Origin of the sequence: Echinicola arenosa (genome assembly GCF_014841125.1) — a bacterium.
In the GTDB taxonomy this organism is placed as follows: Bacteria; Bacteroidota; Bacteroidia; order Cytophagales; family Cyclobacteriaceae; genus Echinicola; species Echinicola arenosa.
This window is the reverse complement of record NZ_JACYTQ010000008.1, coordinates 1-57,671: the sequence shown is the minus strand read 5'-3', so window position 1 is coordinate 57,671 and position 57,671 is coordinate 1. Positions and strand designations below refer to the sequence as shown.

General features: G+C 40.7%; 45 protein-coding genes and 1 riboswitch (1 of these 46 running past the window's edge). Of the genes, 31 read left to right on the top strand and 14 right to left on the bottom strand.

Translation table 11 applies throughout. The features are described 5' to 3' along the window. The 7 genes from metX to IFO69_RS18380 form a co-directional block, all read right to left on the bottom strand. A protein-coding gene (metX, locus tag IFO69_RS18410; protein ID WP_192011608.1) for a homoserine O-acetyltransferase MetX crosses the window boundary here: on the bottom strand, nucleotides 1-382 show its beginning. 674 nt of this gene lie to the left of the window's left edge; only the first 382 of its 1,056 coding nucleotides appear in the window; the start codon lies at nucleotides 380-382; its stop codon lies off the left edge, out of view. 3 nt (nucleotides 383-385) lie between these two features. Beyond that, nucleotides 386-1,693 (bottom strand): O-acetylhomoserine aminocarboxypropyltransferase/cysteine synthase family protein, encoded by a 1,308-nt coding sequence (locus tag IFO69_RS18405; RefSeq protein WP_192011607.1) that lies wholly within the window; start codon nucleotides 1,691-1,693, stop codon nucleotides 386-388. Between the two features lie 197 nt (nucleotides 1,694-1,890). After that, nucleotides 1,891-2,000: riboswitch (SAM riboswitch) on the bottom strand. Nucleotides 2,001-2,293: 293 nt separating this feature from the next. After that, a complete protein-coding gene (locus IFO69_RS18400; RefSeq protein ID WP_192011606.1) occupies nucleotides 2,294-3,322 on the bottom strand; it encodes a hypothetical protein in 1,029 nt (342 codons plus the stop codon). Nucleotides 3,323-3,506: 184 nt separating this feature from the next. Beyond that, nucleotides 3,507-3,623 (bottom strand): 30S ribosomal protein THX, encoded by a 117-nt coding sequence (locus IFO69_RS18395; protein WP_192011605.1) that lies wholly within the window; start codon nucleotides 3,621-3,623, stop codon nucleotides 3,507-3,509. Between the two features lie 103 nt (nucleotides 3,624-3,726). Continuing rightward, nucleotides 3,727-6,045, bottom strand: coding sequence for a M56 family metallopeptidase (locus IFO69_RS18390; protein ID WP_225444205.1), 2,319 nt, complete (start codon nucleotides 6,043-6,045; stop codon nucleotides 3,727-3,729). A gap of 137 nt (nucleotides 6,046-6,182) precedes the next feature. Beyond that, on the bottom strand, nucleotides 6,183-6,545 hold the full coding sequence (locus tag IFO69_RS18385; protein ID WP_192011603.1) for a BlaI/MecI/CopY family transcriptional regulator: 363 nt from the start codon (nucleotides 6,543-6,545) through the stop codon (nucleotides 6,183-6,185). A gap of 192 nt (nucleotides 6,546-6,737) precedes the next feature. Next, nucleotides 6,738-7,487, bottom strand: a complete 750-nt coding sequence (locus tag IFO69_RS18380; protein WP_192011602.1) for an acyl-CoA desaturase — start codon at nucleotides 7,485-7,487, stop codon at nucleotides 6,738-6,740. A 180-nt stretch (nucleotides 7,488-7,667) separates the two neighbouring features. Between IFO69_RS18380 and IFO69_RS18375 the strand changes: the two genes are divergently transcribed. From IFO69_RS18375 to IFO69_RS18350, 6 genes are all read left to right on the top strand, one after another. Beyond that, nucleotides 7,668-8,039, top strand: a complete 372-nt coding sequence (locus tag IFO69_RS18375; RefSeq protein WP_192011601.1) for a phage holin family protein — start codon at nucleotides 7,668-7,670, stop codon at nucleotides 8,037-8,039. A 184-nt stretch (nucleotides 8,040-8,223) separates the two neighbouring features. Continuing rightward, a complete protein-coding gene (locus IFO69_RS18370) occupies nucleotides 8,224-8,784 on the top strand; it encodes a hypothetical protein (protein WP_192011600.1) in 561 nt (186 codons plus the stop codon). Nucleotides 8,785-8,853: 69 nt separating this feature from the next. Continuing rightward, the gene (locus tag IFO69_RS18365; RefSeq protein ID WP_192011744.1) at nucleotides 8,854-9,756 is read left to right on the top strand and encodes a histone deacetylase family protein; all 903 of its coding nucleotides are present in this window, start codon (nucleotides 8,854-8,856) and stop codon (nucleotides 9,754-9,756) included. A gap of 126 nt (nucleotides 9,757-9,882) precedes the next feature. Beyond that, nucleotides 9,883-10,515 (top strand): OmpH family outer membrane protein, encoded by a 633-nt coding sequence (locus IFO69_RS18360; RefSeq protein WP_192011599.1) that lies wholly within the window; start codon nucleotides 9,883-9,885, stop codon nucleotides 10,513-10,515. A gap of 110 nt (nucleotides 10,516-10,625) precedes the next feature. Next, the gene (locus tag IFO69_RS18355; RefSeq protein WP_192011598.1) at nucleotides 10,626-11,597 is read left to right on the top strand and encodes a deoxyhypusine synthase family protein; all 972 of its coding nucleotides are present in this window, start codon (nucleotides 10,626-10,628) and stop codon (nucleotides 11,595-11,597) included. 1 nt (nucleotide 11,598) lies between these two features. Then, nucleotides 11,599-13,401, top strand: a complete 1,803-nt coding sequence (locus IFO69_RS18350; RefSeq protein ID WP_192011597.1) for an OmpA family protein — start codon at nucleotides 11,599-11,601, stop codon at nucleotides 13,399-13,401. A 41-nt stretch (nucleotides 13,402-13,442) separates the two neighbouring features. On the opposite strand, the gene IFO69_RS18345 is transcribed toward IFO69_RS18350, so the two are convergent. The 3 genes from IFO69_RS18345 to IFO69_RS18335 all read right to left on the bottom strand — a co-directional run bounded on the left by IFO69_RS18345 (nucleotide 13,443) and on the right by IFO69_RS18335 (nucleotide 17,318). Next, on the bottom strand, nucleotides 13,443-13,985 hold the full coding sequence (locus tag IFO69_RS18345; RefSeq protein ID WP_192011596.1) for an SRPBCC family protein: 543 nt from the start codon (nucleotides 13,983-13,985) through the stop codon (nucleotides 13,443-13,445). A gap of 550 nt (nucleotides 13,986-14,535) precedes the next feature. Beyond that, complete coding sequence (locus IFO69_RS18340) at nucleotides 14,536-16,896, bottom strand: S9 family peptidase (RefSeq protein ID WP_192011595.1); 2,361 nt, start codon at nucleotides 16,894-16,896, stop codon at nucleotides 14,536-14,538. A gap of 89 nt (nucleotides 16,897-16,985) precedes the next feature. Beyond that, nucleotides 16,986-17,318, bottom strand: coding sequence for an Hpt domain-containing protein (locus tag IFO69_RS18335; protein WP_192011594.1), 333 nt, complete (start codon nucleotides 17,316-17,318; stop codon nucleotides 16,986-16,988). A gap of 170 nt (nucleotides 17,319-17,488) precedes the next feature. Here IFO69_RS18335 and IFO69_RS18330 point away from each other — a divergent pair, with 170 nt between their 5' ends. Beyond that, the gene (locus IFO69_RS18330; RefSeq protein ID WP_192011593.1) at nucleotides 17,489-17,641 is read left to right on the top strand and encodes a hypothetical protein; all 153 of its coding nucleotides are present in this window, start codon (nucleotides 17,489-17,491) and stop codon (nucleotides 17,639-17,641) included. Between the two features lie 32 nt (nucleotides 17,642-17,673). Beyond that, nucleotides 17,674-18,318 carry a DUF7255 family protein gene (locus IFO69_RS18325; RefSeq protein ID WP_192011592.1) on the top strand — a complete coding sequence of 215 codons (645 nt, stop codon included), beginning with the start codon at nucleotides 17,674-17,676 and terminating at the stop codon, nucleotides 18,316-18,318. A gap of 5 nt (nucleotides 18,319-18,323) precedes the next feature. Here the strand turns inward: IFO69_RS18325 and IFO69_RS18320 are convergent, their stop codons facing one another. Beyond that, on the bottom strand, nucleotides 18,324-18,941 hold the full coding sequence (locus IFO69_RS18320) for a deoxynucleoside kinase (protein WP_192011591.1): 618 nt from the start codon (nucleotides 18,939-18,941) through the stop codon (nucleotides 18,324-18,326). 3 nt (nucleotides 18,942-18,944) lie between these two features. Continuing rightward, nucleotides 18,945-19,844 carry a 3-hydroxybutyryl-CoA dehydrogenase gene (locus IFO69_RS18315; RefSeq protein WP_192011590.1) on the bottom strand — a complete coding sequence of 300 codons (900 nt, stop codon included), beginning with the start codon at nucleotides 19,842-19,844 and terminating at the stop codon, nucleotides 18,945-18,947. Nucleotides 19,845-20,027: 183 nt separating this feature from the next. On the opposite strand from IFO69_RS18315, the gene IFO69_RS18310 reads away from it, so the two are divergent. Beyond that, nucleotides 20,028-20,858, top strand: a complete 831-nt coding sequence (locus IFO69_RS18310) for a CvfB family protein (RefSeq protein WP_192011589.1) — start codon at nucleotides 20,028-20,030, stop codon at nucleotides 20,856-20,858. Here IFO69_RS18310 and IFO69_RS18305 read toward each other — a convergent pair. Then, on the bottom strand, nucleotides 20,855-21,214 hold the full coding sequence (locus IFO69_RS18305) for an arsenate reductase family protein (protein WP_192011588.1): 360 nt from the start codon (nucleotides 21,212-21,214) through the stop codon (nucleotides 20,855-20,857). The two genes, IFO69_RS18310 and IFO69_RS18305, sit on opposite strands and share 4 nt — an antisense overlap. Nucleotides 21,215-21,323: 109 nt before the next feature. Between IFO69_RS18305 and IFO69_RS18300 the strand changes: the two genes are divergently transcribed. Both IFO69_RS18300 and IFO69_RS18295 read left to right on the top strand, forming a co-directional pair. Continuing rightward, complete coding sequence (locus IFO69_RS18300; RefSeq protein ID WP_192011587.1) at nucleotides 21,324-21,812, top strand: YkgJ family cysteine cluster protein; 489 nt, start codon at nucleotides 21,324-21,326, stop codon at nucleotides 21,810-21,812. Nucleotides 21,813-21,861: 49 nt separating this feature from the next. After that, entirely contained in the window at nucleotides 21,862-22,779 is a 918-nt protein-coding gene (locus IFO69_RS18295; protein ID WP_192011586.1) for an ROK family protein, read from the top strand. A gap of 2 nt (nucleotides 22,780-22,781) precedes the next feature. Here the strand turns inward: IFO69_RS18295 and IFO69_RS18290 are convergent, their stop codons facing one another. Further along, nucleotides 22,782-23,174 (bottom strand): hypothetical protein, encoded by a 393-nt coding sequence (locus tag IFO69_RS18290; protein WP_192011585.1) that lies wholly within the window; start codon nucleotides 23,172-23,174, stop codon nucleotides 22,782-22,784. Nucleotides 23,175-23,479: 305 nt separating this feature from the next. Here IFO69_RS18290 and IFO69_RS18285 point away from each other — a divergent pair, with 305 nt between their 5' ends. The 20 genes from IFO69_RS18285 to IFO69_RS18190 all read left to right on the top strand — a co-directional run bounded on the left by IFO69_RS18285 (nucleotide 23,480) and on the right by IFO69_RS18190 (nucleotide 57,469). Continuing rightward, the gene (locus IFO69_RS18285; RefSeq protein ID WP_192011584.1) at nucleotides 23,480-23,974 is read left to right on the top strand and encodes a DNA topoisomerase IV; all 495 of its coding nucleotides are present in this window, start codon (nucleotides 23,480-23,482) and stop codon (nucleotides 23,972-23,974) included. A gap of 32 nt (nucleotides 23,975-24,006) precedes the next feature. Then, entirely contained in the window at nucleotides 24,007-25,911 is a 1,905-nt protein-coding gene (locus tag IFO69_RS18280; protein WP_192011583.1) for a DNA topoisomerase IV subunit B, read from the top strand. Nucleotides 25,912-25,957: 46 nt separating this feature from the next. Further along, nucleotides 25,958-28,582, top strand: coding sequence for a DNA gyrase/topoisomerase IV subunit A (locus IFO69_RS18275; protein WP_192011582.1), 2,625 nt, complete (start codon nucleotides 25,958-25,960; stop codon nucleotides 28,580-28,582). 2 nt (nucleotides 28,583-28,584) lie between these two features. After that, a complete protein-coding gene (locus tag IFO69_RS18270; RefSeq protein WP_192011581.1) occupies nucleotides 28,585-29,277 on the top strand; it encodes a TrmH family RNA methyltransferase in 693 nt (230 codons plus the stop codon). 261 nt (nucleotides 29,278-29,538) lie between these two features. Further along, nucleotides 29,539-29,865 (top strand): hypothetical protein, encoded by a 327-nt coding sequence (locus IFO69_RS18265; protein WP_192011580.1) that lies wholly within the window; start codon nucleotides 29,539-29,541, stop codon nucleotides 29,863-29,865. A gap of 1 nt (nucleotide 29,866) precedes the next feature. After that, nucleotides 29,867-30,166: a hypothetical protein gene (locus IFO69_RS18260; protein WP_192011579.1), complete on the top strand. Its 300-nt coding sequence runs from the start codon at nucleotides 29,867-29,869 to the stop codon at nucleotides 30,164-30,166. A gap of 2 nt (nucleotides 30,167-30,168) precedes the next feature. After that, entirely contained in the window at nucleotides 30,169-31,830 is a 1,662-nt protein-coding gene (locus IFO69_RS18255; RefSeq protein ID WP_192011578.1) for a PepSY-associated TM helix domain-containing protein, read from the top strand. 74 nt (nucleotides 31,831-31,904) lie between these two features. Continuing rightward, on the top strand, nucleotides 31,905-32,762 hold the full coding sequence (locus tag IFO69_RS18250; RefSeq protein ID WP_225444203.1) for a GIY-YIG nuclease family protein: 858 nt from the start codon (nucleotides 31,905-31,907) through the stop codon (nucleotides 32,760-32,762). 63 nt (nucleotides 32,763-32,825) lie between these two features. Further along, a complete protein-coding gene (galB, locus tag IFO69_RS18245; protein ID WP_192011577.1) occupies nucleotides 32,826-35,285 on the top strand; it encodes a beta-galactosidase GalB in 2,460 nt (819 codons plus the stop codon). Between the two features lie 468 nt (nucleotides 35,286-35,753). Next, the gene (locus tag IFO69_RS18240) at nucleotides 35,754-37,949 is read left to right on the top strand and encodes a fasciclin domain-containing protein (RefSeq protein WP_192011576.1); all 2,196 of its coding nucleotides are present in this window, start codon (nucleotides 35,754-35,756) and stop codon (nucleotides 37,947-37,949) included. A 15-nt stretch (nucleotides 37,950-37,964) separates the two neighbouring features. Beyond that, nucleotides 37,965-41,204, top strand: coding sequence for a SusC/RagA family TonB-linked outer membrane protein (locus IFO69_RS18235; RefSeq protein WP_192011575.1), 3,240 nt, complete (start codon nucleotides 37,965-37,967; stop codon nucleotides 41,202-41,204). Nucleotides 41,205-41,215: 11 nt separating this feature from the next. Beyond that, the gene (locus IFO69_RS18230) at nucleotides 41,216-42,685 is read left to right on the top strand and encodes a RagB/SusD family nutrient uptake outer membrane protein (protein WP_192011574.1); all 1,470 of its coding nucleotides are present in this window, start codon (nucleotides 41,216-41,218) and stop codon (nucleotides 42,683-42,685) included. Nucleotides 42,686-42,692: 7 nt separating this feature from the next. Continuing rightward, the gene (locus tag IFO69_RS18225; protein WP_192011573.1) at nucleotides 42,693-44,288 is read left to right on the top strand and encodes a fasciclin domain-containing protein; all 1,596 of its coding nucleotides are present in this window, start codon (nucleotides 42,693-42,695) and stop codon (nucleotides 44,286-44,288) included. 11 nt (nucleotides 44,289-44,299) lie between these two features. Further along, nucleotides 44,300-45,886, top strand: a complete 1,587-nt coding sequence (locus IFO69_RS18220; RefSeq protein WP_192011572.1) for a fasciclin domain-containing protein — start codon at nucleotides 44,300-44,302, stop codon at nucleotides 45,884-45,886. Nucleotides 45,887-45,903: 17 nt separating this feature from the next. Further along, on the top strand, nucleotides 45,904-48,990 hold the full coding sequence (locus IFO69_RS18215; RefSeq protein ID WP_225444202.1) for a SusC/RagA family TonB-linked outer membrane protein: 3,087 nt from the start codon (nucleotides 45,904-45,906) through the stop codon (nucleotides 48,988-48,990). 11 nt (nucleotides 48,991-49,001) lie between these two features. After that, nucleotides 49,002-50,636 (top strand): RagB/SusD family nutrient uptake outer membrane protein, encoded by a 1,635-nt coding sequence (locus IFO69_RS18210; protein ID WP_192011570.1) that lies wholly within the window; start codon nucleotides 49,002-49,004, stop codon nucleotides 50,634-50,636. 307 nt (nucleotides 50,637-50,943) lie between these two features. Beyond that, nucleotides 50,944-52,221, top strand: a complete 1,278-nt coding sequence (locus tag IFO69_RS18205) for a pectate lyase (protein WP_192011569.1) — start codon at nucleotides 50,944-50,946, stop codon at nucleotides 52,219-52,221. 145 nt (nucleotides 52,222-52,366) lie between these two features. Continuing rightward, entirely contained in the window at nucleotides 52,367-54,553 is a 2,187-nt protein-coding gene (locus IFO69_RS18200; protein WP_225444201.1) for a hypothetical protein, read from the top strand. Between the two features lie 102 nt (nucleotides 54,554-54,655). Further along, complete coding sequence (locus IFO69_RS18195; RefSeq protein WP_225444200.1) at nucleotides 54,656-55,885, top strand: glycoside hydrolase family 88/105 protein; 1,230 nt, start codon at nucleotides 54,656-54,658, stop codon at nucleotides 55,883-55,885. A gap of 153 nt (nucleotides 55,886-56,038) precedes the next feature. Further along, complete coding sequence (locus IFO69_RS18190; RefSeq protein WP_192011568.1) at nucleotides 56,039-57,469, top strand: glycoside hydrolase family 28 protein; 1,431 nt, start codon at nucleotides 56,039-56,041, stop codon at nucleotides 57,467-57,469. Nucleotides 57,470-57,671: the final 202 nt, after the last annotated feature.

Sequence of the window (57,671 nt, the reverse complement as noted above, 5' to 3'; positions counted from 1 at the left end):
CAAATGCCTTGGCCATGTCCCTGGTGGACAGGTTTGGAAAGTCATAGTAATAAGGCTTTCCGGTCTTGGGATTTTCACTCAATGGCTGCGTGGAACCATAGCAAGAACCTAATAGGTTGGCACAGACGATGAAATATTTGGTTGGGTCAAAGAACTTGTCCTCTCCAACCAATCCACTCCACCATTCGTGTGCATTGGCATCTCCTGTAAGAGCATGCAGTACCCAAATGACATTGTCTTTTTTAGCTGTAAGGTGTCCTTGGGTCGTATAGCTCAGTTGGAATTCCGGAAGGCTTTCTCCTGAGTCTAATTGCAATTCTTCCTCACAATGGAAAACTTCTTGGCTCATATCGGTGATCAGATACGGTGATTGTAAGTTCATTTTTTACTTTATTTTTTCAAAAGCTGCCGTTAAGTCAGCTTTGATGTCATCAATGTGTTCGATACCCACGGACAAGCGCAACAAGGTAGGAGTAACTCCTGCGGCAAGTTGTTCTTCATCGGTAAGTTGTTGGTGGGTAGTAGCGGAAGGCTGAATGATCAAGGTCTTCGCATCACCCACATTGGCCAAATGGGAAATCAAGCTGAGGTTATTGATAAACTCACCGGCTTTTTCCTTGTCGTCTTTAAGTTCAAAACTCAATACGCCTCCAAATCCGTTGGTCAGGTATTTCTGGGCCAAAGTGTGATAAGGGCTGCTTTCCAAACCAGGGTAATTTACCTTCTTCACTTGGGCATGGTCTTCCAACCATTTGGCGATGGCCAAAGCATTGTCTACAGTCCTTTGTACCCTCAATGAAAGGGTTTCCAAACCTTGAATCAACTGAAATGCATTGAAAGGACTTAGAGCAGGTCCAAAATCCCTCAAACCTTCTACTCTTGCCCTGATAGCAAAGGCCACATTGGGCAGTCCCAATGGGTTGTTATCACCGAAAGTTTCCCAGAAATTCAATCCATGGTAGCCTTCAGAAGGTTCGGAGAATTGAGGGTATTTGCCATTGCCCCAGTTATAGTTACCTGCATCTACGATCACACCACCTATGGAAGTGCCATGCCCGCCGATCCATTTCGTGGCAGACTGTACCACTATATTGGCACCATGGGCAATAGGTCTAAATAGAAAACCTGCGGCGCCGAAAGTATTGTCCACCACTAACGGGAGGTCATGCTTCTTGGCCAGTGCGGCAATGCTTTCAAAATCAGGAATGTTAAATTCAGGGTTTCCAATGGTTTCTACATAGATGGCCTTGGTCTTGTCATCAATAAGTGCTTCAAAATCAGCTGCTTTATCGCTTTTGGCAAAACGGGCATCGATACCAACTCGTTTGAGGGCTACTTTAAATTGATTGTAAGTGCCACCGTATAGGAAAGGGGAGGAGACCAGGTTTTCACCTGCTTGTATTATATTGTTGAGCGCCAAAAACTGGGCGGCTTGACCAGAGGCAGTTGCCAATGCTGCCACACCTCCTTCAAGTGCTGCTATTCTTTTTTCAAAAACATCTGTAGTAGGATTCATAATCCTGGTGTAGATGTTACCAAATTCTTTTAGACCAAATAGGTTGGCACCATGTTCTGCTGAATCAAATACATAAGAAGTAGTTTGATAGATGGGTACCGCTCTGGATTTTGTGGTCGGGTCGGGTTCTTGTCCAGCGTGTAGCTGAAGTGTTTCGAAATGATAAGGTTGTGCCATTGTGTTGACGAATTAGTTAATTGACAAAGAATTATTAAAAGAAGTAGAAATTAAATAATAGTAGTGGGGCCCAGATCAAGAAGTCTTGGGCATCAGCATGCAGATCATCTCTGATGTCTTCAAAAAGAAATTGAAAGAAATTGTTGCTTGTTGTTTCGTCTTTGGTGTAATCCTTTTTATAAAATTCATTGTTTAAGAATTTATATTTCCAAATGCGGATATTCACATTTGGCAGGAATTGGCACCTTGGATTTTCCAGGTTGCCAGAGGGTCAATGAGCCTGTCTCTCACCTCTTCTGTATAAATCCTTGTACTTTTAAAAAGTAAAGGATAGCACAAAGTAACAATTCAATTGTTGAATTTGCAAGCTTTCGAAATGGAGAAATGTAAAAATATTTCCCGTTTGAATTCCCTATTAAAACGATAGAGAAAAAGGTTTGTTGCGTAAAATCAAGCCTATTTTAAGTTTAAAAAGGATTTTGCCCGGTTTTGTTGTTCGAAAGAAATTGAAAGAAATAGAAATAAAATTTCAAGTTTATATAGCAAAGAAAAAGCGCTTGATCCAGTTCAAGCGCTTCATGATATAATAGTCGATTATTATTAGTCTTCATAATAATATACTGCGGAAGCTCCTTCCACAGATTGGCTAAATGTCGGTGATGGATTTCCGTTTGAAGTGAAATAATTGAAGGCCAGTATTTTACCTCCTCCATTGGCTCTTTCTGCCACAAATATCATTTGGCTGTCTTCACTGTATGCAACATCCACAGGGTTCCCCAGGGAAGTATTGGAACCTTCGATTCGGGCCTGCTGGCTGGATGAAATCATTCCGCCATTGGAGGTGGCATTTAGTTTATTGCTGAAATCGGTAATAAGGGTCAAACCACCATCACTGTCCGATCCCGCATCCCCAATGTCGGTCAAGACCATCAAGTCATCTTCCATAGAATAGGTCAGTCCATGTGTCCTCACTAACCCTTCAATGGTTACCCTTTTGGAAGGATTGATCATTCCGTCTGCGTTGGCAAAGAAATTATTGAATACAGCAAGGTCACTGTCCTTGTCCACAATGGCATACAGGGTGTTTCCTTCAATATGGATTCCCCATAATGCAAAGTCAACTCTATAGGTATTCATCAAGCTAAAGCCTGAGGAAGTTGTCTGGTACACATAAAAACTGCTTTGATTGCCATTGGCCTCAACTGGAGATTCGGCCACTACTACCATGTCATTGTACACAGCGATTTCCCTTCCGCTCACAAAGTCACCCATGGTGTTCAATCCAAGCGAAATGGAAATTCCGGAATTCATTAACGAAGCTTTAAAGTCTCCATAAACATTTAAAGAGTTGTTGGACCTCACGAGCTGAATGATTTCATCGTCTTCTGCATCATAATAGATGCCATCTGCGTCCGCTCCAGCTGATGCAGTTGTGCTTGTGCTTACATTGCTGGGGTCTGTAAAGTCCATGATAGAGATCATACCACTGGTGTTGCTGGAAACAAACAAGGAAGCGATGTCGCCATTGTCAGGCATGTCCATGTCATCATCATTGGTGCATGATAGATTGCATAAGCTTATACCTACTGTTAAGCTTGCGATTAAGGTTTTGTTCAGATCAATTTTCATTTTGTAGTCGTTAGTTGATTATACAGCTAACTACGAAGTAGGAGGGGGCCGTGGATTTAAGGAGGTTTAAATATTCAAAGAATTTCTAATATTTTACTTGGTATGGTTAAATGGGGTTATCGGATACCGCAAAAAAAAAACCGGAATAAATCCGGCTTTATATATTGGTAAGGTTGGTGGTCAATCAATTGTTTGCCTTTTCCTTCTTACTTGCAATATTTTGATTTTTGTGAGGCCTGCTAGCTCCGTAGGTTCCACGGTTGATTTTGCCTCTTTTGCTTTTCATATCTCCTTTTCCCATTGTTTTTTAGATTTTTTGGTTTAAGAATTTATTTATGCTTAAAATCTAAATTAAGAAACAGGTTTTGGAAGACCAAGGAGAAGCGTAGCTTTCCGGTTTTTGCTTATTTTTTTGTAGTGATCAAGATCACACCGTCCTGAGCTTTTGAACCATATAAATTGATGGCATCTCCATTTTTTATCACTTTAATGGAGGCAATGTTTTTAGGATCCATATTCTTCATTTCTTCATCAGTTTGAATTACTCCATCTATCACATAAAGCGGCTTTCTGTCAGCAGCCAGTTTTTCAGTGATTTCAATTTTTGGAGCTTCCTTTTCCACGCTTGAAGAGCCTTTAGGGTTTTGTTTAGGTAATGTAACTCCTTCTTTTAAGGTTATTTCCACAACACCATTTTCACCCTTTTTATCATATTTATCGATGGCCTTCTCATCTTTAAGTACATTGATGCTCTCTATGTCTACAGGAGAAATCTGACTTATTATTTCTTTATCGTATTCTTCTCCATTGATAAAATATAATGCTTGACTTAGATCTTTGGCGTTTTTTCCACTTACTGAAGCTCCGTCAGTAGGTGACTTTTTCGCCTGGGCTCCATAACCTATCACAACCACTTCATTCAGTCTGTTGGATTTTTTCTTTTTTTCGTCTGCAAGAGCAAAGCGAATAGGCATTCGCATTTTTACATCAACGACTTTTCCACGTTGTTTACCTGGAATCCAATTGTCCGCATTTCTAATGACACGCAATGCTTCTTCATCTGCTCCGTTACCAATTCCTCTGAGGATTTGAGGATCTTTTAACACTCCTGTTTTGTCTACTATAAAAGATACATATACAGTCCCTTCAATACCATTCTCTTTTGCCTGTTCAGGATATCTGAGGTTGCTGGTCAAGTAATCGAGCCATCCATCCATGCCTCCATAGGGAGCAGGCATTTCTTCCACTACATCAAAAACTTCATTATTGGTTTTTTGCTGACTTGGATTTGAAAAGAATAACTTTCTTTGGGCTGTTTCTCCTCCTGATACTTTGAATTTTACAGGCAATACCATTAAGGTATTAATCGCTTCCCCACTGTCCATTCCAGGATTCCACTCTGGCATGCTCTCAAGACTGAACATTCTCAGTACTTCATCATCCAGACCCATACCCATGGATTTTTTGATGGTGGGAGAAAGGACATGACCTTCTTTGTCAACCACAAACTCTACATACACTGTTCCTTTCGCTCCTAGCTGCCTGGCTTCTTGAGGGAATTTTAGGTTTTTGGACAAAAACTTATTCCAAGCTTCCATTCCACCTTTTGGAGCAGGCATGGAATCGGCGGTTTGCTTAAGGTCTTCTATTCCATAGTCCTTGGTGAAGGAAGACTTTTGTTTGAAAATGTGCAGCATTTCCAGTACTTTGCTGTACTCATCATTGTCGGAAATACCGCTGATTTCGTATTGCAGATCACCATACTGAGCAGTAACTTTTCCATCCTGTAAAGATGAAACGTATTCATAGTGTTTTGGGGATTTGATTTTAAATACCCGGGTATTGACATTGATTGAATCCTGTGCTGCTACAATTTGCTCTCGGATGGAGGAAATGCTTAAATTGGTAAACTCAGATAAGAAACCATCTGAGCTGGTGGTTTTCATGGAAACCAAACCCAACAGCATAGCTGTTAATGGGATTACCATCAGTAATTTGATCCAATTGGTTTTTTCTGCTTTTTTCATCATCATAATCCGCTTTAAGGTTGTCGATCTTATAAAATGGTTGCCAATAGGAAGATCAAGTCCCTTGAATGCTATTTTGACGATAAGATTGGTATAAGATTCTCTATTGGCTGTTTGTTTTACCACATTTGCATCAGCCGAGAATTCATGTGTATCGATCAGGGCAGTTCTCATCAGGTGGATGCCTGGGTTGAACCAAAATAAAATGCTCAAAATTTGATAATAGATCATATCCCAGGAATGTCCCTGTTTGATATGCTCTATCTCATGTTTGATGATTTGTTCTTTCTCTTCAGCTTTAAGGTTTTGGGTATCATCCCAAAAAAGCTTGTCGAAAAATGAGAAAACTGGCGCCAGACCAAAAGTAGGGATTAAAAAATAATTTCCCTTAAGTCTATAAACGGTTTGGTACCAGCCTTTTTCCTTCAATAATCTCAGCTGCATCAATTGCCAAAGCAAACGGCAGGCAAGGATAGTGGCGATCAAGAGGTAACCTATAAATAAGTAGTCCTTCCACTCCAAAAGGATGGGGAGCTTAGTGCTACTTACGGTGACCTCCGGTAGACCAAATGTTCCAACTATGTCCTCTTCGGCCGAATTAGCTGTCAAGTACTGAAGGAAGTCTGTTTCCTCCAGTGAAATGGAGGGCTTTGAAAATTGGACCGGGATTTCTATCAATGGAAATAAAAGTGCCAAAACAGGGGAGACAAGAAGAAATATCCTGGTGAAATTGAATACTTTCTCCCCTCTAAGGAAACACCAATAGATCCCGAAAAAAAATAACAAGCAGAAGGTACTCTGCCAGATATAATTCACCAAATGTGCCATGCGACTTATTTTACGTCATCTTTTACCTCATTCATTAATTTTTCCAGCTCATTGATATCCATGTTTTCGTCCTTTGCGAAGAAAGAAGCCAATTTGGAAAATGAACCACCGAAATAACCTGACAGTAGGTTTTTAATCGAAAAACTCCTGTACTGATCTTTTGTTACGATTGGGTAATATTCATGCGACTTGCCATAAGCTTTGTGTTTTACGAAGCCTTTTCTCTCCAGTATCCGTATGATCGTTGATACTGTATTATAGGCAGGTTTTGGGTTGGACATTTTGGCTAGGATATCTTTGACAAATCCTTTCTCGACATCCCATAGAATTTGCATGACTTGTTCTTCGGCTCTAGTTAACTCTCTCATCTTATATAGTTGTTTTTTCTTCAACTTAATCATTTAGTTTGTAAATAACAAGCAAGTTGTTGATCTTCTTATCGGCAAGCCTAAATTAATTAGAATGATTTAGTTTAACAACTATCTAGATAGTTTAAATTAAAAAATTAGTTTATTGTGGTAAAAAAATAGGCCACTGGTTTGTGTGGCCTATAGCTGATTTTATTGTGCTCTCAGCTTAATGATTCTTGTAAAGTGTAATAGCTTTACAATAGGGTAGGTAGGATCAAATTCATACCATTTTACGGCAAAGTTTGGTCTATTTGGAAGTTTGTGGTGGTTGTTTTGGAACAGTTCACCCAGCATCAATACATCCAACAATAAGCTGTTTTTCGATTGGTCATTATTATCAAAATTGGCATAACCGTATTTATGTCCGCTCCAGTTGACGATGGCTCCATGTACAGGTCCCATCATGAAGTGAATTGGAAGTAAGAAGTACATCCACCAATGGGTGCCAGGTAGTTCAAATACACTGATGCTCAAGACATAAATAGCTACATACAATAATCCCCATGCCACCCTGATCATCATACTATCGGCCATCAGGTCAAATTTTTTCCAGTCAGGAACATCTTTGGAGAATCGCTCTTCAGGCTTTAGTTTGAAAGAGAAATAGTCATTGTAGATGTTCTTTGTTTTCCACATCATGGTGAAAAGGTTTTCGGTATGATGTGGGCTGTGTGGGTCTTTTGGAGTATCACTATAGGCATGATGCATCCTGTGCAATATGGCATAAGCTCTTGGAGAAAGGTAAGAGCTACCTTGACATACCCAAGTAAAAAAATAGAAGAACCTCTCCCAAAACTTGTTCATAATAAACATTTGGTGAGCGGCATATCTATGTAGAAAGAAACTTTGGCAAAACAAAGAGAAATACCAATGGAGAAGAAAGAAGACTATTAATATCACGTAATTTAGAATTGATTTAAGAACACAAAGATAAATTCTTCTATGCTAAAATTTAAGTAAGGACTTGATAATTTTTATTTAATATGACATAATTCATGTTTTTTGAGCAAGATATTGTTGTGATGCTACTTTTTTACTTGTATTATGAAGTGTTTTTAACTTTCATCAAATATTTTCCTTATGAGTGATTCAAACTCCGGATGCGGCAATATATTGGTTCAGTTGGCTGTCGCTGGCCTTGCTGTCATTATTACTGGTTATTTATTGCCAGGGGTATCAGTGGAGAACTTCTGGGTGGCTGTGGTGATCGCTGCGGTCATCAGTTTGTTGAACTTTACCATCAAACCCATCTTGATTTTCTTAACCATCCCCATAACCCTAGTTACTTTGGGTTTGTTCCTTTTGGTGATTAATGCATTGATCATTTTGATTGCTGCAGAGATAGTTCCTGGCTTCATTGTAGATGGCTTTTGGTGGGCTTTATTATTTAGTTTTATTTTATCTATAATAAATGCCCTTTTTGGCGTTTCTTTGTTTAGCAAAAATCGATGAGTATGCTTATCACAAGCTGGTAAAAAATGAAGGTTGTTTTTTTGTTGTAATCATTTTTTTTTCTGGTAATTAATTGTAATTTAATTACTTATAAAATGGTGGTTGCAAGATTAATATGTAACTGTTTTTAAATTTTTACCAAGTGCGATAAGTAGATATTCAATTCACCCTTTTATTTACAGATATGCAATACAAAAATGATGGGTTCAAGCCCGAGACTATCGATGCTTTTAAAGCAGAATTGAAGGCTTCCAAAAAACCTTTTAAAATCGTTCCATCTGAGGGTAATAGTGACGAGTTTGTTAACTTTTACTTTGTAGGTATGTATGAAGGTAGGGAAGTAATTTATGATGCGGCCCTTTACACCTTGCGCCTTCATCACTCCAGTGAGATATATGAATTGGCCGAGCACAAAGCTGCTCAGAAGTTCCCCAACTTCAATGGGATCAATTATGAGGAAGATGAAAATGGTAATCTTAAGCCTCTCAATAGTAATGAGGAAGAAATAGGCTGGTTTATTACAGAAATCATCATGGAACTAGAAGAGGAGGAAGCTGTTAAGGTACAGGAGTTTATTGATCTTGATACCAATCACGACTATGGGATTGGATTGGATGTAGCTTTACATATTGACCATGTAGATGAAGCGGCCATCCTTAAATTCATCAAGGAGTTTAATGATGACACTATTAAGCTGGATGAAACCATGTATGCTTTTCAATCTGAAGACGTAGAAGAAGAATAATAAACCCTCACACAACTAATTGTATTCGCCGTTTGTTGATTTTAACAAACGGTTTTATTTTGCCCAATGATTTTAAAAATAGCTTGGTCGCCTAAGTACGCTCATCCATTACCTTTTGGACATAGGTTTCCGATGGAGAAATATGATCTTTTGCCGGAGCAGTTACTGTACGAAGGCACAATAACTCGAGAGAATTTATTTGAGCCGGAAGCCTTGGAGGCAAAGTGGATTCTTAATACGCATCATACCGGTTATGTCGATAAGTTGACCAGCTTGAATCTTTCCAAATCCGAAATCAGAAAAACCGGTTTTCCACTGAGCCAATCTTTGGTGGATCGTGAAATCCATATCATGCATGGTTCGGTACAAGCCTGCCTTTTTGCCTTGGAATATGGTATCGCCATGAATATCGCTGGGGGAACTCACCATGCCTTTTCAAATAGAGGAGAAGGGTTTTGTCTTTTGAACGACATTGCGATTTCGGCGAATTATTTGATCCAAAATGGACTGGCCAGCAAAATTCTGGCAGTGGACTTGGATGTGCACCAAGGAAATGGAACCGCTGAAATATTTCAGGATGTTTCAGCAGTTTTTACCTTCAGCATGCATGGCGCGTCCAATTATCCACTTCAAAAGGAAAAATCAGATCTGGACGTAGGCTTGCCCGACAAAGTGGGGGATGAATTCTACATCAGCACTTTGAAATCCCATTTGGCTCCTTTGCTTGATCAGGTAGAGCCAGATTTTATTATTTACCAATGCGGGGTGGACGTATTGGCTACCGATAAGTTAGGTAGGTTAGGACTTAGTATCAATGGGTGTAAGGAGCGGGACAGAATAGTGTTGAACGCTGCTTTTCGCCATGAAATCCCCATCATGTGCTGTATGGGAGGGGGGTATTCAGAAAAAATAGGCCATATAGTTGAAGCCCATGCCAATACGTATAGGCTGGCCCAGGAAATCTTCTTTTGAGAGAAGACTGGGTTCACGAAAGAATGTTAAACTTTCTTTATAAAAACTTTGATCATTATCGAATTAGATTTGTAGAATGAGAAGTTTGTTTATATTTGCGGCAAGTTGAATTAATAAACCAGAAACGTGAGAAAATTTAGTAAAGCACTAGGAATTTTAGGAATTGCAGGAACCCTTTTGGTGGCTTGTAATAATAAGGGAAATGAAAGCACTACTGCCGGCGCTGGTACTTCCGGTGAAGGAACAGTTGAATTGAGCGATTTGAACATTGCTTACATCAACACGGATAGTGTGATCAATAACTATCAGTACTTCAAAGATAAGTCTTCTGAAATTTCTGAAAAGGGCAAGCGCTATGAAAGCGAGCTTTCTAACAGGGCCAAGGGTTTTGAGCAGGAAGTAGCTAATTTTCAGCAATCTGCACAGAACATGACACCTAACCAGTCAAGGGCCAAGCAAGAAGACTTGATGAAAAAAGAAAGAAACTTGGTGACTTATAGAGATAACTTGATGCAGGAGCTTTCTGCAGATGAAGCAAATCTTTATAACGAAGTTTATGATAAAATTCAGGAATTCCTTAAAGGTTATGCTGAAGAGAACAACTTGGAAATGATTCTTTCTTACACTAGAGGTGGTGGTGTATGGTATGCCCACGATGCCCTTGATGTAACGACTTCAGTAACCAAAGGACTAAATGACGCTTACAGCTCTTCCTCAAAAGATACATCCAGCACAACTGACACCACTTCAGCTGAATGATCAACCGTAGGAAATAAGAAGATACAGTAAAAGCCCGGTTATTTCCGGGCTTTTTTTGTATCATGTCATATCAGTAGTAATTTTGATAAATTATTTAAACGCTATATAGGATGAAAATTACAGAATTTCTCAAGCACAATTTTAGGCACTTTAATGCAGCGGCTTTGATAGATGCAGCTGAAGGCTATAAGACCCATTTGGACAATAATGGTAAAATGATGGTGACATTGGCTGGAGCTATGTCTACTGCTGAGTTGGGGATTTCACTGGCGGAAATGATTCGTCAGGACAAAGTTCATATCATCACATGTACTGGGGCTAACTTAGAAGAGGATGTCTTCAACCTTGTTGCACACGATTATTACGAAAGAGTTCCACATTATCGTCAACTTTCTCCAGAAGAGGAACAGGATTTGCTAGACAGACATATGAACAGGGTCACTGATACCTGTATTCCAGAAATGGAGGCAATGAGAAGGATTGAGGATGTAATCCTCGAAGAATGGATGAAGGCTGATCAAGCTGGTGAAAGCTACTTCCCGCATGAATTCTTCTATAAAATTTTGCTTTCAGGAAAGCTGGAACAATCATATCAGATTGACCCTAAAAACAGCTGGCTCTTAGAGGCGGCTAAGAAGAATCTTCCGATCATCGTTCCGGGATGGGAAGATTCCACGCTGGGAAATATGTTCGCAGGACATTGTATCACAAAGGATGTGAAAAATGTTCATACCGTTAAGAGCGGTATTCAGTATATGATGTATTTAGCAGACTGGTATACAGAAAATGCCACAGATGACAGCACTGTAGGGTTTTTCCAAATCGGTGGAGGCATTGCAGGAGACTTCCCAATCTGTGTGGTACCCATGTTGCACCAGGATCTTCAGAGGGATGGAGTGCCTTTATGGGGCTATTTCTGCCAGATTTCTGACTCCACCACCTCATATGGTTCCTACTCAGGAGCAGTACCAAATGAGAAAATCACCTGGGGTAAACTGGGAATTGATACGCCTAAATACATCATCGAATCTGATGCGACCATCGTGGCACCATTAGTATTTGCGATTGTATTAGACCAATGACATGAAAGTAACTGAAAAAATTAAGTCAAGTATTTTAAAAGCAAGCACTGTTCCTGTGCTTGCTTTTTGTGCTTTTACACCATCCTTTGCCCAGGGTGTATATGCCCTTAGACAGGTAAATACACCTTATGATGAGCAACAACCCGTGATTTCTTCGAAGGAAGAATTATTTCTGAGTGTTGCTTATCACCCAGACAATACAGGAGGAGGCAAGGATTTGGGGGATGTATGGTACAGTAAGAAAAACGACTTTAACCAATGGCAGGAAGCAAGGCCTGTCAAAAGTTTGAGCACATCAGGATATGATCTTTTGATAGGTTTCCCTGATGACCAGACTGCGTTGGTTTATCATGATGGCAAAAAGAAAGCCCATGGTATCCATCAATACAAAAGAGTAGGAGAGACGGAATGGGAATACATGTTCCAATTGGATTTTGGAAGTTTTCGAAACAATGGAAGAAGCTTTAGTGCCAGACTGCACCCTTCGGGTGAAATACTGGTGATGTCCATGAACTCTTATGGGTCCTATGGAAATGAAGATATTTATGTGAGTTTCAAACAGTCCAATGGGAAATGGTCCGTTCCTAAAAATATTGGCCCCGTAATCAATAGTTATGAGCAGGAGATGACCCCTTTTCTATCTGATGATAAACAGATCTTATATTTCTCTACCAACGGCCATGGGACAGAAGAAGGAAGGGATATTTTTTATGCCCAACGTTTGGACAATACCTGGGAAAATTGGACCAAGCCTAAGAGATTAAAAGATGATATCAATACCAGAGGTGTGGAGCTTTCCTATTTTATTGATCCGAATAGCCCTTATACCGCTTTTGTGACCACGACGAAAGATAGTGAAGGGTATGGCGATATTATGATGCAAAGGAAAGAAGAAATTGTTTTGGAGGAAGTGAATATGGAGAATGCCAATCCAAACCGTTTCTTAGCTGCTAATTTTCCAGTCAGAACCAGCAACCAAAGAGCAGTTGAACAGTCAATTGCTCCAATAATTGAGCAAAGTGAAACATCTGCAAATACTCCAATTAATCAGCCTTCAACTACTGTTGCATTAGAAGAAACAGTTCAGCCAGAAAATGAGGTGATTCAAAAGGAAAGCATTTCTGAAATTACCGCAGGAGAAAAAGAGGTAGAGAAATTAGAAAAGGTGGAAGCAGAGACCTCTAAAATTGAGGAAGCTCCAATAGATAAAGGAAATAGCATTACCCTGAATGCAGCAGATAATAATACATTAAAGAACATTCCGTTTAAGGTCGTTTTTAAAGATCAAGATGGAAAAAGTATAGGTGTAGAGAATGATCATCAAGGGCCCGTAGAATTAACATTGAGAAAGGGTACATCCAAACTGACTGTTTCTTCGCCCAATTATCTTCCTGTTTCGTTGTCGATAGAAGAATTAGAACAGAGAGCGGAAACAATCCTTTTGACGCCTGCCAAGAGTGGGGTGAAAATGGTATTGGAAGAGGTGCTTTTCAAAAAAGGTACGTCTGAAATTGCCAATGAAAACTCGATGAGATATATCGATGAGCTTGTTGAGTTTTTAAAGGAAAATCCTGATTTAAAAATCCGACTGGAAGGTCATACCGATAATGTGGGCAATGCATCCTTGAACAAGGAATTGTCCATGGACAGGGCAGGGGCCATCAGGGATTATATGGTAAACCAAGGAGTGGAGTTTGAGAGAATCAGGTTGAGGGGATTAGGAGGTTCTCAGCCGATAAGCAGCAATGACACAGAAGAAGGAAGAGAGCAAAACAGAAGGGTTGAAATGGTAATCATCCAATAAGGATCAATTAAAAAGCAAAAGGGGCAAATTTAGCCCCTTTTTTATGATGCCTCCATTTGTGATTTTAGTGTTTGTAAACCTTCTTCCAGTTGTCCTCCGAGCATTTCTTCCATACCCATCAATTTCATGACCAAGTTCATTGGATAGCCGGCCACACTATGAAATCCCCAAACAACCTTGGTTTGGTTACCAGATACCTCTTCTGTGAGCATGTAAGCTTCATCATTGGCCTCAAATGGCTCAATAAACCGTAATTCATAATCTATACGTTTATTATCTTCAAGGCCAATGATTTCCTGCTCACCCTTACCGACCTCTGAATTTTGGCTGTCCCAAGCAGCAACTGCGCCGACGGTTCCATCTGTTCCTGAAAAGGTCTTTTTCATGTTGGGGTCCATCTGCATCCATACAGAAAATTTGTCTTGGTTTTTCAGCATTTTAACATAATCAAAAACCTCTTCAACGGGCTTGTTGATGGTTACTGTCTTTTCAACATTGATTTCCTTACTGATAAATAGTGCTGCAACAAGGGCTATGACGATGATGCCCAAGATGGCGAATAAAATGCCTTTCAGAATTTTCATGGTTAAATTAGTTTAATGTTAGTAATTAAGCATTTGAAAAACTGAGTTAGTTAATTTGTATATCTAACAGCTCTTGTGAAAGATATAAATTTTGGCAAAGTCTATTGTTATGAGATAATAGTTTAAATATTGGCAATTGGAAATGATTTTTCTAGAAATTGACCCTGTTTCAAGACTTTAATCTTCATTTCTTTTATTCAGACTTTATGTTTATTAATGGCTTTCAGAAATGCTTTGCATTTACCTTAGATGAAAAGAAACGAAGCAAAGCTGTTCCGAAGAGTTTCGGAAGAAAAATCAAGACACAGCTTAAGGTTCCTCCCTCATGGCCCCCTGTCTCGCAGCTGTGTTGACCTCTCCGCAATTACAAGCTTTTAAGTTAAAAGCCTTTAACTTAATAACACATTAAGTAATCTAATATAAAGTTTGATATGCTTAACTACTATAGTTTTAAAAAATATTTGGTTTTTAAGGGTTCATTCAATTTCAAAATCAAAAAATAATCCCTGACAAAAAATTGTCAGGGATTATAGGGTGTTCAATCAAAAGTCTACTCTAGGAGTGTTTGATTAAAAAGCTTTAAGATTCGTTTGTATTCATCTGTCCAACTGCTAGGTTCCACGAAACCATGATCTTCTACGGGATAAACGGCCATTTCCCAATTGTCTTTTCCTAATTCAATCAAACGCTCAGAAAGTCTAACTACATCTTGGAAATGAACATTGGTATCGATCATTCCATGTGCCATCAACAAATGCCCTTTGAGACCCTCAGCAAAATAAATAGGAGAGGATCTTTTGTAGGCAATGGGATCGTTGAATGGTTCATTGAGAATATTAGAGGTGTAACCATGGTTGTAATGGGCCCAGTCTGTTACTGATCTCAGTGCCGCACCAGAGTGGAAAGTATCACTTTCATTGAATAAGGCCATCAGGGTAATAAAACCGCCATAGCTTCCACCATAGATCCCTACTTTACTTTGATCTATACCTTCATTTTCTATTAGGTAGTTTACACCGTCCACTTGGTCTGAAAGGTCTTTGCCTCCCATGTGTCGGTATATTCCGGTCCTCCAGTCTCTGCCATAGCCAGCACTGCCTCGATAATCAATGTCCAATACTGTATATCCTAAGTCTGAAAGTAAATTATGGAACATATATTCTCTAAAGTAGCTAGACCACCACATATGGGCATTTTGGAGATAACCAGCTCCATGAACAAAGATCACAGCAGCACCATTGAAGGCTTCAGCGGAAGGCTTATACATTCTTGCATGGACGGTTTGTCCATCACTGGCCTCAAAGGTAACATGTTCAGGATCCTTCCATTGGTAGGCTTTAAACTCGCTGCTTTGACCAGAGGTTAATTGTCTTGAATTGCTTTTAATTTTATTTTCTTTGATATAAAGCTCCCAAGGTTGGTTACTATAACTGTGCAGAATAGCCAAGTGTTTTTCATCAGGAGAGAGACTAACCTGGTTGTTACCTTGCATAGAAGTCAGTTTGATCATTTCTCCTCCCATCACTGGCATTTTATAAAAATGCCTTTCCCCAGGATGCACCTCAGAAGTGGTCAGGTACCAGTACTTTTTATCATTGGATAATTGAGGATCAAACACCTCGTATTGACCAGGGGTTAAGTCGGTTTTTTTACCTGTTTCCACATTAAGTAGATAAAGGTGAGAGTAGCCTGAAGCTTCAGATTGGAAATAAATGTGTTGATCATCAGGTAACCAACCCAATGTTCCCCCTCCAAAACCATAACCAATCCCGGGCCCTGCTATCCACGCTTCATCCCTTTGTCTATCCAGAGATGATAATTCACCTGTTTCCAAATCCAATAAAGCGATCCATCTATCTTTATTGTCTGTGGACCTTATATTAATTATTGCTTTACTTTTGGAAGAGAATTTAGGATTGGCAGGAATGACCGAACGGTTTTCCTTTTTCCATTCTTTATCAGGATAATCTGTTACATAATCGGGTAAATCAGTTATTCCAGGAAGACTTTCAGTATTTACCAGGTATACAGTATCTTTTTCTATATTGTAGATGGCCATTTCAACCTTACTAGGTTCCTCACCAACTTTTGGCCGTGTGTTTAGGTTGGTCGTGTAGCCAGAGACATCTGTGAAATCAGGTACAAAGGTATTCTTTCTTTCTTCACTACTGGTGATCAGGTTAAAGGTTATGAACTTACCGTTGGGTGTGATTTGTAAATTGGAAATCCTTTTTTTACCGGCATAATAAGTATAGGGTTCTTTTTTCTTTGTCGCTGCTCTATATGATTTGGAAAGTTCCTTTTTTTCTTCTCTTTCCTGAATCACTTTCAGCAATTCAGTGTTTTCTTTTTTCAGCCAACTTTCTTTTTTTGACAGTTCATCTTCTTTTTTTGATGGTTTGTTACCTGTTTTGATGTTGGTGAGTTTACTGATTTTTCCTTCTTCTATGTCATAGGTGAAAATATTATCAGCCATCTCAAAAGCAATGATACTTTCATCCTTAAGGAAAGTTGGGTTAGAGATTCTCTCTCCAAGTGACAATAATTCCTGCTCTTTATCTTTCTTGCTATCATAGGAATAAAGAACTCCATCCCGGGTATAGATCTTTTTGCTTTTATCAGCATTGTACTCGCCTGTCGGTACTAAAGCAACTTGCTCTTTCCAGCTGACTTTGGTAATAAGGTCTAAATTGGAAATGGAGATTTTATAAAGGGAGTCAGATGGGTTTTGATCAGGGTTGTAATTAAAATAAATGTTTTCACCATTTTCTCCCCAACGAACATTTGAAGGGAAATTGCCCATCCATTTAGGGTCTCTCATGATTTTTTCGACCGATAAGTCACTTTGTTGTCCAAAGCTGGTCAGTGTGGTATTAAAAATAATTAATAACAGTAAATGTACTTGTTTCATATTTGGGAATTTTTCCCTGAATATGGGCAAGTCCGAGAATTATAACAAATCAAAAAAGTTTAAATGGTCAACAAAGAGGCTAAGTTGACCTAAATATCATCTATCAGCTGATGGAGCTCTTTTTCAATTAACCTAATATCATTGATCAGGTCATTTTTCCTTTTGGGGTAGGCTTCTTTTACATCTTTTTCTATCTCTTGAAGGATTTTTTGAGTGTGTGAAGAACCCACATATCCCATTGCAGACTTTGCCTTGTGACATCTTATTTTTACTTCATCATATTGTTCCTCATCAAAATACTTGTCCAGGTCATTTAGCTCAGGCAAATTGTTATGGAGAATCATTTCAAGCATTGGCTTGATCAGTTCAGGGTCATCTCCTAAAAATTGATGAATAACATCTTTGTTAATCAACTCGTACATAATTAAATATTAAACAGTTTTCTGATATAATTTATTCATTAATGAAGGATTAACCAAATGACAAAATGCTTTTTAGGTATTTATATTCTCAGGGCGTTCCTTTACAATAAGCGAACTTTCTTTTAATTTTGGGTATTACGAAACCGAAAAATAAAGGAAAAGTTTTCATTATGGAAACAAAGAAAAAAGTATTTCTTATTCTAACTATTATTTTTCTAATTATTATGATTTTGATAGGCATCGATATTTCTTCCAAGACTACATTTCCAGGTTCAAAAGGAAACCTAAAAGAAAGGATCATGGACAGTGAAATCAATGAATGAGAATAGAGCTCCGAAATTAAAAAGAAAAATAAGTGCATCAACTTAAAGTAAAAAACCTGGTCCAAATTCTTTTGGACAATAATTTAGATGTAGAGGAAGACTTCAAACTTGAAACCAACTATAAATTATTGGATGAAAAGGCACAGGACCTCATGGGTGATTTATTCACCAAGGCGGGTGGAAGCGGTAATTATGTGATGCTCGAAAGATTAAAGTTTGATTTTAGAATTGATCGCTTTCTTTTCTTGTATGACGATGCGGTACATTTTAATCGCTACCGACTCAATACCCTTAAATCTTCTCTTTATGAAGTATTTACTTATAGCTGGGTAGATAGCTATAAAAGACTTTGCAGGACCTTTGAAAAGGAATGCTTGAAGTCCGGTCTAAATGAAAGAATTTGGAATGGCCCTACCATTGCCAAACAGTGTTTTGGAAGATCAGAGGAATCTGGAGATCTCAGTGGCAATGGTTCTTCAGGGTGGAAGTTGAATGCCTATAATGATGCCCAGTATGATTTGCTTGGCAGGCTCCATGGCTACAAAATGATTCGTATTCCGATGTACGAAAATATCATGACTGGTGGAAGCCTAAAAAGAATTGACCAACTGCTGATCAATCCAAAAGAAGAAAATCAAAAGGCAATAGTTAGCTGGCTGCAAAGGAAGTTAGTGTAAATACTTTAAGAAAATAGACCGTTGATTTCACAATCGATCTTGTTTACAATGAGACCAAAATCTTCTGGCTTATGGACAAAGTCTGTATTATTTACATCAATGATCAATAATTTGCCTCTATCGTAAGAGGAAACCCAGTCCTCATAGTGTTGGTTTAGGTTTTTCAGATAGTTGATGCTGATGTTGTTTTCGTAATCTCTTCCTCTTTTTTGTATTTGACTTACGAGTTTGGGGATTTCTGCCTTTAAGTAAATCAATAGATCAGGCGGTTCGACATATTCCATCATGGAATGGAACAATTTGAGATAGTTCTGATAATCTCTTTCTTCCAAGTAGCCAGATTGATGTAAGTTGGCAGCAAAAATGTAGGCGTCTTCATAAATAGTTCTGTCCTGTACGGTTGCAGATTTACTTTGGTTGATTTTCTTAACTTGCTTGAATCGGCTGTTTAGAAAATAAACCTGTAAGTGGAATGACCATTTTTTCATATCCTCATAGAAGTCCTCTAGATAAGGATTGGTCTCCACATCTTCCAGTTCAATTTGCCAACCGAAATGTTTTCCCAACATGGTGGCCAAGGTGGTCTTTCCACTTCCGATATTTCCTGAAACAGCGATGTGCATTTCCTAGTGATGTAGTTTTTTGAACTGTTCAGCCACTACCAGGTCCTTGTTCCCAGGTGTATGGATATAGAAGCCTGATCCACTTTTTACTCCCTTATGGCCTGCTTGGACCATATTGATTAGAAGTGGGCAAGGGGCGTACTTAGGATTTCCAAAACCTTCATAAAGTACCTTCAATATGGATAGGCAAACATCCAGTCCGATAAAGTCAGCCAGTTGGAGTGGTCCCATGGGGTGGGCCATTCCCAATTTCATAACGGTGTCAATTTCTTCTACTCCCGCGACCCCTTCCTGTAGGCTGTAAATAGCTTCATTGATCATGGGCATCAAGATACGGTTGGCTACGAAACCTGGGTAATCATTCACTTCTACAGGTACTTTTCCCAAGTTTTTGGAAAGTGACATGATTTGGAGTGTTGTTTCATCTGAGGTATTGTATCCCCTGATCACTTCCACCAATTTCATAATAGGAACAGGGTTCATGAAGTGCATGCCTATTACTTTTTCAGGTCTGTTGGTAGCAGCTGCAATCTTGGTGATACTAATGGAGGAAGTGTTGGTAGCAAGGATGGCTTTTTGAGGGGAAAGTTGATCAAGCTCTTTGAAAATATTTAACTTGATAGATTCATTTTCGGTAGCTGCTTCTACTACTAAATCTGCTGATTCAACACCTTCTTTTAAATTTGTAAAGGTCTTGATATTGGATAATGTACTTTTCTTTTTATCGCTTGAAATAACTTCTTTATTTACCTGTCTATCAAGGTTTTTAGAAATAATAATTAAAGCTTTTTCGAGTGATTGTTCATTGATGTCCACCAAGGAAACTTGATACCCGTTTTGAGCAAAAACATGCGCGATACCATTTCCCATGGTACCTGATCCAATGATAGCTATTTTCAACATAAAAGAAATGGCTTGGGATGAATGATAGTGGATCCATCCAGGTTATAATGTGTTTTATATTCTTTGGATAAAGCTAAATTTTAATGCCTGTTAATCCAATAACCTTTGGGATTTTAACAGATTGTTGACCAACAAAAATCAGTTTTGAGCATATTTCAGTACCTTTGAGAACAAATTAAAACTATGAAAGAACTCGGTAAAATTTCCAAGCTCAGAATCAATCGTTTCACGGCCAATGGAGCCTACCTTCAAATGTCTGATGGGGAAGAGGTATTGTTGCCCAAGGGCTATCTTAAAGGAGAAGAAAAAGAGGGGGACGAACTGGAAGTTTTTATTTATACAGATAGTGAGGATAGACCCGTAGCGATAACTGACAGGCCAATTGCTTTGGCAGATGAGTTTGCGATAATGGATGTCAAAGAGGTGACCCAATTTGGAGCTTTTATGGACTGGGGCTTGCCCAAGGATTTGTTTGTGCCCAAGTCAGAAATGGGAAAACCAATTACCGAGGGAAATAAATACCTCGTAATGGTCTGTGTGGATTACAAGACCAATAGGCTGATTGGTGTTTCCAAGTATCAGGATTTTATGCTGAGCGATACCAGTGTGTTTGAAGAGGGGCAAGAAGTGGAAGCCTTGATTTTTGATCAGACTGATCTGGGCTATAAAGCTTTGATTGACCAGCATTATGAGGGGCTGATCTATGGGAATGAAGTTTTCCAGCCGATAGCCATTGGAGATAGGATTAAAGTTTATGTGAAAAAGAGGAGGGAGGATGGTAAGCTGGACCTGCAGTTGACGCCGTTAGGAAGGCAGAAATACGAAGAAGGGGCAGAAAAAATCTTAAGCGTTTTAAAAGTTAAGAAATTTTTGCCCCTTCATGATAAATCATCCCCCGAAGAAATCAAAAAGACTTTAGGGATGAGTAAAAAACACTTTAAACAGTCTATTGGTCAATTATATAAAAGTAAGAGAATATTGATCAAGGATGATGGTATTGAATTGAATGGCTAATTCAATTTTAGGATTTCCATTGGTTTGATGCACAAAACAGCCTTTTCGCGTTTGATCGCTATGGGCGCTTTGATCAAGTGGGGATACTTGACAAGTATATTGAGCCAACTTTCATCATCCCAGGTTTTTCCTGCTATTTGATTCTGATAATCGGGATGAGCCCGGTTCAGCAAGTCTTTTGGCCTTAGTTTCAATTTGTCGAGGATAGATCTCCATCCAGTTGTGGTAATATGTTCTTTTTCAATATTAATTTCATTTACATACTTTGACACAGATCTGGCATAAGCCCTGGCTTGCTTATCGATAGAATGCGAAGGAATGTAATAAAAGAACAATTCAGTAGGGTGCATTTTCATGTCAAATTTGGGTTATGTTATGAATAAAAATACAAATTATTACGTGAAATCCAAATATTTTACTGATTAATTTATTTGTTTCAGTTAATATTATAAGTGTATTGTGAGTATGGATTTAGAAAATTTTAAAAAGAAGGCCCGGAGCGAGTACCCTAACCACAAAAAGCTTAAGGATAGGTTGAGGAAAATCAAACCCAAAGTGTTGGACAAGAAGTTTGAAGAAGCGCACGATGCTCAATTTGAACATACCGACTGTCTGGAATGTGCCAATTGCTGCAAAACTACTAGTCCAATTTTTATACAAACTGACATTGATCGTCTGGCCAAGGTATTCCGGATGAAACCTTCTTCTTTTATTGATACTTATTTACACAGGGACGAAGAGGGAGATTTTGTGCTCAACAGCTCACCATGCCCCTTTCTGGGGGATGACAATAAGTGTTTTGTTTATGATGCCAGACCCAAAGCCTGTAGGGAATATCCACATACCAACAGGAAAAATATGCACGGAATTTTGAATTTGACGTTAAGGAATACACAGGTTTGTCCTGCAGTTCACGAAATCTTTCAAGAGTTTTCAAAAGATTTTAGGAAGTAACTTAATCTGTTTACTATTTTAGAAGCCAAAACCTATTATACCTAAAACCATGAATAATCAAAACGAACACTTTTTAGGTGTCGATGTGGGAGGAACCCATTTGAAGATTGGCCGAGTGAGCCAGGAGGGAGAGATTGTATCTTTTGATAAAGAGGATACTGGACCTTATAAAGAGGATCCCAGGGGCTTTAATGCTTGCTTTGTTGATGTGATTGGAAAGTATCTGGCCAAATATCCTGACGTGAATAAAGTTGGGATCGGATTGCCAGGCCTGATCAATAAGGAGAGGACTACTACTTTGGAGATACCTGCTATTCCTGATCTGGACGGTTTTAACCTTAAGGGAGCTTTACTGGAAAAATATCCAAACAAATTATTCTTTCTGGAAAATGATGCCAGCGCAGCTGCGGTGGGGGAATTTAACTTTGCTTCTTCAAAGCCCTCTTCCAATTTCCTGTTTATCACCATGGGAACTGGAATAGGTAGTGCAGCAGTATTAGATGGTAAGATATTCAAAGGAGCTAGGGGCAATGCGATGGAAATGGGCCACATGATGTCCCGTGGTAATGCCCGTTTGGAAACCCTTATTGGCAGAAATGGCATTTTGAGAATTCTTGAAAGAATGATCAATGCTTATCCTGAAAAAGCTGGAGAACTGAAGGATAAGGAGTTGGGCACGCACCTTTTGGTGGATACAGCCTATGCCGGCAATGAAGTTTCACTGATGACTTTTGAGGAAGTAGGAAACATCTTGGGAGAAGCTATTGTCTCTACAGTGAGGATTTTGGATGTTACGGAAATTTATTTTGGAGGAGGGATTTCAGCAGGGCTGGAGTTTATGATGCCTGCTTTGGATAAAACAGTTAGGCAGTATTTGACGCCTTATTATGTAAAAGACCTTAGGTTGATCAAAGCCACTTTGGGTAACAATGCAGGAACGCTTGGCGCTGCAGCACTTTGCTTTTAACCTTAAGGCTCAAGTGTAGTAATGGTTACTTCGCTTACTTTATTGATAGCATTCATTCGGAAAAGAACCTTTAGGGGTTCTTTTTCTGTATCTTGGCCAGCACATTTATCCGAAGGTTCTAGAAAGTAGTAAAAGAAACTTTGGCTTTTGTCCAAAAGCAATACCCGATCTGGTCTTCCAAAAGTAACGATTAACTCCTGATTGGTAGCTTCCAAAAAAGCATTCTTGATCTTTTTAATTTCTTCAAGGTCCTTCAATCGCAATCCCTTACAGCCATCCCTGTCACTTTTCCAGTTTTCCAAGTTGATATTTCCAACATCCAATTTGGAAGTGCAAGCAATACCAAGTGTGAAAATCATGACAATAAAAAACAGGGAAAGCAATAATCTTTTCATTGAACAGAAAGGTTTCTTGAATTAGGCTTCGAAGTTACGATAAGAAAACCTAAACTGGAACTGAGAAAAGAGATTTAGTCTTTTTGTAGGAGTAAATGAAAATTGTCAATGGATTTCCAACTACAAATAAAACTTAAAAAAACATGAATTGATAAATCTCAAAAGGTGGCCTAGACCCGTCTTACAGTCAGTAGATTAAGCGTAATGGCCTTTCCTTTTAGGTTTAAGCATGCAAAAATCTAATGATGGAGAAAGGGGAAATCTTTCATCTTAACCCTTATATTAGCAGTTTAAATTACGCTTATATGAATCATCGATTTGCCAAAGCATTTCATTTGCTTTCTGTATTACTGTTCATTGTTATCTTTATGTATATCTATTCTGCCTTACCTACTCAGGTGAGTTTTGAAGTAGATTCCAATGGATTACCGCTGAAAGTGATCGATAAGGACATATTCTTTTACATTGGCATAGGTGCTTTTGTGATTTTGAATGTGCTGTTGATTACACCAGCCAAAATGATTGAAAACAAAGCGACACGCAATTTCAGGAGGTTGTTCCAAAAAGGAGATCCGTTTAGGGAAAATATGCTAGCTTGGATTTATTCCTTTGTAGCTGTCCTTAATGTTTCAATTATCATTATCGCATTATATATTCATGGAATTAATGGGATCATAGAGGAAACGGGACAGCCTTCACCAATTGGCTTGTACTCCATTGCTGTATTTTTTGTGATTTGGATTGTTGCATTATTTGTGATTCTTTCCAAGAAAATGAAAGCGGTGCAATCCCATGCTTAATTTGAATACCAACGAAAACGAGTAGACTACCAATGGCAGAAAAAAATGTACAATACACCGAGGATAGTATTAAGTCACTGGACTGGAAAGAACATATCAGGCTTAGGCCCGGTATGTACATTGGTAAGTTAGGTGATGGTAGTGCCCAGGATGATGGGATCTACGTATTGGTTAAAGAGATATTGGATAACAGTATCGATGAGCACATGATGGGGCATGGAAGGACCATCGAGATCAAAATCAGTGAGCATAAAGTAGAAGTAAGGGACTACGGTAGAGGGATTCCATTAGGAAAGGTGATTGATTGTGTTTCCAAAATCAATACAGGTGGTAAGTATGATTCAGGTGCTTTCCAAAAGTCTGTAGGGCTGAATGGCGTGGGTACCAAGGCTGTAAACGCCCTTTCAGATTACTTTAAGGTGCAATCCTACCGGGATGGCCAAACCAAAGTAGCTGAATTTGAAAAAGGAGAACTGAAAGAAGACAAAGAAGTGACCAGTACTTCTGAACGCAACGGTACCAAAATCGTTTTTTCTCCTGACCCAACCGTTTTTAAAAATTACCATTTTATTCCAGAATACCTGGAAAACCAAATTTGGAACTATGCCTTTTTGAATGCTGGTCTCACCATTAATTTCAATGGGAAGAAGTATTTCTCTGACAAAGGGCTACACGACCTTTTGGACAGAAAAGTGGATGATGACAGCAGAAGATATCCAATCATTCACTTGAAAGGGAATGATATTGAAATGGCCATGACGCACTCCAATCAATATGGAGAAGAATATTACTCTTTTGTAAATGGCCAGTTTACCACCCAGGGTGGTACGCACTTGGCAGCCTTCAGGGAGGCTATTGTAAAAGCGGTAAGGGAGTTTTTCAAGAAGGATTATGATGCGTCCGATATAAGGCAGAGTATTGTTGCTTCTATTGCTGTGAGGGTGCAGGAACCTGTTTTTGAGTCCCAAACCAAGACCAAACTTGGTTCTCAAAGTGTGGGGCCTGATGGGCCTACCTTAAGGACTTTTGTCAATGACTTCATCAAGACGGAACTGGACAATTATCTCCACAAGAATCCGGATGCTGCCAATGCCCTTTTGAAAAGGATCTTGCAGTCTGAGCGGGAGAGAAAGGAAATTTCAGGCATTAAAAAGCTGGCAAACGAGAGAGCCAAAAAGGCCAATCTTCACAATAAAAAACTGAGAGATTGCAGGGTGCATTATGATGATGCCAAAGCAAACGAAGACGCCAAGAACAATACCATGCTCTTTATTACAGAGGGTGATTCTGCATCTGGGTCCATCACCAAATCCAGGGATGTACAGACACAGGCTGTCTTTTCACTTCGAGGAAAGCCATTAAACTGTTTTGGCATGACCAAAAAAGTGGTGTATGAAAATGAAGAGTTTAACTTGCTTCAGCACGCCCTGAACATTGAAGACGGAATTGATGGATTGAGGTACAGGAAGATTGTGATCGCCACAGATGCCGATGTGGATGGCATGCACATCAGGTTATTGATCATGACCTACTTCCTACAGTTTTTCCCAGATCTGGTAAAGAATGGACACCTTTATATCTTGGATACGCCGCTTTTCAGGGTAAGAAATAAAAAGGAAACCATCTATTGCTACTCGGATGAAGAGCGAAGAAACGCTATAGCCAAGCTGGGGAATAAACCAGAGATTACCCGATTTAAAGGATTGGGAGAGATTTCTCCCGAGGAGTTTGGCGGCTTTATCGGAGAAGATATCAGGCTTGAGCCGATCATCCTAAGAAAGGATACCAAAATAGCGGATTTGCTATCTTTCTTTATGGGCAAAAACACCCCAAACAGACAATCATTTATCATTGATAACCTCAAAGTGGAAAAGGACATTTTGGAAGAAAAGGATAAAGTGGAAAAGGTAGATTCAGAAGAGAACGAGGCGGCTTGATCTTTATTTTAGTGTTTCCTATTTGACAAAATGCTTTAGATAATATATGAGTGATATAGAAAATAACGGTCCAGAAGCAAACGGAGAAGCTTTACATGATTCCGTTCCTGTGACCGGAATGTATAAAGAGTGGTTTTTGGATTATGCCTCCTATGTGATTTTGGAGCGAGCTGTTCCGGCCATTGAAGATGGTCTGAAACCCGTGCAGCGTAGGATCCTTCATGCCATGAAGGAAATGGATGATGGGCGTTTCAACAAGGTGGCCAATATCATTGGCCAGACCATGCAGTATCATCCTCACGGTGATGCTTCCATTAGTGATGCCATCGTCAACCTAGGTCAGAAAGACCTATTGATAGAAACACAGGGTAACTGGGGTGATATCAGAACAGGTGATGGGGCAGCAGCTGCCCGTTATATTGAAGCCAGGCTTTCCAAGTTTGCTTTGGAAGTGGTCTTTAACCCCCAAACCACTGAGTGGCAATTGTCCTATGATGGAAGAAAAAGAGAACCGGTTACTTTACCGGTAAAGTTTCCTTTGCTATTGGCCCAAGGTGTGGAGGGCATTGCAGTGGGTTTGTCCACCAAAATTCTACCCCACAATTTCTGTGAGCTAATCAATAGCTCTGTGGATATATTGAAAGGAAAGAAGGTCAATATCCTCCCAGATTTTCCAACGGGCGGATTGGCCGATTTTTCGGAATACAATGAAGGTCTCAGAGGAGGCAAAATCAAGGTCAGGGCAAGGATAGAAGAAGGAGACAGCAAAAGTTTATTGATCAAGGATATTCCTTTTGGTACCACTACCAATTCGCTTATTGATTCCATAATCAAAGCCAATGACAAGGGAAAGATCAAAATCAAAAAGGTAGTGGATAACACGGCCAAGGATGTAGAAATTCAGGTGTTTTTGGCTCCCGGCCAATCTCCTGATATGACCATTGACGCCCTCTATGCTTTTACGGATTGTGAAGTATCCATCTCACCCAATGCCTGTGTGATCATTGATGATAAGCCGGTATTTATTAGTGTGAATGATATTTTGGCTTACAATACCCAGCAGACCAAAGAACTTCTCAAAAGGGAACTGGAGATCAGAAAAGGGGAATTGATGGAAAAAATCCTTTTCTCTTCTTTGGAAAAAATCTTTATTGAAAATAGGATCTACAGGGATATTGAAGAATGTGAAACCTGGGAAGCAGTTATTCAGACCATCGACAAGGGATTGGATCCCTATAAGCCTGATTTTTACCGGGAGATCACCGAGGAAGACATTGTTCGCCTGACAGAAATCAAGATCAAAAGAATCTCTAAGTTCGATAGTTTCAAAGCCGATGAGCTGATGAGGAAACTCGAGGATGAGCTGAAAGAAGTCAACCATCATCTTGAGCATCTGACGGAATATGCGATTGATTATTATAAAAACCTGCTAAAGAAATATGGCAAGGGAAGAGAACGCAAAACTGAAATCAGGACTTTTGATACCATCGAAGCGACAGTAGTAGCTGCCAATAATGCCAAACTGTATGTAAATCGTCAGGACGGGTTTGTTGGTCATGGCTTGAAGAAGGATGAGTTTGTCAGTGACTGCTCGGACCTTGATGACATCATTGCCTTTAAGAAAGACGGAACTTGTGTGGTCACCAAGATTCAGGACAAGGTTTTCGTCGGAAAAGACATTATCCATGTAGGCGTCTTCAGAAAAGGAGATGAGCGCATGGTTTATAATATGATCTATTTGGATGGCGGGTCAGGAAGGGCCATGGTCAAGCGTTTCCAAATCCTGAGCGTAACCCGTGACCGGGAATATGTATTGACCAAAGGAACCAAGGGTTCGAAAGTGCTCTACTTTACTGCCAATAGTAATGGTGAAGCAGAAATCATCACTGCCTACCTTACCCAAGGCAGCAAGGCCCGTGTAAAAGTCTTCGATTTTGATTTCAAGGACATTGATATCAAAGGCAGGGGAGCCGGTGGTAATATTCTTACCAGATATCCTGTAAGGAAAATCCAATTAAAAATGGAAGGCGTTTCTACGCTTGGTGGTCTGGATATCTACTATGATGAATCAGTTGGAAGGTTGAACACTGACGAGCGTGGCCGATTGATTGGAAATTTCCTTGGAGATGATAAGATCATTGCTTTCTATAAGGATGGTAGTTATGAACTGACTTCTTATGAATTGACCAATAGGTTTGACCCTAACACATTGATGTTACTGGAGAAATACAATCCAGAGGCAGTTACTTCTGCGATTTATTTAGATGGGGCAAGCAAGAACTATTATGTGAAGCGTTTCCAGATCGAGACAAGCACCACCAATAAGAAGTTCAATTTTATCTCGGATAATAAAAAGTCAGAACTGGTTGTGGTTTCTACGGATAAACAACCTCAGGTAAAAGTTACCTTGAAAAAAGGTAAAGAAACTGAGGTGGTGGAATATGACTTGGACATGTTGATCGATGTCAAGGGTTGGAAAGCTGTTGGTAACAAAGTCTCCTCCCATCCAATCAAGGATATCAAGCTATTGGAACCGGTTAAGAAGGAGTCAAAACCTGAAGAAGACAAGGAATCTTCAGATGAAGACATTGAAGTTGGTTCTACAGTAGATTTGAACGTAAAGAAGGGAGATGAGGATGAGGATGATAAAGAACAATTGGGGCTTTTTTAGGAATGGGAATAGAAAAACCAGATAAAGCCCTTTTAGCATATCTTTCTGATTATATCACGGACCATAAAAAGGCCAAGATGGAAGAAGTCTTGGCCTTAAGGTCCCGCTACTTTACGGTGGTACTTGAAGATATTTATAAACCTCACAATGCCAGTGCCGTTATTCGAACTTGTGATTGTTTTGGTATTCAGGACATCCACATTATTGAAAAAGCCACTTCTTATCATATCAACCCCTATGTAACCCGAGGAGCAGCCCAATGGGTGGACCTGCACCGCTATGAGGACAGTGCAGAAAACCCCGCCGTGGATGCCTGCTTTGATGGATTGAGAGAAAAAGGCTATAAAATCTATGCTACCTCTCCCCATGGTAAGAGTATCCCCATCAGTGAATTAAATCCTAGTGAAAAGATAGCATTGGTATTCGGCAATGAACATGCCGGTGTAAGTGATGAAGTCATCGAAAAAAGCGATGGGGTGGTGCATATACCCATGACGGGTTTTACAGAAAGCTTTAATATCTCTGTGAGTGCATCCATTTGCCTTTATGACCTGAAGCAGAAGATCACTAAAACCCATCCTGATATTTATTATCTCTCAGAAGAAGAGAAAGACTTACTCCGCTTCCAATGGTACAAGGGTGTGGTGAAGAATGTAGATATCCATATCAAGCAATTTTATGCTGATAATCCTTAAGCCTACATAAAATATAGAGATAGTAGAAGCAGCCCATCAAGGCTGCTTTTTTAGTTTTTGATTACAGTATTTTTCTATGATAACTTTTATTTAATAGATGTTGGTTATGGTTTTTGTAAAAACCTATAATCATCAAGAAGAGGCCTGTTAGGCTCTCAGGGCGTGTTTTTATACTTAATTTAAATTAAATCTAAATAAAGTTGCATTGATTTAGTCATGACCATATATTTGCCTAAATGAAAAAATAATTGATCACTCAAGATGATAACGTTAGCGGCTCTATTGACCTTTCTAGGTTTTTTCTGCTTTTACAATACTTCAAAGAGGCTTAAACTTTCCCAATCTCTGGGATTGGAAGTTTGGTTACAACAAAATGCGAACAAAGCCAAATGGATAGGGGGGATACTGCTAATAGTGGCTTTGCTGATCTGTCTCGTGGCGGCAGGTTTTGCAGCAGGAATCTTTTCCTTCTTCATACTCTTGATGACAGCAGGAAGCTTGATCGTTATTTTAAGCCCACTTAAATTCATCAATTATAAAGTTTTGTCTGTGGTCTTTGTTTTGTCCCTGATATTTGAATTGATTTAACATGCCCGCGAATAAAAAATACTTGACCACTTCAAAGACACAGCGTTTTGCGAAAATTACCGCAGGATTCTTTGGAGGTTATGCCGTGACTGTATCCCTATTCATGGCCATAGGATTTTGGCTCAACCATATCCATGTACTGACCACTTTGAGGTTTGGAGGTTTTATGCTTTGGGCCACACTTTTTCTTCTGGCTTTTTTGTTTAAAAATGGTTGGAAGGCCTGGGGAGTATACCTTTTGATTACGGTGCTATTCTCGGGAGTTATTTTTATCAGTAAAATTTACCATCCTATCGTCTAATTATGAGCAACAGGGTTTATAATATTCTTTTTCATACCCATACGGTAAGTGGGATTGTGATCAGTGTGGCACTTTATATCATTTTCTTTGCCGGGTCTTTTTCTTTTTTCAGGGATGAAATAGTAGGCTGGGAAAGAAATGAACCAGTAGCTGAAGAGAGCAACCTTCAAGCCATCGATTTGGACGTGATGCTGGATACATTGGATCTTGAGAGAGAATTGTATGGTAGGGATATTGCCTTTACCAAATACTTCAACGAAAGACGCATCAATGTGAATTTGGCGGCATCAAAGGATACTACCGGCAGTGAAGCCGCCAAAACTGGCAGTTTCTTTTATATGGATACGGATAATTTTAAGACTTATACTTATACCAGCAATTATAGTATCGGGGAATTCCTTTATCGCTTGCACTTTTTTGCCCAACTTAATCTCTGGGGTACATCTGGGTATATGCTGGCCGGTTTTGTTGCCTTTTTCTTTCTTTTTGCCATCATTACAGGTGTATTGGTACATTGGAAAAAGATAGTATCGAACTTTTACGTATTTCGGCCAATGGCCAGTTTGAAGAATTTATGGACGGATGCCCATACCGCATTGGGAATTATTGGCTTGCCCTATCAGTTTGTGTATGCGGTGACGGGGACTTGTCTGATTATTGGAACTAGTGTCATGTCTCCGGCAGTGGTAACTTTTATGTATGATGGGGATACGAACCAGTTGTATGATGATTTTGGTTTTAATCCACCTCAATTTGAATTGGCCAATGAACAATTGGCCAGTGTCCCTGACATCAATCAATTTTTGGAAAAAGCAGCATCAAAATGGGAGGGATTTGAAGTGACTACCCTAGAAATTTTCAATTATGGTGATACCAATATGAAGGTGGGGGTTGAGGGACGTACGGCTTATGACAAGAAGTTTGCGGGAAGGGGTGAGATCATCTATAATGCCATAACAGGAGAAGAGGAGCATGTGGTAGACCCATTTACTGAAACGTCCTATTTGAATGCTGCTACAGCCGTGATTACACAATTGCATTTTGGGAATTATGGTGGTGTTCTTTTGAAGGTTATCTATTTTGTTTTAGGCCTTATTTCATGCTTTGTCATCATCTCAGGCGTGATGATCTGGTTGGTCGCGAGGGACAAAAAACACATCTCTGAGAAAAAGCGAAAATTCAATGCATGGGTGGTTTGGATTTACTTGGCGATCTGCTTAAGCATGTTTCCCGTTACAGCACTAACCTTTGTATGTGTCAAATTATTTTTACAAGACTTTACGCCGGAGCGAATGACCGCGATCTATCACATTTTCTTTTATAGTTGGCTGGCTTTTTCCGTGTTCTTTGTCATCAAAAGAGACAACTATTTTACCAATAAATACGCACTGATTTCAGGAGCCCTGATTGGTCTAATGGTTCCACTGGCAAATGGATGGGTAAGTGGTAATTGGTTTTGGAAAACCTTTATGGCTGGTGAAAATCAGATTTTCCTGGTAGACCTCTTCTGGATAGTTTTATCTATCACGGCACTAGTGGTGGCTTTCAGTCTGAAGAGAAAACCTCCACAACCAATAAAAGTATCCGAGAAGAAAAACTACTCCTTGAAAAATGGGATTGATAAGGTGCTGTTGATGGAAGGAGCCAGCAAAAATTACAATTGATCAAGGAGCTAGAAATACTTTGCTTCTTTGAACAAATGGATGTTTTTTGAGGTTAGTTTAATTGAAAAAGTTAATTGGCTACCTACGAAAAGTCCACAACCGGAATGCTTCAAGAAAAGTTTTTAGCGATAATAGATGCTGTTCCTCCAGGAATTACAGGGGTTTATTATATCTCAGATGAAAATGACCGGCTTATTTACATTGGAAAGAGCAATGATATTCGAAAGCGACTTTACCAGCATTTTTCCAATACTACTAGAAAGTCACAGCGGATGCAACAACGTGCACATGCTGTAGCCTATGAAAATATGGGCAATGAATTGATGGCTTTGTTACGGGAATCTGAAAAGATCAAGGAGCATCAGCCTATTTTTAACCGAGCCCAGAGACGAAGTATTTTTTTATGGGGATTGTATTTGGAACAAGATGAGCATGGCTATAACGCCTTGATTTTACGAAAGCTACGCAAAGAAGAAAGGGAGATTACTGCTTTTACCTCCAAAGCAGAAGGAAGAGAGCGTTTGTTCCAAATCACTGAAAAATACCAGCTCTGTCAAAAGATCAATGGCTTATATCCCACCAATCAACATTGTTTCCAATACAGCATAAGGACTTGTAAAGGCGCTTGCATTCAAAAAGAATCCACACAAACATATAATGCTCGGGTAAAGGCCTATGTCGATGAAAACTTTTTGCCACCGATAGACCAAACCATCCTGCTCGAAGGAAGGGATGAAAATGAAAAAGGAGTGGTATGGATAGAAAACGGAATTTATAGGGGATATGGTTTTTGTGGTAAAGAGGTGGATACTAAGAGGGAAATTCATTCGATAATTAATCCAAAATCGGAAAATAGGGACACACAGCGTTTGATCAAAGGTTACCTGAGAAAACAGCATAGTCCAGTACAATCCTTTGAAATTGATCAATGATTATCAAGCTCTCTCCCAAAAGTCGACTATTTTTACTTTCTGTATTAACATTAACCTATAGCTATGAAATATATCTGTAGCCTGCTTTTTGCCATGATGCTTTTGGTAGGCCCTATTTTTGCCCAGAATGCCAGAAAGGAATGGGCCTTGGATGAGCACTGGAGATTTTCCAAAGGAGATTTTGAAAAGGCCAGTTCCACTACTTTTGATGATCAAGAATGGCAAGAGGTAACAGTACCTCACGATTGGGCCATTTACGGTCCTTTTGATGAGAAACATGATCTTCAAGTGGTCGCGGTAACTCAAAATGGAGAGAAAGTAGCCACCAAGAAAACTGGAAGAACAGGCGGCTTGCCTTACATGGGAGTCGGATGGTACCGAAGGAATTTTGATGTGGAAGGCTTTGATCCAAAACAGCAGGTGGTGAACCTGATTTTTGATGGTGCCATGAGTGAGGCACAGGTTTATGTCAATGGTCAAAAAGTGGGCTTTTGGCCTTATGGTTATAATTCCTTCTTTTTTGATATTACGCCCTATCTGAACGAAGATGGCTTGAACAATAGCTTGGCCGTAAGGTTGGAAAACAAAGAACAATCCTCCCGCTGGTATCCTGGCGCTGGGCTTTATCGGAATGTGCATATTCGTGTCACACCAAAGATTCATGTTCCTGTTTGGGGAAGTTTTGTTACTACTCCTTATGTATCGGAAGAATACGCTTCTGTGAACATTAAAACCCAGTTGGAGAATGTGCCTGAGGGAACAGACTTAAAAATCATCACTGAAATTATGGATGATGAGGGAAAAGCCGTGGCTGTTAAGGAAAACACCCAAAAGTTAAATCATGGGAGACCTTTAGAGCAGTATTTGACGGTCAACAATCCCCAGCTATGGTCTCCGGAATCTCCCAATCTGTACCATGCTCAATCGACTATCTATATTGATGATCAGATCGTCGATAAATACACTACCCGTTTTGGAATCAGAAAGATTGAATTTATTGCTGATAAAGGCTTCTTTTTGAACGGGGAGCATAGGAAATTCCAGGGAGTTAATTTACACCATGATCTAGGCCCTTTGGGAGCTGCGGTAAATCATTCTGCCATCAAAAGACAACTCAGGATTTTGAAAGATATGGGAGCGGATGCAGTAAGAACCTCTCACAATATGCCTGCACCTGAATTGGTAGAATTATGTGACGAAATGGGATTGATGGTCATGGTGGAATCATTTGATGAATGGGATGTGGCCAAAAGTAAAAATGGCTATCACCGCTATTTTGAAGAGTGGGCTGAGAAGGATATGGTGAATATGGTGAGGCATTTCAGAAATAACCCAAGTGTGATCATGTGGAGTATTGGAAATGAGGTGCCCACACAATGTAGCCCAGATGGTTATAAGGTGGCCAAATTTCTGCAGGATATCTGTCATAGGGAGGATCCTACAAGGTTAGTTACCGCGGGTATGGATAGGGTATCCTGTGTGCTGGATAATGGATTCGCAGCCATGATTGACATTGCAGGTTTGAATTACCGTACGCACAGGTATCAAGAAACTTATGAGCGATTGCCACACAGTTTGGTATTGGGCTCAGAGACTGGGTCAACGGTTAGCTCTAGGGGAGTTTATCATTTTCCTGTGGAGAAAGCCGCTCAGGTCGTTCATGAGGACCACCAGTCCTCTTCTTATGATATGGAATATTGCTATTGGTCTAATCTTCCGGAGGACGACTTTGCTTTGGCGGAGGATTATGATTGGACCATGGGACAGTTTGTTTGGACGGGTTTCGATTATTTGGGTGAACCAACTCCTTATGATACAGATGCTTGGCCAAACCATAGCTCGATGTTTGGGATTGTGGATTTGGCTGGTATCCCTAAGGACCGCTATTACCTTTACAAAAGTGTTTGGAAAAAGAAAGAAGAGACATTACATATTTTGCCTCATTGGAATTGGAAAGGAAGGGAGGGAGAGATTACCCCAGTATTTGTCTACACCAATTATCCCACAGCCGAGCTTTTTGTCAATGGTAAAAGCTATGGTAAACAAAGCAAAACCATGGATGGAACTTTACAGGAGCGTTATCGTCTGATGTGGATGGACGTGGTGTATGAACCAGGGGAAGTAAAAGTAGTGGCTTACGATAGTACCGGAAAGGCGGTAAAAGAAAAAATGCTAAAAACGGCTAGTAAGCCTCATCATATTGAGTTGGTGCCGGAACAGGATGCTGTTCAAGCCAATGGAAAGGAATTGGCATTTGTTATGGTGAGGATAGTAGATAAGGAGGGTAACCTGTGTCCTCAGGATCAACACTCAGTCAGTTTTAAAGTAACTGGCGCAGGAAGTTTTAAGGCAGTAGCCAATGGAGACCCTACAAGTACAGAATTGTTTCATGTTCCTGAAATGAAAGTTTTTAATGGTGAACTGACCCTAGTGGTAGAGTCCTCAAAAGAAGCTGGTGAAATTATAATTGATGCGAAGGCCAGAGGATTGAAAAGAAGTAGCATTTCAATCCATTCCAAGTAAAACCAAAAATGATTGCTTAAAAAAGGGGCTCCATGGGGTCCCTTTTTTTTTGGTATTTGTTATCACCATCGTTTGTGAAATGTCAATCTGCAAAAATTACAATATTTTCTGTTCTTTTTTAATTCTTAGAATAAGCAGATATTTTTTATGCAACCGATTTAACAAGGATATATTAGTCATCTACTGCAAAAATAATACAGGTTTAGGTGAATATAGTACATATTATAATTACAAAAAATATTTGAAAAATGCAAACATACCCGTACTGTGGTGTCAGTACAGGACAGTACAGACCAGACGGTCTTTTTATCGGTGATATCTTACGAATATAATTTTTACCCTAAACTATTTGATGATAGTATATTTTATTGATCGGGTTCTTTACCTAATAACGTGTTTATTTGACACTTAAGTATACAGGCCGATAAAAAAATATCAACCCAATTTAATAACCTAAACAAAGTAAAGATGATCAAAAGGATTACTTGCCTTTTTTCAGCTTGCTTTCTGCTATTTGCTTGCAGGGAAGTAGGCTGGGAAGAACATTATGAACGTCCAGAGTGGCTAAAAGGAAATGCCTGGGAATTACTGGAAGATCGAGGAGATTTTTCCATGTTTTTAGAAGCGGTGGATAAAGCAGGATTTCGAAGTCTGGTAGAGGGGAAGGGGATAGTGACAGTCCTGGCACCTCCTGATGAGGCTTTCGAAAAATACCTTTCAGAAAAAGGTTACGGTAGCATTGATGATATGCCCACCAAAGAAGTGAAAAAGCTGGTTGGGTATCATCTGGTTTATTATTCATTTAGCCGTGAACGTTTTGTCAATTACCGTCCCCAAGGACAGGAAGTGGATCAGCCCGCCATGGCTGGCCTATATTACAAACACAGAACCAAGAGTCGGGATACCATATCTGTGGAATTGGATGTTATTACGGGGAAAGAGCGGACGATTTTTCACAAAGAGAGGTTCTTACCTGTTTTTTCATACAATATCTTTACCTCGAAAAACATCGATGCAGCCTCTAATTACGAATATTTCTATCCCACCAGCACATGGACTGGAACAGGTGGTTTCAATATTTCCAATGCAACGGTTAAAGAATATGCTGTACCCACTGACAATGGCTATGTCTATGTAGTGGATAGGGTGGTTGAGCCATTGGAAACGGTTTATGAAGAACTCAAGCAAGAAAGCCAATACAGCGATTTTATCAGTATCTATGATCGTTTTACCGATTATTGGTACGATGATGAGACCTCAAAATCTTATGCAGATGCAGGGGATTCACTTTATGTCAAGACGCATTCCGGACTTCCTGAGATTGCTTCTGAATGGACTTATAATGGAGGATCGGGATTGGTTGATTATGCGAACCTGGCCGAACTATCAGCCAATGCATATAATGTTTTTGCTCCCAATAATGCAGCTATCCAATCTTTCTTTAATGAATATTGGGGTACTTATTATCCGACTCTTGAAGAAGTTCCCTTTTTGCCCATGCAGCTGCTACTCTTTAACCATGTCTATAGCGGAAGCATCGTTTTCCCTTCAGAAGTAGAACGAGGGGATATCCAAAGTACCTATGGAAATACCATTCAATTTGACCCTGCCCAAGATGTGGAAGCCAAAGGTATTGCGGTAAATGGCGTGTATTATGGTTTGAATGAAGTGATCGTCCCTGATTTGTTCAAAGGGGTGATGAGTCCGATGCTCAAGGATCCTAAGTACAAGATGTTTTTGCAAATGGTCTATCAGTCAGGAACATTACAGGCTTTGATGGGGGATGCCTTGAAGTTTACGGTTTTTATTCCTTCTGACGAGGTCATAAAAAATACCATATATGGAGGCAGTGAAATTTTTTGGGATGAAGGCAATCCTTTAAGGTTTGGAGACGAGGCTGTTCAAGTGGAAAATACGGAAGGAATCTTGGTTCCTATGAGCACAGGGGCCATGAGGGCTTTTGTTCAAAACCACATTGTGACGGAGGAAATCACTGAGATTAGTGGTACCAAAGTTTACCGGACCCGAAATCCCTTCAGCTATCTCTATGTCACTGACCAAGGAGTGGCTTCTTCTAACATTTATAATTTAGGTGAATTTACACCTGCTACCAGCGTTGGAGGTGAGTTGATCAATGGTAGAACTTATGATGTCGAAAGGTCACTGATCCGTGAGGAAGGCAGCTTCAAGTATATTGTGGCTTCTGCGAGCTCAGGAACCAGTTCGATACAAGAGTTTGGAGAGTTTTCCAAGCTGTTGTCTCAAGCAGGCTTAGTGGATCCCCAAAACGAATTTGAATTTTTGTTTGGAGATAACTACATGCTTTTTGCGCCTACTAATGAGGCGATTATCCAGGCAAAGGAGCAAGGTTTGATTCCTACCGATTCTGACGAATTGGAAGATTACTTGCGCTATTACTTTATCCCCATTAATTCAAACGGTATCAATGACTATGCTTTTCCGGGGATGGAAATGGAAGGAGAATTCCTTACCTCACAGGAATTTGGGGATACGTTCAGTGCCATTACACTTTTGGACAATGGGTCAGGCCTTCAGTTGAGGTCTGCAAATGGAGAAACTGCTGATGTGATCAGCACGTTCCCGAAAATTTATGTAGATGCAGCTGTTTATCAAATCGATAAAGTGCTCAATTCAGGACAATAACCCAATAATATTCAAATGAAAACATTTTATATCATTAGCTGCCTGCTAATGCTGCTACTCGCGATGCCTTTGATGGCCCAGCAAACAGTATTGACAGGCAAAATAACTGACCAGAGCGGCGAGCCCTTGATAGGTGCGAGTATCTTTGTAGAGAATGATCAGCAACGAAGTTTAAACGGTACTGTTTCTGATGAAAACGGTAATTATCGATTGGCTATTCCTGCTGACCAAAACCTGACTATCGTATTTTCCTATATTGGCTTTAAAACCATCAGGGAATCCTTTGGTAATCAGACCAATTTAGACATTGTCCTAAAAGAGGATGCTTTTGAGTATGGTAGTGCAGAAGTGGTAGCGGAGCGGGTAGAAGTCAACTCATTGGGCATCAGTGAAAGAGAGCAAGTGTCTTCTAGCCAGCGCTTTGATGTCAAAAAGTTGGAAGAAGTACCCATGACCTCAATTGAGTCAGGTCTCCAAGGTAGGATGGCCAATGTGGATATCATTTCTGGTGCTGATCCTGGATCCAGAAGTTCCATCAGGATTCGGGGTACCTCTTCTTTGAATGCCAATTCTGAACCACTGATTGTAGTGGATGGAGTACCTTATCCTACCAATTTTGGTGATGATTTTAACTTTGCCACGGCCAATGACCAGGACTTTGGGGCACTCGTAAATATCTCCCCAAATGATATCGAGTCCATAGAAGTACTCAAGGATGCTGCTGCCACGGCTATTTGGGGTTCTCAGGGGGCAAATGGCGTGTTGGTTTTTAAGACCAAGAAAGGGAGAAAAGGTAAGACACGCTTTTCCTTTTCCACCAAGTCTGAAGTCAAAAGAGAACCCAATACAATTCCTTTGCTGGATGGCGCGCAGTATGTCAGCCTGATGCAAGATGGCATATGGAATTCCATCAATGACGTAGGTTATCTTTCTGGATCAGGCTATACACAAGGACTTTTTCAGACTCAGGAGATTAACTTTGACCCAGAGTGGGTGTACTTTGATGAGTACAATCAAAATACCAATTGGGTCAACGAAGTTACCCAATTAGGCTATTTTTTAGATAATAACTTCTCTCTGAGTGGTGGTGGAGATAAGGCCATTTACAGAGTTTCATTGGGGTATTTAAGAGATGTAGGTACGACGATGGGAACCTCATTGGATCGTTTTAATTCAATGGCCAGTGTGACCTATAAGTTTTCAAATAAATTGAGTGTCAATGCAGACATGTCCTATTCGCAGAGTTTGAAAGATGCTAACTGGTCGGAAAGCGGTATGTCCTCTGCTCGAGGCATGGCCATGTTTAAAATGCCGAATATGAGTCCTTATGTGTTGGATGATAATGGCAACCGGACTTCTGAGTATTTTACACCACTAGAGAACTTTCAGGGAAGCTACGCCTCCAACAAGTATTATAATCCAGTGGCTTTGGTCAATGAGTCCAGCAACGAAACCAAAGCAGACAATGCCAGGGTGATTTTCCGTTTGCGCTATCGATTTAATCCGGACTTAGAATATTCAGGTACGGTAGGTTTTGATGCCAGGACTACCAAGAACAGGAAATTTCTACCTCAGTCCGTTACAGGCGTACTTTGGACAGATCCTTATTTTAACAGGAGCTCTGACCTGCTATCCGATCAACTTTACATCAACACTGAAAACAAGCTGATCTTTAACAAAGCCATTACAGATAAGCACCACGTCATCATGAGTGGTTTGGTGCAGACCAACGAAGCTAGAAGTTTTGGATATGTCAGCGAAACAAGCGGTAACGCTTCGGGTCCTTTAAGTGACCCTACAGATGGTGCTGCCGTGGCTTCCATGAAATCAGATAACTCGATGTCAAGAAGGATTGCAGCCATCGCCAACGGGCATTATACCTTTAATGGTAAATACATCATTTCCGGGGGCTACCGCTGGGAAGCCAATTCTAGCCTGGGTGCAAGCAATCGTTGGGCAGGATTCCCTTCCCTTGGTCTGGCATGGCAGTTTGGCGATGAGCCATTTATGGACGGAATCGCAGGAATAGAATTAGGTAAATTACGTTTCAGCTGGGGTAAAAGTGGAAATCCTCCCGGAGGAGCCTTTCCTTATATCGGTACTTTCAGTCCGATTACCCCTGGATATATGGATATGGTGGCCATTTCTCCTGCCAGCATCCAGCTGGAAAACCTCCGTTGGGAAACCATCACGCAGTCTAATATTGGAATTGACCTTTCTTTGATGCAAGGTAGACTTTATGTCACCGCCGAAGTTTATGACCGTGCAACGACAGACCTGCTCCAGAAAGACTATAGCCTACCTTCTTCGACCGGATTTTCTGAAGTAAGGTATTACAATTCCGGAGAAGTATACAACAGGGGATGGGAGTTGATTTTTAACTATGATGCCATCAGACGTGAAGACTTGGGCCTATCATTTAATTTCAATCTTGCCAGAAACCGCAATGAAGTGGTGTCGCTTCCGGACAATATGCTGTTCGAAAATTACACCTTCGACAATGGAAATTATGCACATAAGATCGTGGAGGGAAATCCTATTGGCTCCTTTTATGGATACCGCTATGAGGGTGTTTACCAAAATGGAGAAGAGACCTATGCAAAGGATAACGAAGGTAACTTAATGTATGACATCGATGGTGAATTGGTCTATATGCAAAATGGAAATAGACGGGTGTATCCGGGTGATGCCAAATACGAAGATGTAAATGGTGATGGTGTGATAGACCAATATGACATTGTTTATCTGGGAAATGCCATGCCGGTCTTTACAGCAGGTGGTGGATTCAATCTTCGTTGGAAAAACTTTATGTTCACCACCTTTCTGCATGGAAGATTTGGACAGAAAATCGTCAACCAAACCCGTATCAATACGGAAAACATGTACGGAACGGCCAATCAAAGTACGGCCGTGCTTCAGCGTTGGAGACTGGAGGGAGATGATACCGATATTCCAAGGGCCCTTTACAATGAAGGTTACAATTACCTAGGCTCAGACAGGTTTGTGGAAGATGGTTCTTTTATAAGATTAAAGACGGTTTCCTTGAGGTATTCACTTCCGAAAGCCTTCTTAACCAAGAACAAAATCGAACGATTCGATATTTTCTTTACCGCACAGGACCTTTATACTTGGACCAATTATTCCGGTCAGGATCCTGAAGTGAATCTTTCCAGTAACATCTATATGCTCAGTGTGGACAAGGCTGCAACACCACGTCCAAAGCGATTTGCGCTGGGTGTAAATATGAACTTCTAATCGAGCAAATCATGAAAAAGATATATATATTCTTACTAACGATATTGACATTGTCTTTGAGTTCTTGTAACGATTGGCTAGAACTGCAACCTGAAAATAACCAGGTCAGCGACGAATATTGGGCCAATAAAGAAGAAGTAGAGGCAGTGCTGGGAGCCGGATATGTACGGCTGCGTGAATCCATGGAGCAAATGCTGGTTTGGGGTGAAATGAGAGGCAATGGACTTTCCATGGGCTTTGGAACCATCGATGTAGATATCTACCGCATCAATCAATGGGACATTGGTCCTGGTAATGAATTTGTCAAATGGGATAAGTTTTATCAGGTCATCAACTATGCTAACATGGTCATTAAATATGGCCCTACCGTGGTGGATAAAGATCCATCATTTAGTGAAAATGTCATGCAGTCTTACCTTTCAGAAGCGTATTTCCTCAGAGGACTTGCATATTTCTATTTGGTTAGAAATTTTAGAGATGTTCCTTTGATTACGGAACCTTACATGGATGACAGCCAGTCTTTTGAGAAGGAAAAGTCGCCTGCCAATGAAGTGTATCAACAAATCAAATCGGATCTCGAAGGAGCACTGGAGTATTCTAAAGAGATCGCTCCTACGATTTGGGAAACCAAAGGACGTTCCACCAAATGGGCCATCTATGCTACTTTGGCAGATGTCTATTTGTGGACGGAAGAATATGATAAGTCTATCGCGGCTTGTGATGCTGTCATCAATAGTGGGCAGCTTGGTTTGCTTCAAGGGATGATGAATAACAACAACAACTGGTACACCATATTCAACCCTGGTAATTCCAACGAGGGGATTTTTGAACTTCAATATGAATTTGATAAAAACCAGACCAATAGTTTGGTGTCTTGGTTTGGAACCAATAGCCGCTATGTAATTTCCGAAAACACCGCGCAGCTTTTTCAACAAGAAGAAGAGGACATTCGTGGCAAAGGTGCTTCTTATACCGAAGAGGATTCCAAAGTATGGAAATATTTAGGAGCAGAAGCAGGTACAGGAATTCCTAGAACATACAGCGATCAAAACTGGATTATTTATCGTATCGCGGATATCTATTTGATGAAAGCAGAAGCATTGGTGATGAAGGGAACAAACAGTTATGATGAAGCTGTAGAAATCGTTAATGCGATCAGAGAAAGGGCCCAAATCTCAGCCCCGGTATCTTCGGCCAGTACCGAGCTAGAAATGCTACAGCTGGTGATGGACGAAAGAGCACGGGAGTTTGTGGGAGAAGGAAAAAACTGGTACGACCTCCTTCGTGTGGGAAGCAGGAACAATTACCAATACAAAGATTACCTGATCACACAAGTCTTGTTGACTGCTCCAGCAAGTTCTGCTCCCATCATTCGGTCCAAGCTTTTGGATGAAAACAGTCATTATCTACCCATACACATTAATGAATTGTCAGCCAATAGACTTTTGGTCCAAAACCCATATTACGATAACCTAAATTAACCTAGCCATGAAAAAGACTTATTTGATATACCTTTTGGGGCTATTCATGGCCCTGGGATCCTGTGAAGATCCTTATGAGAACACCACTTTCACAGCCTTTGAAGAACTCCCTATAGCATCTTTACTGGATTCACGTTCAGAAGAATATTCACTTTGGGTGGAGCTGATGAGACATGCAGACATGTATAATACCCTTAATCTGAGAAGTGTCTATACGGTTTTTGCACCAAGTAATGAAGGGGTAAAACGTTATTTGGAAAACAATGGCTTTGCCAATGTTACGGAGATACCGAAAGAGGATGCTGAATATCTGGTGAAATATCATACCATTTATTCCAAGGAAATTACACAAAGCCAATTTGAAAATGGAACGATCAACGACCGGAATGCTACAGATGATAATTTGTCCATAGAATTCAGGGAAGGTGGTCTGAACGCCATTTACATCAATGGTGAATCCAGGATTGAAGAATTGGATATTAAAGCGACCAATGGAGTTATCCATGGATTAGAGGATGTTTTGGTTCCTGTAAGGGCTACCATCATGGACCGTTTGGCAGAAGAGCGGTTCAGTATCTTCCGTGAAGCCGTCCAAGCCACAGGAAGAAATGAAATACTCAACACGGTTGTGGTGGAAGGAAGTGATGCAGAAGGAAATCCTTTGGAATATAGAATTCGATTGACCGCCTTTGCAGTGCCCAATGAGGTCTATGCGCAGGAAGGAATTATGAGCCTTGCTGATCTGGCAGCCAAATTGGAAGTGGCTGATGATAACTATACTGATCCTGAAAATCCACTTTTTAAATATGTTGATTATCATTTGTTAAATCAACTTAGATCTTTTGCCGATTTAGGGGCTTTTCCAGATGGTGAGAGCTCGATGAATATCAATACTATCGCTACAAATGAAGTGCTTAATTTTTCAGATCAGTCTGGCCAATTGGTGATCAATTTTGATGAGGAGATAGGTAGCGGTGTCCATTTTATCCAAGAGAACATCAATTGTAAAAATGGAGTCATTCACGAGATAAATAATTGGATGCCTCTTTTTACCCCAAAAAGGGTGACGGTATTGTGGGACTTGACAGATTATTCAGACCTACAAGCCATATGTGACCAATATCAGAATCCAAGTTTGGGTTCTACTTACACCAGGACCATTACAGAAGAAGAAGTGACTTGCTATAATTGGAAGTCCACTCCTGAATATAAATCCAATGTGGTGAGTTATCGGAATAACAGAGGAGCAGATGGGATTTGGTATGCGGATGCGCTTAACCATGACCACTTACGCCTTGAACTCGGGCCTTCTGGATGGGTGGAGATGGAAACTCCGGTATTGATCAAGGGGAGTTATGAAATCACCATGATCTATTTGAGTTATAAGGCCTCATCCAATACCGGCTACCTGCAGTGCTCCATGGACGGCAAGCGTCTGGGCAGCCAATGGCCAATATCCAACAGCAAGTATGATAGGGCCTTGGAAAGAAGAATGACCAGTTCGTTCACCTTTGATGAAACCTCCAGTCATACCCTGAGAATAGTGGCCATAGATGGGGAGTTACTTACGCTGGATCATATTCGATTTACTCCTGTAGACTAAAAATGAAGCAAATGAAAAATCTTAAATATATTATCGGAATGCTTTTGATCTGCTGCTTTTCCTGCAAGGAGACTTGGGATGAGCATTATGGATTGGAAGGTGCTGATGAGAGCCATGTGGTCTCTTCACTTAACTTATTGGATTATCTTAAAAGCAAGCCAGAGTACAGCAAATTTGTTGAGGCATTGGAAGCCAATGGTATTGCGGAAGAACTTACAAGAGACCAGTATTTGTCGGTATGGGCAGTGAACAATGATGCCATGGAGGCGTTGCAGGCAATGGATCTTGAAGCTGAATTTGTGCTTCGCTATCATGTCAATAACCTGACTTATGACATGAGTAAATTAAGGGATGGACTCAGGCTTCGATCTCTAAACGGAAAATATATTCCGGTAACCAGGGTTTCAGAAGAAAATATCATGGTAGCAGATGCCATGGTTACCAATGGTAATCAATTTTGCCAAAATGGGGTAGTTCATGAAATCAGCGAATTGATGGTGCCAGACCAAAGCGTCTATGACTACTTGTATAGTCTTTCTGATGACTATTCCATGATCAGGGATTCTGTTTTTGCAAAAAATGATACCGTTTTTGATGCATCGAACAGTATTCCTATTGGAGTGGACAAATCAGGTAATACCATTTATGATTCTGCTTTCGTCATTGAAAACCCAATTTTCGAAGAAGTTGACTTTAGGTCAGAATTCTCTCAGGTAACCATGTTTGTTCCGAGCAATGAGGTGGTGGAAACCTGTTTTGACAATTTATTGGGACTATATGATCAGTTTGGAAAGCCTTTTATTCAATCTGACTCGCTTACAGCATGGAACTGGATCATGGATGCCGTTTTTTATGATAAGGTGGTGGAGGATTATGGCAGTGAAGAGGATCTCGTATCAGCATTCGGTAAGCTATGGAAAACTTCTGTGCAAGGAGTAAATCCTCAATTCAAGCGCATGAGTAATGGAAGGGTCTATGATGTTAACTTCCTGAAAATTCCTAACAATGTCCATATATCAGCCATTAAGCAATTATTTTACTATTACGAATTTGTTCCAGATGAGCAGCGTGATGAGTTGTTTACTTTTAACAATGCGACCGAAATCCGATCTCAAGGAACCGATAATTACTCCTTTCCAAGTTTGAATGTTTCGGGAACCTACACCATACTCAGACTTTTTGGAGACAATATTCCAGGTCAACCTTTGTCCGTTGATTATACCCCTGTAAAGCTGGATAAAAATGACGATGGTTCCACAACAGCCTCAGTAGTGGAAGTGCCACCAGGGGAGTACAATCTCTACATGGGGGTACAATCTAAAAATCACCCTTTCCTCAATGTCTATGTAGATGGTGAACTGGTTGCTTCCGAATTGAATGTAGAGCCATCATCACCATGGAATTATGATCGAAGTACTAGAACTGTTTCTGGTACGAAATGGGACGGACTGGGTGGTCTTGTTGGTATTGTCAATATCTCAGGCAATGAGGTGAGATCATTTAAAATCAAGGTGGAGGTAGCGCTTTTGGGCAAGAGCTCAAGAGAAGAAATGAAGCTTTACCACTGGGCTTTGGTACCCACCCAAAATAACTACTGATGAAAACTGAAGGAACAATGAATAGATTCAAAAAAATAGGAGTGCTTGTCGCCTTGCTCTTGGTCTTTGCCTCTGGAACAATGGCCCAGCAAGTACTCAAGGGAAAAGTACTCAGCCCTTATGATAATGATCCTGTCAGCAATGCCTATATCTCATTGGATAAGCAGGAAAGTACAGCACAATCGGATGAATCAGGTGAATTTAGTCTGGAGGTGGATCAATTAACAGGGAAACTTAAAGTTTGGGCACCAGGATATCAGGAAAAAATCATTCCTGTACTGGGAAGGGATTACTTGGAAGTTGTTTTGATCCCCCAAACTGCAGATTACTATGAAATACCGGTTAAAAATGCTCCAAATGGAGCCATGGAAGCAGAAGTAATGCAGGCCCAGCGTTTCAAGCCCAGTGCATTATATGTGGAAGATGTCCTGCAAGGGGCTTTTCCGGGATTAAATGTCATTAATAAAAGTGGCATGCCAGGAGAAGGTGCTTACGTGAACTTGAGAGGTATCAGAAGCCTTACAGCGAACAATGGCCCGCTGATTGTCATCAATGGGATGCCATATCTTCCCGATATGAACAATTCACCGATAATAGAAGGGTATTCCTCCAGTATTTTCAATGTGATCAGTGTCAATGATATTGACCAGATTCGATTGGTAAAAGGTAGTGAAGCATCACGATTCGGATCTCTAGGTTCAAATGGTGTGTTATTGATAGAAACCTCAACACCCAATGATATGGAAACCGTTATTGAGTTTTCTGGTCAATATGGGGTTGCTTTTAATAACAAGGAACTCCCTGTGTTGGGGGTAGACGATTTCAAAAGCTATATTGGTGATGTGGGACTTACCCGCTATGAAGACATGGGGGACATGTTGGATCTTTTTCCTTTTCTAAGAGATGATCCAGATTATTATTATAATTTCCTCTATAATAACCAGACCAACTGGCAAGAGCTGATCAATAGGTCATCTTTCGTGACCTCTAATCACCTTCGGGTAAAGGGGGGAGATGCCATTGCCCAATACGATTTATCTGTTGGAGCCAGCAATCAAGGTGGGACCATGGATAAAACCAATTTCACCCGCTATACCACCCGCCTCAATGCGCAGATCGCTTTGAGTCAGAAGTTTCAATTGGTAACATCCATGGGGCTTACCTATGGGAACAGTAAACTTCATGAACAGATCCTTTCTGATGCTTCCAATCCCCTGATGGCTGCTTTATACAAAGCGCCCATCTTAAGTCCTTTTAAGAAAGACGAATACAATAATCAGCTGCCAGCCTATGATGCTGTGAGACAGTTTGGGGTTTCCAATCCCTTATCCGTCATGAATGACACCAAAATGGAGTCGGACAATTTTGATGTGTTCCTTAATACGGGGCTTAACTATCAAGCCAATGACAACACCCTTATTCAAGGTGTATTCGGCTATTACAGCAGTTATAAACGACAAACTTCATTCATTCCTGGAAGGTCTAGTCAGACGATTGTTCCTTTGGAAGAAGGAGTGGCACTCAATACTGCCAGAGCAGGTACCGGTAAAGTTTCCAACCTGTTTTACAAAGTAAATGCAGACTATTCTGCAGCTTTGGCAGGAAACCAACTGGATGCTGGTATAGGCTTTCAAGGCTTGATGACACGCCATGAATTTGATGGAGGTTTTGGGAGAAATACCAGCTCCGATTTTTACACCACCTTGTCCTATGTGGAGGCTGACGGAAGGTATTTTTCAGGATATTATAATTCTTGGAACTGGATGAGTCTCTTTGGTTATGCACATTATCAATTTGCAGATCAATTTATGGCTTCACTGAATGTCGCTGCAGATGGAGCGTCATCTACAGGAAAAGACACCGGAAGAGTAGGTGTGTTTCCAGGACTTGAATTGACTTGGAAAGCTAAAAATAGTCCTTGGTTGATGGACAACCAAAAGGTAGACAAACTGGATGTCCATTTGGGTTATGGTCTTACCGGCAATAGTCAATACCCAACAGGGTTGAGCCAACAATATTTTTCCAGTCAGGCCTACCGCCAACTAGCAGGAATTGTAAATGGGAATGTGGCCAATACCCAGCTGACCTGGGAGCGAAATCAAACAGTGGATGCTGGCATTGATGGTAGTTTCTTTAATAAACGGTTGATGGCAAGTATTGGAGTATATCAAACCATCTCATCAGATGTGATTTATCCCAAAGGAATTTCTTCCGTGTATGGAATTCAAAGTATGTATGTCAATGGAGCCAAACTGGAAAACAAAGGAATCGAGGCTGGACTTCAGTTTAGCTTAGTTGACCAGCGTGACTGGAATTGGAGTATTGGCGGTACGATTAACAAAAACAAAAATGTTATCAGCGAAATGGCGGCTGAAAATGGTCAGCTCGTCCGTGAAATGCCTGGCGATTGGGCACTAGTATCGGCAGAGGGACAAAATCCATATAGTTTTTATGGTTATGTATCTAATGGGATCATCAGCACGCAAGAAGAAGCAGATGTGCTCAATTTGGTAGACTATAAAGGTGACCAGTTTAATGCAGGAGATGTAGCTTTTGAAGACCTGAATGGCGATGGTGTGATCAATGATCAAGACCGTACCATAATAGGAAATGCTTCCCCTGACTTTTTTGGGAGCTTTTTTACGCAGGTGAGGTATCATAAATTATCACTCTCGGCCCAATTTACCTTTAGCTCTGGTAATCAGATCTACAATGGGGTGAGGAGAGAAATGGAATCATTGAGTGACTTTAGAAACCAATCCTTGGCAGCTGACCGCAGGTGGCAAACAGATGGGCAGGTAACCGATATACCCAAAGCGATGTATGGAGATCCGATGGGAAACAGTCGCTTTTCAGACAGGTGGATTGAAGATGGATCGTACCTGCGATTGAACAATGTAACCTTAAGTTATCAATTGGGTAGGCTCAGCTTCATTGAAGGTGGGGAAGTGTATATCGCGGGCGAAAACTTGCTGACACTTACCGATTACTTAGGGCTTGATCCGGTTTTGTCCTATTCTTATCAGCCTCACATGCAAGGAGTTGATTTTGGGTCTTTGCCATTACCGACTACCGTGAAGTTTGGTTTTAACCTACAATTCTAATACGCTCAGCTATGAAAAATAAATTGTTATATAAATGCACATTAATAGTGGGACTGATGGCTTTGGGCAGCTGTGAAAGTTACTTTGAGCCTGATGCGGACGACATCCTACTGGAAGAAAATTATATCGGCAATACCAATGAACTGTATTCAGGTTACATGGGCATTGCAGCTAAGGTACAGACAGTGGCAGATCAGGGAGTTTTTCTTTCGGAACTCCGTGGAGATTTTCTGGAACCCACAGATAATGCGCCACAGGAACTATGGGATATTTATAATCATACGATCAGTGAGGACAATTCCTTTGCAGATCCTAGTGGTTATTATGATGTAATCAATAATGCCAATAACTATATTCGAAAGGCTTTTGAGTACAAAGAATCAAACCCAGATGCGGTAGAAGATGCTGTTTTTGAACCCTTGGTGAGTGGTGCCATTAGATTTAAGGTTTGGTCTTATCTTATGCTGGCCAAGCTTTATGGGGAAGCCGTGTACTTGGACCAACCCTTGACCAAAGAGGAAGATATTTCCAAATATCCCGTCATGCAGTTTGATGAGCTGATCGGCCAATTGATCAGTTTGATGGAAGGTGGGGTCAATGGCATTGACGGCAAAAAGGTGCTGGTTTGGTCAGATTTGTTATTTCCGGGCGTGAGTACTTCAGCGCAAGATTTAACTTGGAACATGATCTGTCCCTCACCAAGTCCTTTGCTGATTGAGCTTTATCTTTGGAATGGCAACTATGAACAAGTCGTAAGCTTGGGCATGTCCTTTATTTATGACCAAGGAAGTGGTCGTTACAAATTGGGTAATGATGATTATAATGGGGAGTGGATTCAGTTTTTTTACCGGGACCCGATTACCAAGACAAGGGAACTGATCAACATTGTTCCGTTTGATTACCAACGACACCAGACCAACCACCTGATTGATTTTTTCTCCAACACTGAGCCCAATAAATACTATTTGCGTCCAACTGAAGTGGCGATGCAAAGGTTTCAGCAACAGGTTCGTCAAGATGGAATCACCATTGGAGACCGGTACCGAGGGGAAGATTACACATACTGGAGGCAAAATGGTGAATGGGTGGTCAGAAAGTTTAGCAGAGCTCACGAGACGGCAGATAATATTTACAAAAACGATGTACACATTGCGCTATACAGGGCTGGGGATATCCACCTCTTTATAGCAGAAGCACTCAATCAAATGGAAAAATTTAAGGAAGCGGAAGCCTTCCTGAATGATGGAGTACAGAATTATCTCTCCAAGAATGAAGGAAATCTTCAGTATCCATTAGACAATGAGACCTATAATGCTGCCATTAACATAAACTGGGGCGTAAGGAGACGCGTAGATCTTGGTCCCGTTTTCCCTGAAGGTTTGAGTAAGGATGAATTAGACACACCAGAGAAGGTGGAGGAATATAAAAAAGGGTTGGATAGCCTACTCTTGGAAGAAACTTGCATGGAAAGTGCTGGTGAGGCCCGATCTTACTTTGCCATGATCCGGATGGCCAAAAGGTGGGGTGACCCTTCCATGTTGGCGGACAGGGTCAGTGCCAAATACCCAGCGGGCAAGAGAGAAAGCATCAGAAGCTTGCTGATGCAACCTGAAAACTGGTTTGTTGACTATGATTTAAGTAAGTAAACCGAAGTCTGTTCCATATAAAACATGAATAGTGAAATCAACTCCGCTCGATCTGACAAATTGAGCTCATTTCGAGCGGAGTTGAGAAGTCAAATTTATTTTGACTTGACACTAGGGGTTTGTTAATTCAGTACAGGATCGGGTGATATTTTACCCGGTCTTGTCTTTTTTTAATACGCATGACTAAATCTCTATCGTCAAGATGCAAGAATCAAAATTCTTTGTAAGCAGAGAAAGAGGGGGATTGGTACGGATCTGAGTCATGAAATGGATTGGCAATTCCCGAAACACAGAATTAAAAATTAACATGAAAAAGAATGTATTAGTAGTACTCGCCTTTTTGGTCACATCCATGACCTATGGACAACAGCTGGCCTTCCCGGGAGCTGAAGGTTTTGGAAGGTTTGCTATCGGCGGAAGAGGAGGAGAAGTATATAAGGTTACCAATCTGAATGATGAAGGCGCGGGATCTTTTCGGGATGCTGTTAGTCAACCCAATCGGACGGTGATTTTCGAAGTGGGCGGAGTGATCAGGATCAATTCCCGGATAGTTGTACAAGAAAATATTACGATCGCCGGACAGACAGCGCCTGGTGATGGGATTACCATTTATGGGAATGGGCTTTCCTATTCAGATGCCAATAACACTATCACACGCTACATTCGAGTAAGGATGGGCAAGGTTGGCGACAAAGGTAAAGATGCAGTTGCCATGGCTCATGGACATGATATGATTTTTGATCATGTTTCAATTACTTGGGGAAGAGATGGCACTTTTGACTTAAATGGTGATGTAAAGGATGTCACCTTGCAGCATTCCATCATTGGACAAGGATTGCAGACACATTCCACTGGGGGATTGATTCAACCCTCTGGCGGAGTTTCGATTCTATCCTGTCTTTGGATCAATAACCATACAAGAAATCCCAAAGTGAAAGGAACCAATCAATATGTCAATAATGTGGTCTATAATTGGGCGGTGGCTGGTTACATTCAAGGTGGAGGTTCGCAAGGGAAGTCCTATGCCAATGTCGTAGGCAATTACTTTATCGCCGGCCCTGAAACTGGTGATACACCGCCATTTAATCGATCCAATGAAAACTTTCATATATATGCCCGGGATAATTGGTATGATGGTAATTTTAATGGACAGCTAGACGGGAGTGTGGTTGGAAGAAAAGTTTATGAGCCTGTAACTTGGATGGAAGAACCATTTGACTATCCTGAAGTACCTGTTTTGACAGCAGAAGAGGCCTATGAACAAGTTGTCCGTGAAGTGGGAGCCTCCCTACAACGCGACGAAGTGGATGAATTTCTAATTTCTGATTTGAAGTCTTTGGGAATGAAGGGCCGGACCATAAGTGATGAGATGGACTTGCCAATGCGAGGACCGGGAAAAGTAAAAGGTGGAAAAGCACCAAAAGATACCGATAATGATGGTATGCCTGATCGATATGAAAAGAAAGAAGGATTAGATCCTTTTGATCCCAGCGATAGAAACCGGACAGACAAGTATGGTTATACCGCTTTGGAAAATTATCTTAATAACTTGGTAAATGAACTAACTATAACCTTAAATGAATAGTATAAATTAATTTAATTAAATTGCTGATTATTAGTATTTTAAATATTAATCAGTAAATCTATTTTTAATGGATTAAAACCCGTTCCTGTATCTTGACCTAAAGTCAATTTACGGTAAAATTTAAAATTAAGACGACAGTACCCATATGATCAAATTTTCATTTTCTCATCCAATTACAACATGGTGTGCCCTATTAATGGGTGGCCTATTTACTTTTGCCTGTTCAGATTCTCAAGAAAGCTCATCCTCTCCATCCACTTCACAGATCGACCGGTTTGCCTTGGTCAATCGCCACAATGTGATATTGGAAAACGCAGATACCCTTGCCTCACTCAGTGTGGGGAATGGAGAGTTTGCCTATACGGTGGATGTAAGTGGTCTGCAGACTTTTCCCGAATATTATGAAAAGGGAGTTAGCCTCGGTACGCAGAGCCAATGGGGATGGCATGCTTTTCCTAATCCAGACAATTATCGATGGGAAGAAATTTTACGCTATGATACTTCAGCCATTGGACAGGTGATTTCTTTTCCAGTCCAGTGGAAGGAGGGGCGCAAAAAAGAAGTGACCGATTATTTTAGAACCAGCCCTCACCGTTTACATTTGGGCATCATCGGCTTGGAAATAGAGAAGGAGGATGGAAATAAGGTAATTGTACAGGATTTAGAAAATATACATCAGGAGCTTGACCTATGGAAAGGTAAGATTACCAGTGAATATACTGTCGAAGGAAAGCCTGTAAAAGTGGAACTCTATGGGCATCAGGAGAAGGATGGCATTGCAGCCAGAATCACGTCACCTTTGGTGGCAGAAGGAAAGATCAAGATAAAGTTCCGTTTTCCTTATGGTTCTGATTGTCACGTATGCCCAGGTTATGATTGGACCCAAGAGGATAAGCATGAATCTTATTTAGAAGTCATTAGGCCAAGTCAGGTAAGGGTGTCACGGACATTGGATAGCACCCAATATCTTACCGATATCCAATGGCAGGGGAATGGAGCTTTTGAATCCTCCAGTAAACATACTTTTCTATTAAATGCCCAAGAAGGTCAGGAAACACTGGAATTCTCTGCATTATTCTCTAAAAAGGGAGAAACGGATTTACCTGACTTCGAGTCAACAGCTGAGAGCAGTGAAAAGGGATGGGAAGCATTTTGGCAGTCTGGTGGAGCCATTGACTTTTCTGAATGCACTGACGAAAGAGCCCATGAACTGGAGAGAAGGGTAGTGCTGTCACAATACCTCACCAAGCTGAATTGTGCAGGTTCATTGCCTCCCCAAGAAACTGGCTTGACCATGAACAGCTGGTACGGTAAGTTCCATATGGAGATGCATTGGTGGCATGGAGCCCATTTTGGACTTTGGAATAGGGTGGAACTGATGGAAAAGAGCTTACCTTGGTATTTTAGTTCACTGGAAAAAGCCAGAGCCACAGCAGAGCGGCAGGGCTTTGATGGTGCCAGGTGGCAGAAAATGACAGATCCTTATGGTGATGAAAGTCCCTCCAGTGTTGCTTCTTACCTGATCTGGCAACAGCCTCATATCCTTTATTTTGTTGAGCAACTTTATCAGGCAAGACAGGACCGAGCCACATTGGAAAAATACGAGGAGATCGTTACGGAGACCGCTGATTTTATGGCCTCCTTTGCAAAAAAAAGTGATAAAGATGGTAAATACCATTTGATTGCTCCTCTGATTCCTGCACAAGAACTCTTTCCTGCCAATGCCACAGATGATCCGCCTTTTGAGCTAGCCTACTGGCATTTTGGATTGAATGTGGCCCTGGAATGGCAGAAGCGAATGGGGATGGAAGAAAATGCTCGGTGGAGGGAAGTCTTGGACAATTTGGCCCCTTTGGCCATCAAAGATAGTCTCTACTTACCTAGCAGCACCCACCCACGGGCGTATGAAGATGACTTTTATCTTCACGATCACCCTGTGGTCTTGGGGGCTTACGGAATGTTACCGAAAACAGATATGATTGATACCACGATCATGAAAAATACCTTAGAAAAAATCCTTCAAATCTGGAACTGGGAAACCACTTGGGGATGGGATTACCCTATGATGGCCATGAATGCGGCAAGGTTAAATATGCCAGAAACAGCTTTGGATGCCTTGTTTATGGGGGAGGAAAAAAACACTTATTTACCTAATGGTCATAATTATCAGGATAAAAGACTGAGAATTTATCTCCCTGGAAATGGAGGGCTTCTTACCACGGTAGCCATGATGGCAGTTGGTTGGGAGGGAGCTCCGGATAGACCCAATCCAGGATTTCCTGATAATGGCAAATGGAATGTTAAATGGGATGGCTTGAGGAAAATGCCTTAAGAATACTTTAGATTTTAGGTGAGAGATAAGACTTTGGGTGGAGTCTCAGGAAGATTAAAAATGAGGCTTATCAATTATTAACCTTTTTGAATAAAGAAACACATGATTCCAAAAGTATCATCCAAATCAATACTTTATCAATACGATATGATGAAAAGAAGTTTTCTACTGATAATGGCCATTTTTTTTACACGTTTGACTTATGGTCAAACCAATCAAATAGACACTAAACTTAACTGGTCGGAGCGGATGGCGCTGTCGGTGATGAAACGAAATCCAGAAGCCTGGCAAATCGACTTTATGGATCGGCCAGTGTGGAGTTATCCCCAGGGATTGATGCTACATGCCTTGGAAGAACTGTGGAGAGAGAATGAAGATGAAATTTACTACCAATACATCAAAGCCTACGCGGATAAGTTGATTGATCAAAATGGGCAGATAGAAACGTACAAGTACGAAACGTACAATATTGATATGATCAATTCAGGCAAGTTGCTGTTCAATCTTTATGGGAAAACGAACGATGAACGATACAAGACTGCCATTGAGACTTTGCGCAGGCAGCTGAAGTATCAACCCCGGACCAAGGAAGGAGGTTTTTGGCATAAAGCAAGATACACCAATCAGATGTGGTTGGACGGAGCTTATATGGGCACGCCGTTTTTGATGCAATATGCGCTGGAGTTTGATGATGAAGCAGCCTTTGAGGAAGGGGTTTTGCAACTGGTCCTGATGGAAAAACACCTTAGAGATCCAAAAACTGGATTGCTTTACCATGGTTGGGATGAAAGCAGGTTTCAGTCCTGGTCAGATCCTGAAACTGGCAGGTCACCCAATATTTGGGGCAGGGCCATGGGCTGGTATGCCATGGCCCTGGTGGATGCTTTGGACTATTTGCCTGAGGAGCATTACGGCAGGGTAGTGCTGGGAGGAATCTTACAGCGATTGGCCACTGCTGTAGCGACTTATCAGGATGAAGAAACCGGCTTATGGTATCAGGTGATCGATAAAGGAGGGCAAGCAGGAAATTACCTGGAAGCCTCAGCGTCCAGTATGTTCGTTTATGCTTTGGCCAAAGGGGTAAATAAGAGTTATCTGGATGAGAAATTTTTACTGACCGCCCAAGAAGGTTTTGAAGGAATTTTGGATCATCTGATAGAAGTGGAAGCTGATGGAGAAGTCAGTCTTACCCAAGTCTGTGCTGTGGCAGGATTGGGAGGAAGTCCCTATCGAGATGGTACTTACGAGTACTATGTCAATGAGAAAATCAGGATCAATGATCCCAAAGGAGTGGGACCATTTATTTTAGCGGCCTTGGAATTGGGAAGGTGAGGTTTTAGTTGCAAGGATTAAAAATGAAAGTACTACTATCTGCCTGAGTAGATAGTAGATGGACACCACCTTTTAAATACTTGGACAAAGTTGGTAAGCATGGAAGAGACAAATGAGGATTTGAAAATAGAAAAGATTTAAAGATAGTAGCAAATGAAATTGATAAGCAGGTATTACTTATTAGGGTTTGTAGTGACATTATTGGTGTTTTCTTGCAGTCAAAAGAAAGAGGCTGATGTTGCAGTATTGAGAGAGTCAGGACCCTGGGCGCAATTAGATTCAATTCGAGCATTGATCAAAGCACCTGAATTTCCCGATAGGGAATTTGTAATTACAGAATACGGGGCTGAGGAAGGTGATGACTTTCTGAACACTGAAGCCATCGCTGCGGCCATTAAGGCCTGTCATAAAGCTGGGGGTGGCCGAGTGGTGATTCCAAAAGGGGAATTTTTAACGGGAGCAGTACACTTGCTGAGCAATGTCAACCTACACCTTGCGGATGGCGCTACCTTGAAATTCAGTAGAAATGCCAAAGATTACCTACCCGTGGTCCGGAGCCGTTGGGAGGGAATGGAATTGATGAATTATTCTCCGTTTATTTATGCTTATCAGCAGGAAAATATTGCCATTACCGGAAACGGGATCTTAGATGGCAATGCGGATATGGAGAACTGGTGGCCTTGGTGTGGTGCCAAGCATTATGGTTGGAAGGAAGGGATGGGCAGACAGAATCCGGCCAGGAAACTGTTGCATGAAATGGTCCATGAGGAGGTGCCATTGGAAGAGCGGGTGTTTGGAGAAGGACACTTCCTAAGACCACAGTTTGTACAGCCCTTTGAATGTAAAAATGTACTGATCCAAGATGTGAAACTGATTAATTCTCCCATGTGGAACCTGCACCCCGTACTGTGTGAGAATGTAATTGTGCAAAGGGTCAAAATCGAAACTTTGGGTCCTAATAATGATGGTTGTGATCCCGAAGCCTGTAAAAATGTATGGATTACGGAATGTTATTTCGACACGGGCGATGATTGCATTGCGATTAAGTCTGGTAGAAATGAAGATGGGAGAAATCCAGGTATCCCATCCGAAAACATCATTATCGAAGACTGTGAGATGAAAGAAGGCCATGGAGGCGTAGTCATCGGTAGTGAGATTTCAGGAGGAGCGAGAAATGTTTTTGCCCAAAATCTTGTGATGGACAGCCCAAATTTGGACCGGGTACTTCGCATTAAGACCAGTTCCAAAAGAGGTGGGACGGTAGAAAATGTATACATGCGCGATGTAGTGGTGGGAACTTATCGGGAGGCAGCCGTACGCTTTAACATGTTCTATGAAGAAGAAGGAGACCATATTCCCACCATCCGCAATGTGATCGTAGAAAATCTACAGGTCAAAAACGGGGGCAAATATGCTGTCATGGCCAATGCCTACGAGAGCTCTCCGGTTACCAATTTTCAAATGATCAATTGCCGTATAGACAGCGTCGATGAAGTTTTCAATGTCAATCACATGAAAGATGTGAAGTTTGAAAATGTGGTGATCAATGGAGAAGAAGTCAAATACGAAGAAAAGGTGAAATAGCAGCTTGGAAAAGTACTTAAAGTCATATCTCGAGAAATAAAAAAGAGTTAAGAACCAAAAAATTGGTACCTAAAACGAAGAGGCTGTCTCAAAACAAGAGTTAAAAAAGTTTGACAGTCGATTTTAGCCAATAGAGGCCGATTTTCATTAATCGGCCTCTATTTTTCTGACCCAAGGTCAGTTTGACTCTGGTTTTTTTGTT

What these genes read in the sequence shown, in the direction of transcription:
- IFO69_RS18255 (WP_192011578.1), top strand. Translation starts at nt 30,169, where the DNA reads ATGAGCAACAGGGTTTATAATATTCTTTTTCATACCCATACGGTAAGT.
- IFO69_RS18260 (WP_192011579.1), top strand. Translation starts at nt 29,867, where the DNA reads ATGCCCGCGAATAAAAAATACTTGACCACTTCAAAGACACAGCGTTTT.
- IFO69_RS18270 (WP_192011581.1), top strand. Translation starts at nt 28,585, where the DNA reads ATGGGAATAGAAAAACCAGATAAAGCCCTTTTAGCATATCTTTCTGAT.
- IFO69_RS18265 (WP_192011580.1), top strand. Translation starts at nt 29,539, where the DNA reads ATGATAACGTTAGCGGCTCTATTGACCTTTCTAGGTTTTTTCTGCTTT.
- IFO69_RS18215 (WP_225444202.1), top strand. Translation starts at nt 45,904, where the DNA reads ATGAATAGATTCAAAAAAATAGGAGTGCTTGTCGCCTTGCTCTTGGTC.
- IFO69_RS18275 (WP_192011582.1), top strand. Translation starts at nt 25,958, where the DNA reads ATGAGTGATATAGAAAATAACGGTCCAGAAGCAAACGGAGAAGCTTTA.
- IFO69_RS18205 (WP_192011569.1), top strand. Translation starts at nt 50,944, where the DNA reads ATGAAAAAGAATGTATTAGTAGTACTCGCCTTTTTGGTCACATCCATG.
- IFO69_RS18320 (WP_192011591.1), bottom strand. Translation starts at nt 18,941, where the DNA reads ATGCACATCGCTGTTTCAGGAAATATCGGAAGTGGAAAGACCACCTTG.
- IFO69_RS18240 (WP_192011576.1), top strand. Translation starts at nt 35,754, where the DNA reads ATGATCAAAAGGATTACTTGCCTTTTTTCAGCTTGCTTTCTGCTATTT.
- IFO69_RS18230 (WP_192011574.1), top strand. Translation starts at nt 41,216, where the DNA reads ATGAAAAAGATATATATATTCTTACTAACGATATTGACATTGTCTTTG.
- IFO69_RS18310 (WP_192011589.1), top strand. Translation starts at nt 20,028, where the DNA reads ATGAAAGAACTCGGTAAAATTTCCAAGCTCAGAATCAATCGTTTCACG.
- IFO69_RS18200 (WP_225444201.1), top strand. Translation starts at nt 52,367, where the DNA reads ATGATCAAATTTTCATTTTCTCATCCAATTACAACATGGTGTGCCCTA.
- IFO69_RS18280 (WP_192011583.1), top strand. Translation starts at nt 24,007, where the DNA reads ATGGCAGAAAAAAATGTACAATACACCGAGGATAGTATTAAGTCACTG.
- IFO69_RS18405 (WP_192011607.1), bottom strand. Translation starts at nt 1,693, where the DNA reads ATGGCACAACCTTATCATTTCGAAACACTTCAGCTACACGCTGGACAA.
- galB (WP_192011577.1), top strand. Translation starts at nt 32,826, where the DNA reads ATGAAATATATCTGTAGCCTGCTTTTTGCCATGATGCTTTTGGTAGGC.
- IFO69_RS18315 (WP_192011590.1), bottom strand. Translation starts at nt 19,844, where the DNA reads ATGTTGAAAATAGCTATCATTGGATCAGGTACCATGGGAAATGGTATC.
- IFO69_RS18335 (WP_192011594.1), bottom strand. Translation starts at nt 17,318, where the DNA reads ATGTACGAGTTGATTAACAAAGATGTTATTCATCAATTTTTAGGAGAT.
- IFO69_RS18355 (WP_192011598.1), top strand. Translation starts at nt 10,626, where the DNA reads ATGAAAATTACAGAATTTCTCAAGCACAATTTTAGGCACTTTAATGCA.
- IFO69_RS18295 (WP_192011586.1), top strand. Translation starts at nt 21,862, where the DNA reads ATGAATAATCAAAACGAACACTTTTTAGGTGTCGATGTGGGAGGAACC.
- IFO69_RS18210 (WP_192011570.1), top strand. Translation starts at nt 49,002, where the DNA reads ATGAAAAATAAATTGTTATATAAATGCACATTAATAGTGGGACTGATG.
- IFO69_RS18285 (WP_192011584.1), top strand. Translation starts at nt 23,480, where the DNA reads ATGAATCATCGATTTGCCAAAGCATTTCATTTGCTTTCTGTATTACTG.
- IFO69_RS18340 (WP_192011595.1), bottom strand. Translation starts at nt 16,896, where the DNA reads ATGAAACAAGTACATTTACTGTTATTAATTATTTTTAATACCACACTG.
- IFO69_RS18385 (WP_192011603.1), bottom strand. Translation starts at nt 6,545, where the DNA reads ATGAGAGAGTTAACTAGAGCCGAAGAACAAGTCATGCAAATTCTATGG.
- IFO69_RS18290 (WP_192011585.1), bottom strand. Translation starts at nt 23,174, where the DNA reads ATGAAAAGATTATTGCTTTCCCTGTTTTTTATTGTCATGATTTTCACA.
- IFO69_RS18220 (WP_192011572.1), top strand. Translation starts at nt 44,300, where the DNA reads ATGAAAAATCTTAAATATATTATCGGAATGCTTTTGATCTGCTGCTTT.
- IFO69_RS18225 (WP_192011573.1), top strand. Translation starts at nt 42,693, where the DNA reads ATGAAAAAGACTTATTTGATATACCTTTTGGGGCTATTCATGGCCCTG.
- IFO69_RS18330 (WP_192011593.1), top strand. Translation starts at nt 17,489, where the DNA reads ATGGAAACAAAGAAAAAAGTATTTCTTATTCTAACTATTATTTTTCTA.
- IFO69_RS18370 (WP_192011600.1), top strand. Translation starts at nt 8,224, where the DNA reads ATGCAATACAAAAATGATGGGTTCAAGCCCGAGACTATCGATGCTTTT.
- IFO69_RS18350 (WP_192011597.1), top strand. Translation starts at nt 11,599, where the DNA reads ATGAAAGTAACTGAAAAAATTAAGTCAAGTATTTTAAAAGCAAGCACT.
- IFO69_RS18190 (WP_192011568.1), top strand. Translation starts at nt 56,039, where the DNA reads ATGAAATTGATAAGCAGGTATTACTTATTAGGGTTTGTAGTGACATTA.
- IFO69_RS18400 (WP_192011606.1), bottom strand. Translation starts at nt 3,322, where the DNA reads ATGAAAATTGATCTGAACAAAACCTTAATCGCAAGCTTAACAGTAGGT.
- IFO69_RS18375 (WP_192011601.1), top strand. Translation starts at nt 7,668, where the DNA reads ATGAGTGATTCAAACTCCGGATGCGGCAATATATTGGTTCAGTTGGCT.
- IFO69_RS18235 (WP_192011575.1), top strand. Translation starts at nt 37,965, where the DNA reads ATGAAAACATTTTATATCATTAGCTGCCTGCTAATGCTGCTACTCGCG.
- IFO69_RS18195 (WP_225444200.1), top strand. Translation starts at nt 54,656, where the DNA reads ATGATTCCAAAAGTATCATCCAAATCAATACTTTATCAATACGATATG.
- IFO69_RS18395 (WP_192011605.1), bottom strand. Translation starts at nt 3,623, where the DNA reads ATGGGAAAAGGAGATATGAAAAGCAAAAGAGGCAAAATCAACCGTGGA.
- IFO69_RS18305 (WP_192011588.1), bottom strand. Translation starts at nt 21,214, where the DNA reads ATGAAAATGCACCCTACTGAATTGTTCTTTTATTACATTCCTTCGCAT.
- IFO69_RS18300 (WP_192011587.1), top strand. Translation starts at nt 21,324, where the DNA reads ATGGATTTAGAAAATTTTAAAAAGAAGGCCCGGAGCGAGTACCCTAAC.
- IFO69_RS18345 (WP_192011596.1), bottom strand. Translation starts at nt 13,985, where the DNA reads ATGAAAATTCTGAAAGGCATTTTATTCGCCATCTTGGGCATCATCGTC.